Origin of the sequence: Vibrio splendidus (assembly GCF_001557875.1) — a bacterium.
Lineage (GTDB): Bacteria > Pseudomonadota > Gammaproteobacteria > Enterobacterales > Vibrionaceae > Vibrio > Vibrio splendidus_F.
In genome coordinates this window covers 1730143-1787813 of the sequence record NZ_LNRF01000001.1, presented here as the reverse complement: position 1 = coordinate 1787813, position 57671 = coordinate 1730143, and the positions used below count along the sequence as shown (strand labels likewise).

At 43.7% G+C, this 57671-nt stretch carries 54 protein-coding genes (1 of these 54 running past the window's edge); 23 read left to right on the top strand and 31 right to left on the bottom strand.

The genetic code is table 11. The features are described 5' to 3' along the window. The 3 genes in view from phnN to ATB74_RS07575 are tightly spaced (each overlapping or abutting the next) and all read left to right on the top strand, a layout consistent with a single transcriptional unit that may run on beyond the window. Positions 1–448, top strand: partial view of a ribose 1,5-bisphosphokinase gene (phnN, locus tag ATB74_RS07585; protein ID WP_081090080.1) — the 3' portion only. The gene continues 200 nt to the left of window position 1, outside the view; the window shows 448 of its 648 coding nt (coding positions 201–648); its start codon lies beyond the left edge, outside the window; its stop codon occupies positions 446–448. Next, positions 445–1212, top strand: coding sequence for a phosphonate metabolism protein PhnP (phnP, locus tag ATB74_RS07580; protein ID WP_061017657.1), 768 nt, complete (start codon positions 445–447; stop codon positions 1210–1212). The genes phnN and phnP overlap by 4 nt, the downstream gene beginning before the upstream one ends. After that, entirely contained in the window at positions 1209–1850 is a 642-nt protein-coding gene (locus tag ATB74_RS07575; RefSeq protein WP_061017656.1) for a DapH/DapD/GlmU-related protein, read from the top strand. Before phnP ends, ATB74_RS07575 begins: the two co-directional genes overlap by 4 nt. A gap of 101 nt (positions 1851–1951) precedes the next feature. Here the strand turns inward: ATB74_RS07575 and ATB74_RS07570 are convergent, their stop codons facing one another. After that, the gene (locus ATB74_RS07570) at positions 1952–3292 is read right to left on the bottom strand and encodes an MATE family efflux transporter (RefSeq protein ID WP_061017653.1); all 1341 of its coding nucleotides are present in this window, start codon (positions 3290–3292) and stop codon (positions 1952–1954) included. A gap of 322 nt (positions 3293–3614) precedes the next feature. Here ATB74_RS07570 and ATB74_RS07565 point away from each other — a divergent pair, with 322 nt between their 5' ends. After that, positions 3615–4730 (top strand): hypothetical protein, encoded by a 1116-nt coding sequence (locus tag ATB74_RS07565; protein ID WP_060981698.1) that lies wholly within the window; start codon positions 3615–3617, stop codon positions 4728–4730. Positions 4731–4787: 57 nt separating this feature from the next. Here the strand turns inward: ATB74_RS07565 and ppsA are convergent, their stop codons facing one another. After that, positions 4788–7160, bottom strand: coding sequence for a phosphoenolpyruvate synthase (gene ppsA, locus ATB74_RS07560; protein ID WP_061017651.1), 2373 nt, complete (start codon positions 7158–7160; stop codon positions 4788–4790). Positions 7161–7338: 178 nt separating this feature from the next. On the opposite strand from ppsA, the gene ppsR reads away from it, so the two are divergent. Together ppsR and ATB74_RS07550 are read left to right on the top strand one after the other, a co-directional pair. Further along, entirely contained in the window at positions 7339–8172 is an 834-nt protein-coding gene (gene ppsR / locus ATB74_RS07555) for a posphoenolpyruvate synthetase regulatory kinase/phosphorylase PpsR (protein WP_060981696.1), read from the top strand. A 266-nt stretch (positions 8173–8438) separates the two neighbouring features. Next, entirely contained in the window at positions 8439–10403 is a 1965-nt protein-coding gene (locus ATB74_RS07550) for a CHASE3 domain-containing protein (protein ID WP_061017649.1), read from the top strand. A gap of 301 nt (positions 10404–10704) precedes the next feature. On the opposite strand, the gene grxB is transcribed toward ATB74_RS07550, so the two are convergent. The 3 genes from grxB to ATB74_RS07540 all read right to left on the bottom strand — a co-directional run bounded on the left by grxB (position 10705) and on the right by ATB74_RS07540 (position 12974). Then, positions 10705–11337, bottom strand: a complete 633-nt coding sequence (gene grxB, locus ATB74_RS07545) for a glutaredoxin 2 (RefSeq protein ID WP_061017647.1) — start codon at positions 11335–11337, stop codon at positions 10705–10707. 331 nt (positions 11338–11668) lie between these two features. After that, entirely contained in the window at positions 11669–11830 is a 162-nt protein-coding gene (locus ATB74_RS24085; protein WP_009846296.1) for a hypothetical protein, read from the bottom strand. A gap of 163 nt (positions 11831–11993) precedes the next feature. Further along, positions 11994–12974: a Gfo/Idh/MocA family protein gene (locus tag ATB74_RS07540; protein WP_061017645.1), complete on the bottom strand. Its 981-nt coding sequence runs from the start codon at positions 12972–12974 to the stop codon at positions 11994–11996. Positions 12975–13183: 209 nt separating this feature from the next. Between ATB74_RS07540 and ATB74_RS07535 the strand changes: the two genes are divergently transcribed. Together ATB74_RS07535 and ATB74_RS07530 are read left to right on the top strand one after the other, a co-directional pair. After that, a complete protein-coding gene (locus tag ATB74_RS07535) occupies positions 13184–13666 on the top strand; it encodes a GNAT family N-acetyltransferase (RefSeq protein ID WP_061017643.1) in 483 nt (160 codons plus the stop codon). 2 nt (positions 13667–13668) lie between these two features. Beyond that, entirely contained in the window at positions 13669–14442 is a 774-nt protein-coding gene (locus ATB74_RS07530; protein WP_061017641.1) for a L,D-transpeptidase family protein, read from the top strand. A gap of 42 nt (positions 14443–14484) precedes the next feature. On the opposite strand, the gene ATB74_RS07525 is transcribed toward ATB74_RS07530, so the two are convergent. The 3 genes from ATB74_RS07525 to ATB74_RS07515 all read right to left on the bottom strand — a co-directional run bounded on the left by ATB74_RS07525 (position 14485) and on the right by ATB74_RS07515 (position 16897). After that, on the bottom strand, positions 14485–15222 hold the full coding sequence (locus ATB74_RS07525; protein ID WP_060981690.1) for a sulfite exporter TauE/SafE family protein: 738 nt from the start codon (positions 15220–15222) through the stop codon (positions 14485–14487). Between the two features lie 160 nt (positions 15223–15382). Next, entirely contained in the window at positions 15383–16102 is a 720-nt protein-coding gene (locus ATB74_RS07520; RefSeq protein ID WP_060981689.1) for a glycerophosphodiester phosphodiesterase family protein, read from the bottom strand. A gap of 192 nt (positions 16103–16294) precedes the next feature. Next, the gene (locus ATB74_RS07515) at positions 16295–16897 is read right to left on the bottom strand and encodes a 2OG-Fe(II) oxygenase (protein ID WP_060981688.1); all 603 of its coding nucleotides are present in this window, start codon (positions 16895–16897) and stop codon (positions 16295–16297) included. Between the two features lie 388 nt (positions 16898–17285). Between ATB74_RS07515 and ATB74_RS07510 the strand changes: the two genes are divergently transcribed. Further along, positions 17286–18074: an MBL fold metallo-hydrolase gene (locus tag ATB74_RS07510; RefSeq protein ID WP_061017639.1), complete on the top strand. Its 789-nt coding sequence runs from the start codon at positions 17286–17288 to the stop codon at positions 18072–18074. Positions 18075–18210: 136 nt separating this feature from the next. Here the strand turns inward: ATB74_RS07510 and ATB74_RS07505 are convergent, their stop codons facing one another. Both ATB74_RS07505 and rimK read right to left on the bottom strand, forming a co-directional pair. Continuing rightward, positions 18211–18639 (bottom strand): ATP-dependent zinc protease family protein, encoded by a 429-nt coding sequence (locus tag ATB74_RS07505; protein ID WP_019824668.1) that lies wholly within the window; start codon positions 18637–18639, stop codon positions 18211–18213. Positions 18640–18671: 32 nt separating this feature from the next. Further along, entirely contained in the window at positions 18672–19577 is a 906-nt protein-coding gene (gene rimK, locus ATB74_RS07500) for a 30S ribosomal protein S6--L-glutamate ligase (protein WP_019824669.1), read from the bottom strand. A gap of 602 nt (positions 19578–20179) precedes the next feature. Here rimK and ATB74_RS07495 point away from each other — a divergent pair. Then, positions 20180–21964 (top strand): SgrR family transcriptional regulator, encoded by a 1785-nt coding sequence (locus ATB74_RS07495; protein ID WP_061017637.1) that lies wholly within the window; start codon positions 20180–20182, stop codon positions 21962–21964. Positions 21965–22082: 118 nt separating this feature from the next. Here the strand turns inward: ATB74_RS07495 and ATB74_RS07490 are convergent, their stop codons facing one another. Then, on the bottom strand, positions 22083–22520 hold the full coding sequence (locus ATB74_RS07490) for a MarR family winged helix-turn-helix transcriptional regulator (protein WP_061017635.1): 438 nt from the start codon (positions 22518–22520) through the stop codon (positions 22083–22085). Between the two features lie 103 nt (positions 22521–22623). Here ATB74_RS07490 and ATB74_RS07485 point away from each other — a divergent pair, with 103 nt between their 5' ends. The 3 genes from ATB74_RS07485 to ATB74_RS07475 all read left to right on the top strand — a co-directional run bounded on the left by ATB74_RS07485 (position 22624) and on the right by ATB74_RS07475 (position 25511). Then, positions 22624–22929: a DUF3861 domain-containing protein gene (locus ATB74_RS07485; protein ID WP_060981742.1), complete on the top strand. Its 306-nt coding sequence runs from the start codon at positions 22624–22626 to the stop codon at positions 22927–22929. A 204-nt stretch (positions 22930–23133) separates the two neighbouring features. Then, a complete protein-coding gene (locus ATB74_RS07480) occupies positions 23134–23916 on the top strand; it encodes a hydratase (RefSeq protein WP_060981684.1) in 783 nt (260 codons plus the stop codon). A 236-nt stretch (positions 23917–24152) separates the two neighbouring features. Further along, positions 24153–25511, top strand: a complete 1359-nt coding sequence (locus tag ATB74_RS07475; protein WP_061017633.1) for a Na+/H+ antiporter NhaC family protein — start codon at positions 24153–24155, stop codon at positions 25509–25511. A gap of 122 nt (positions 25512–25633) precedes the next feature. Here ATB74_RS07475 and ATB74_RS07470 read toward each other — a convergent pair whose 3' ends face one another. After that, complete coding sequence (locus ATB74_RS07470) at positions 25634–26194, bottom strand: cysteine hydrolase family protein (protein WP_060981682.1); 561 nt, start codon at positions 26192–26194, stop codon at positions 25634–25636. Positions 26195–26283: 89 nt separating this feature from the next. Between ATB74_RS07470 and ATB74_RS07465 the strand changes: the two genes are divergently transcribed. Next, positions 26284–27240 (top strand): GlxA family transcriptional regulator, encoded by a 957-nt coding sequence (locus ATB74_RS07465; protein WP_060981681.1) that lies wholly within the window; start codon positions 26284–26286, stop codon positions 27238–27240. Between the two features lie 106 nt (positions 27241–27346). After that, complete coding sequence (locus ATB74_RS07460) at positions 27347–28417, top strand: helix-turn-helix domain-containing protein (RefSeq protein ID WP_081090079.1); 1071 nt, start codon at positions 27347–27349, stop codon at positions 28415–28417. Between the two features lie 17 nt (positions 28418–28434). Here the strand turns inward: ATB74_RS07460 and ATB74_RS07455 are convergent, their stop codons facing one another. From ATB74_RS07455 to ATB74_RS07445, 3 genes are all read right to left on the bottom strand, one after another. Continuing rightward, positions 28435–29451: an alpha/beta hydrolase family protein gene (locus ATB74_RS07455; RefSeq protein ID WP_061017629.1), complete on the bottom strand. Its 1017-nt coding sequence runs from the start codon at positions 29449–29451 to the stop codon at positions 28435–28437. 125 nt (positions 29452–29576) lie between these two features. Further along, a complete protein-coding gene (locus ATB74_RS07450) occupies positions 29577–29960 on the bottom strand; it encodes a hypothetical protein (RefSeq protein ID WP_061017626.1) in 384 nt (127 codons plus the stop codon). 156 nt (positions 29961–30116) lie between these two features. Beyond that, positions 30117–31829, bottom strand: coding sequence for an RluA family pseudouridine synthase (locus ATB74_RS07445; RefSeq protein ID WP_061017624.1), 1713 nt, complete (start codon positions 31827–31829; stop codon positions 30117–30119). 291 nt (positions 31830–32120) lie between these two features. On the opposite strand from ATB74_RS07445, the gene ATB74_RS07440 reads away from it, so the two are divergent. Then, entirely contained in the window at positions 32121–32573 is a 453-nt protein-coding gene (locus tag ATB74_RS07440) for an NUDIX hydrolase (protein ID WP_060981676.1), read from the top strand. Between the two features lie 17 nt (positions 32574–32590). On the opposite strand, the gene ATB74_RS07435 is transcribed toward ATB74_RS07440, so the two are convergent. The 6 genes from ATB74_RS07435 to ATB74_RS07410 form a co-directional block, all read right to left on the bottom strand. Next, entirely contained in the window at positions 32591–33028 is a 438-nt protein-coding gene (locus ATB74_RS07435) for a bifunctional diaminohydroxyphosphoribosylaminopyrimidine deaminase/5-amino-6-(5-phosphoribosylamino)uracil reductase RibD (protein WP_060981675.1), read from the bottom strand. Between the two features lie 169 nt (positions 33029–33197). Further along, positions 33198–33752: a nucleotidyltransferase family protein gene (locus tag ATB74_RS07430; RefSeq protein WP_060981674.1), complete on the bottom strand. Its 555-nt coding sequence runs from the start codon at positions 33750–33752 to the stop codon at positions 33198–33200. Then, positions 33749–34039, bottom strand: a complete 291-nt coding sequence (locus ATB74_RS07425; protein ID WP_060981673.1) for a putative quinol monooxygenase — start codon at positions 34037–34039, stop codon at positions 33749–33751. The genes ATB74_RS07430 and ATB74_RS07425 overlap by 4 nt, the downstream gene beginning before the upstream one ends. 952 nt (positions 34040–34991) lie before the next feature. Next, a complete protein-coding gene (locus tag ATB74_RS07420) occupies positions 34992–35849 on the bottom strand; it encodes a hypothetical protein (protein ID WP_061017620.1) in 858 nt (285 codons plus the stop codon). Then, on the bottom strand, positions 35849–36703 hold the full coding sequence (locus tag ATB74_RS07415) for an ABC transporter ATP-binding protein (protein ID WP_061017618.1): 855 nt from the start codon (positions 36701–36703) through the stop codon (positions 35849–35851). Before ATB74_RS07415 ends, ATB74_RS07420 begins: the two co-directional genes overlap by 1 nt. Beyond that, positions 36700–37071 carry a GntR family transcriptional regulator gene (locus ATB74_RS07410; RefSeq protein WP_017060587.1) on the bottom strand — a complete coding sequence of 124 codons (372 nt, stop codon included), beginning with the start codon at positions 37069–37071 and terminating at the stop codon, positions 36700–36702. Before ATB74_RS07410 ends, ATB74_RS07415 begins: the two co-directional genes overlap by 4 nt. Positions 37072–37235: 164 nt before the next feature. Between ATB74_RS07410 and ATB74_RS07405 the strand changes: the two genes are divergently transcribed. After that, complete coding sequence (locus ATB74_RS07405; RefSeq protein ID WP_061017616.1) at positions 37236–39821, top strand: bifunctional diguanylate cyclase/phosphodiesterase; 2586 nt, start codon at positions 37236–37238, stop codon at positions 39819–39821. 18 nt (positions 39822–39839) lie between these two features. On the opposite strand, the gene ATB74_RS07400 is transcribed toward ATB74_RS07405, so the two are convergent. From ATB74_RS07400 to ATB74_RS07385, 4 genes are all read right to left on the bottom strand, one after another. After that, entirely contained in the window at positions 39840–41585 is a 1746-nt protein-coding gene (locus ATB74_RS07400; protein WP_061017613.1) for an EAL domain-containing protein, read from the bottom strand. An 807-nt stretch (positions 41586–42392) separates the two neighbouring features. Then, positions 42393–42872 carry a type II secretion system protein gene (locus tag ATB74_RS07395; RefSeq protein ID WP_060981668.1) on the bottom strand — a complete coding sequence of 160 codons (480 nt, stop codon included), beginning with the start codon at positions 42870–42872 and terminating at the stop codon, positions 42393–42395. Between the two features lie 264 nt (positions 42873–43136). Next, a complete protein-coding gene (locus ATB74_RS07390; protein ID WP_060981667.1) occupies positions 43137–45128 on the bottom strand; it encodes a putative bifunctional diguanylate cyclase/phosphodiesterase in 1992 nt (663 codons plus the stop codon). A 98-nt stretch (positions 45129–45226) separates the two neighbouring features. Next, positions 45227–45784: a hypothetical protein gene (locus ATB74_RS07385; protein ID WP_061017611.1), complete on the bottom strand. Its 558-nt coding sequence runs from the start codon at positions 45782–45784 to the stop codon at positions 45227–45229. Between the two features lie 534 nt (positions 45785–46318). Here ATB74_RS07385 and ATB74_RS07380 point away from each other — a divergent pair. Together ATB74_RS07380 and ATB74_RS07375 are read left to right on the top strand one after the other, a co-directional pair. Further along, positions 46319–46999: a response regulator transcription factor gene (locus tag ATB74_RS07380; RefSeq protein WP_060981665.1), complete on the top strand. Its 681-nt coding sequence runs from the start codon at positions 46319–46321 to the stop codon at positions 46997–46999. Then, positions 46992–48341 carry a sensor histidine kinase gene (locus tag ATB74_RS07375; RefSeq protein WP_061017609.1) on the top strand — a complete coding sequence of 450 codons (1350 nt, stop codon included), beginning with the start codon at positions 46992–46994 and terminating at the stop codon, positions 48339–48341. Before ATB74_RS07380 ends, ATB74_RS07375 begins: the two co-directional genes overlap by 8 nt. A gap of 82 nt (positions 48342–48423) precedes the next feature. On the opposite strand, the gene ATB74_RS07370 is transcribed toward ATB74_RS07375, so the two are convergent. Beyond that, positions 48424–48960, bottom strand: coding sequence for a GNAT family N-acetyltransferase (locus tag ATB74_RS07370; protein ID WP_061017607.1), 537 nt, complete (start codon positions 48958–48960; stop codon positions 48424–48426). Between the two features lie 226 nt (positions 48961–49186). On the opposite strand from ATB74_RS07370, the gene ATB74_RS07365 reads away from it, so the two are divergent. Continuing rightward, positions 49187–50452, top strand: coding sequence for an HD-GYP domain-containing protein (locus tag ATB74_RS07365; RefSeq protein WP_061017606.1), 1266 nt, complete (start codon positions 49187–49189; stop codon positions 50450–50452). A 133-nt stretch (positions 50453–50585) separates the two neighbouring features. On the opposite strand, the gene ATB74_RS07360 is transcribed toward ATB74_RS07365, so the two are convergent. The 4 genes from ATB74_RS07360 to ATB74_RS07345 form a co-directional block, all read right to left on the bottom strand. Beyond that, positions 50586–51035 carry a PTS sugar transporter subunit IIA gene (locus tag ATB74_RS07360; RefSeq protein WP_061017604.1) on the bottom strand — a complete coding sequence of 150 codons (450 nt, stop codon included), beginning with the start codon at positions 51033–51035 and terminating at the stop codon, positions 50586–50588. After that, a complete protein-coding gene (locus tag ATB74_RS07355; protein ID WP_048663301.1) occupies positions 51032–52288 on the bottom strand; it encodes a PTS ascorbate transporter subunit IIC in 1257 nt (418 codons plus the stop codon). Before ATB74_RS07355 ends, ATB74_RS07360 begins: the two co-directional genes overlap by 4 nt. A 10-nt stretch (positions 52289–52298) precedes the next feature. Further along, positions 52299–52568: a PTS sugar transporter subunit IIB gene (locus tag ATB74_RS07350; RefSeq protein ID WP_061017601.1), complete on the bottom strand. Its 270-nt coding sequence runs from the start codon at positions 52566–52568 to the stop codon at positions 52299–52301. A gap of 284 nt (positions 52569–52852) precedes the next feature. Beyond that, positions 52853–53329 (bottom strand): hypothetical protein, encoded by a 477-nt coding sequence (locus tag ATB74_RS07345; protein ID WP_060981741.1) that lies wholly within the window; start codon positions 53327–53329, stop codon positions 52853–52855. A 612-nt stretch (positions 53330–53941) separates the two neighbouring features. On the opposite strand from ATB74_RS07345, the gene ATB74_RS07340 reads away from it, so the two are divergent. From ATB74_RS07340 to ATB74_RS07330, 3 genes are all read left to right on the top strand, one after another. Then, positions 53942–55150 (top strand): NupC/NupG family nucleoside CNT transporter, encoded by a 1209-nt coding sequence (locus tag ATB74_RS07340; RefSeq protein WP_061017599.1) that lies wholly within the window; start codon positions 53942–53944, stop codon positions 55148–55150. Positions 55151–55430: 280 nt separating this feature from the next. Then, a complete protein-coding gene (locus tag ATB74_RS07335; protein ID WP_060981660.1) occupies positions 55431–55700 on the top strand; it encodes a hypothetical protein in 270 nt (89 codons plus the stop codon). A gap of 31 nt (positions 55701–55731) precedes the next feature. Beyond that, positions 55732–56352: a class I SAM-dependent methyltransferase gene (locus tag ATB74_RS07330; protein ID WP_061017598.1), complete on the top strand. Its 621-nt coding sequence runs from the start codon at positions 55732–55734 to the stop codon at positions 56350–56352. 80 nt (positions 56353–56432) lie between these two features. Here ATB74_RS07330 and ATB74_RS07325 read toward each other — a convergent pair whose 3' ends face one another. Then, positions 56433–57599 (bottom strand): DUF3541 domain-containing protein, encoded by a 1167-nt coding sequence (locus ATB74_RS07325; protein ID WP_060981658.1) that lies wholly within the window; start codon positions 57597–57599, stop codon positions 56433–56435. Positions 57600–57671: the final 72 nt, after the last annotated feature.

Sequence of the window (57671 nt, the reverse complement as noted above, 5' to 3'; positions counted from 1 at the left end):
AAACCATGTCGAGCTTAGTGATGATGAGTTCTTTATTCGCTACTCGCGCAATATGTTTGCGATGAGTTGGCAGGCTCACGGTATGAGCTATGGAATAGGGCAGGAGGTTCATCAATGGATGAATGCGGGCTTGAGTGTCGTGGTTAATGGCTCGCGTGCGTATTTAAATGCTGCGAGAGATTTATTTGGTGAACAACTGGTGCCTGTCGTAGTAAGCGTTAAGCCAGAGGTATTAGAAGCGCGTTTGCAAGCTCGCGGTCGTGAAAGCGAAGCTGAGATTACCCTTCGACTGCAGCGTGCTTCGGACTATTGTTTAGACTCACTATCCACTCTAAATAACACACTGTGTATCGATAACAGTGGCACGCTTGAACAGAGCATTGCGCAGTTTGCACGATTAAAAGAGCAAGCTGAAAGGCTCGTAGAACCAGCAGGTGGTGTCGCATGAAGTTGACCATGTTAGGCACTGCCAACAGCGCGATGGTACCTGTTTACGGTTGTGACTGTTCGGTGTGCGTGTCTGCCCTTGAAGATCCGAGCTTAAGGCGCGAAAAGTCATCGGCTTTCCTTGAACATAATGGTAAGTATCTACTGTTGGATGCCAATGCTCCTGATCTTATGTGCCGATTCCCCGCAGGATCGATTGACCAGATCTTACTAACGCATTACCACATGGATCATGTTCATAGTTTGTTTGATCTTCGATGGGGCGCTGGCGATAAGATCTCAGTGATTTCTCCTGATGATCCACTTGGTTGTGATGATCTCTATAAACACCCAGGTATCTTGGATTTTTCATCGCGTGCTCAAGCGTTTAAGTCGTTTGATTGGCAGGGAATCACCGTCACACCTTTACCACTCAATCACTCTAAACTTTGCCTTGGTTATTGCTTTGAATTGGCTGGAAAGCGCTTGGCTTATCTAACCGACACTGTAGGGCTGCCAAAGCAAACCGAGCGTTGGTTAAAAGAGTTTCCCGTTGATTGGCTAATTACGGATTGTAATTCCCCACCGATTGAAAACCCTCAAGTTCGAGCGAGCTCCAATCACAATGACTTCCACCAAATACTTGGTATTGATGAGAACTGTCGTCCGAAAAAGCTTGGCCTGATTCATGTTAGCCACCACATGCTTGGATGGGCAGAACAAAACCCCCAAGCCTTTTCCCTGCGATTGCGTATTCTCAACGATGGCGAGGAGATAACCCTATGAGCCAACCTCTTTCCCCAACCTTAAGCAGCGAACCTAGCGTTGCTGAAAGCAGTAAGCTACATAACGTTGAGCTAGGGCGTTGGACTGAAATCGCCGACCGTTGCGTGTTAAACAACGTGCAAGTCGGAGACTACAGCTACATACAAAATGACTGTAATCTGATGTTTACCGAAATAGGTAAATTCACATCAATAGCCGCGTCGGTTCGCCTGAATCCGAGCAATCACCCGTGGTGGCGTCCAACGCTGCATCACTTTACTTATCGCCCGGGCAAGTATCGGCTAGGTGGTGATCCGTCATCACTGGATGATGAGGTGTTTTCGTGGCGCGAAGAAGACAAAGTGCATGTTGGACACGATGTGTGGATTGGTCATGGCGTGATTGTTCTGCCGGGTATTACGATTGGCAATGGCTCGATCGTTGGCGCGGGCAGCGTGGTGACGAAAGACGTGCCGCCATACTCAATTGTGGTTGGTAACCCTGCCAAGGTATTGCGTCCTCGCTTTGATGAACTTAGCTATGCTGAGCGACTAGAAAGCCTTCAATGGTGGCATTGGGATGATGAAAAGCTGGCAGAAGCATTGCCATTGTTTCAGAAAGATTGTGGCGAATTTCTGAGTCACTTTGAGCAATCTTGAATCGAGTCTCGCTAATCCACTAAACGAAAAAAGCAGCCTCAGCGGCTGCTTTTTAGTATGTATTTACTTGTTTGCTTCTGGTTTAAATCAACGCTTAAATATTAGGTCGCAATATTAAGCTTGGCTTCGACTTGCCCAAGTGCGCGTTGATACATAAACCATGCACATGTTCCGGCAAGCACATTACCTACCATAGCGCCCCAGAATAGGCCCTCAATACCAGCAAGTTGAGAGCCAACCCACAAGCAAGGCAGGAAGAAGGCGAACAGGCGCAGCGCTGAAATCGTCAAGGCAGTATAAGACTTACCAAGTGCATTAGAGATAGAAACCATCAGCATACAGATACCCAAAGGCCCTAAACTAATAGGAACGATAAGCAAGTGGTAGTTCAAAATGGTCGACACTTCGTCTTCGCTGGTCATGAGATTTGCCAGCCCGCCGGAGAACAGCCATGTCACCAGTGCAATCACCAATTGGAACCCTAATACGAACATCACGGCAATCTTGACGAGCTTGCGTATGTTCCCAAGGTTCTTCTCTCCCAACATTCGGCCAATCATTGGTGGCATCGACATCGTTAGTGCTAGCACGGAGACAATCGAAAAGAATTCAAAACGTGAACCTAGCGCCCAAGCTGCAACGGCTGCTGTACCGTAGCCTGCAAGCAGTTTGGTCGCGAGCATCGAAGAGACTGGTGGCAGCAGTTGGCTGATCATCGCAGGCCCCATGATGTTACCGATGGAGCGAACACTTTTTCTAATATCAAGGTCGTGCCAGTCGAATGTCATCCAATGCTTCTTAGTCACCTTAGGAGCAACGATAAAGATACCCGCACCGAACGCCAAGATGGTCGCAATCGCGGCACCATTGATGCCCATGTCGAGCGTAAAGATGAAGATCGGGTCTAATATCAAGTTGATGATGCTGGTGGCGATCATCATTGAACCGGGCAGCATAGTATTGCCATTAGCACGACACACACTGTAGAAAAAGTAGAGCAGAGCACCTGTCCAAGAGCTTACCAGCCAATAGATCCAGTAAGAGTCAATGATCGGTAGTACCGTCGGTGGTGCATCGAGGAGTTGTAAAATAGGATCGCGAAGCAGATAGATGATGACTGAGAACAACGCGACACTCACACTGCCCATCGCAACTACTAACCCACCGAGCTGTTTGGCGTAGCGTATCTCGTTGGCGCCAATCGCTCTCGCAATCACAGCCGTTGTCGCGATGCCTAGCCCGACCTGAATACCAATGATGATCATCTGAATTGGCAGCGTGAAACCTTGAACCGCCAGTGGTAGAACGCCTAGCTGGCCAATAAAAGCACTGTCTACTAGCTGGAAGCTCATCAGGGAAAGCACCCCAAACAGCATTGGCCATGTCATTGTATAGAGTTGTCGGCCAAGAGAAGGCGAGGGAGTTGCGGTCGTAGAATTCATAACGCTCATATTAGTCTTGAAGGTAGGTTTGTCGTGGTGACAATTTTCTCAATGAAGAATTGCGTAAAGCATAACGTAACGCCAGCTCGATACCAATAAATGTTACCCGATCTAAACATATTGCCTTTGCTTGTCTTCAGTAGGCTTGGTGCATTCTGCACTGTGACTTAATGGAAGCACCTCTCAAACCTTATTTATTTTATAGACTTATCGGAGTTGGCTAATGTAATTATCAAACCCTTAAACTAATATCGTTGGAGAGAAAAGGAATTGCGAGTCAGCAAGCCGGTTTTTAAATGCATATTGGAGAGGGAGCCAAAATATGCCAGGGACAGAAGAAATTCAGATCAGCCAAGAACAAGTTAGAAAGAATAAGGCTAAGGTTCTAGCGAAGATAAACCAGCAAGGGATTATGTCTCAGGGCTTTCGCTTGGTTAACGTCAAAGACTACCAACAGAAGTTACAAGCTCTGAAACAGAAGGTCGAAAACTTCGATTACCTGAATGCGGCTAATAAGCAGCAAGATCAGGTCATTCTCGACATCATGACGCAGAAAGAGAAGATCCATAATTACTTGGATGAATCATCGAGTCAGAAATTAGCAAACGGCAACCTAGACTTTGGTTCTCGAAATCAGGTCGCAAATGCTACGCTCAAAAAAAAGCAGCTTTTTATGATGTTCATGGAAACGGTCGAAGCGCAAGAAGCGCTCAGAGAGTTTGCCGTTAAAGTCGCTTCAGTATGTAACGGCACACTAAAACAGCCTCCCGGTGCTTATTTAGGCGTAAAAGATTTCCATGGGGCGCTAGATAAGATCACTAATCGAAAACGTCACTACGATATTGGCGATCTCAAAGATGCCGCGCGTATGACCATCGTGTTCGAGAATATGGACGACATGATTGTAGCTAAGGCGATGATCATCTTAACTAAAGAGTTTATTGAGCTAAAACACCATCAGTCTGCGATGAAAGATCGTTACGGTACCAGCCAAGGTGACAATGCTAAGTTCAACTGTGGTGCAACTGACGCTGGCTACAAAGACATTAAGTTCTTCTTAAAAATGGCTAATGGACACATTGGTGAATTGCAGCTCAATACCAAGAACATGATGGTGGCGAAGAAGAACGGTCACATCATCTATGACATCCTTCGCGACGGAGGTAATCTTGATAAAGCATTTACGATTACCAACAGCGAAGTCCTTGCCAAGATAAGCCGTAACATGAGTGAAAAGTGGTTCACCTTTATGAATACTCGTGTACCTAAAGCGAGAGATGATTTGCAGGCAGTTCAACAACTCGTTGACCGCTTAAGAGCGAATCTAGGAAGAGGGCAGAACTCACTTCAAGTGAGCATGGAAGAGATAACCATACTGTCTCGTGTTAGCTTGTATATCTACGAACAAGGTGACAATGCCAGAGCCTTACTAGAGTAGTAAAAAATAAAAGCCAGTCGTAATGACTGGCTTTGTTCGTTTCTCGATTAGAGAAGGTTACTTGCTAGCAACGTTGCCTAGTTTCAACCATGTATCGATGACCGTATCTGGGTTTAGGGATACAGAGCTGATGCCTTGTTCCATTAACCACTCCGCTAGGTCATCATGGTCAGATGGGCCTTGACCACAAATGCCCACGTATTTACCCGCTTTGGTTGCCGCATCGATCGCCATTTTCAGCATCGCTTTTACGGCTGGGTTACGCTCATCGAAGAGGTGTGCAACGTCACCTGAATCTCGGTCTAGACCAAGCGTCAGTTGCGTCATGTCGTTTGAACCGATAGAGAATCCGTCGAAGTACTTCAAGAACTCATCAGCCAAGATTGCATTCGATGGTAGCTCACACATCATGATGACTTTCAGGCCTTGGTCGCCACGGCGAAGGTCAAACTTAGCCAGAATGTCGATAACCGAAGCTGCTTCACTTGGCGTGCGAACGAATGGAATCATGATTTCAACGTTCTTAAGACCCATTTCGTTGCGAACACGTTTGATCGCTTGAGTTTCTAGCTCAAAGCAATCTTCGAATACTGGAGAAATGTAACGAGAAGCGCCACGGAAGCCCAGCATTGGGTTCTCTTCATGTGGTTCAAACGTTTTGCCGCCGACTAGGTTGCTGTACTCGTTCGACTTAAAGTCAGACATACGCACGATGACACGCTTAGGCCAGAATGCAGATGCGATAGTCGCGATGCCTTCTGTCAGTTTGCTTACGTAGAAGTCGATTGGATCTTTGTAGCCGCGAATACGTTCGCTGATTTCTGCTTTTAGCTCGTCAGACTGTGCGTCGAAGTTCAATAGGGCTTTAGGGTGAATACCGATCATCTTGTTGATGATGAACTCTAAACGAGCAAGGCCAACACCTTCGTTTGGAACCTGCGCGAAATCGAAGGCACGATCTGGGTTACCCACGTTCATCATTACTTTGGTTGGCAGCATTGGTAGCTCATCAACTTCAGAACGTTTGATCTCGAAGTCGAGTTCACCTTGGTAAACGTAGCCAGTTTCACCTTCAGAACATGACACTGTCACGGTGTCACCGTCGTTTAGGTTGCTTGTCGCTGTACCACAGCCAACGATTGCAGGAATACCGAGCTCACGAGCGATGATTGCTGCGTGACAAGTACGGCCGCCACGGTTAGTGACAATCGCAGAGGCTTTCTTCATTACAGGTTCCCAGTCTGGGTCTGTCATGTCTGTTACTAGAACATCGCCTTCTTGAACCAGTGACATTTGGTCCAGTGAGTCAACCAAACGAACAGGGCCAGAACCGATACGTTGACCGATAGCACGGCCTTCAACTAAGACATCAGCCTTGTTGTTTAGCTCGTAACGCTCGATAACGTTTTGGTCGCTTTGAGAACATACAGTCTCTGGGCGAGCTTGAACGATGTAAAGCTTGCCGTCGATGCCATCTTTCGCCCACTCAATGTCCATCGGACGTTGGTAGTGCTTCTCGATGATCATCGCTTGTTTTGCTAGCTCTTTGATCTCTTCATCGTTCAGTGAGAATTCATTACGTTCTTGCGTATCTGTGTCGATGATATCTACTTGCTTGCCGATCTCTTGGTTGGTTGAGTAGATCATCTTGATCAACTTAGAACCAAACGTCTTCTTAACGATTGGGTAGTGACCCGCTTCTAACATTGGCTTGTGAACGTAGAACTCGTCTGGGTTCACAGCGCCTTGTACAACCATTTCACCCAAGCCCCAAGAAGAAGTGATGAACACTACTTGGTCGAAGCCAGACTCAGTATCAAGCGTAAACATCACGCCTGAAGAGGCTTTGTCTGAACGAACCATGCGCTGGATACCTGCAGACAGTGAAATGCCACGGTGGTCAAAGCCTTGGTGTACACGGTAAGAGATAGCGCGGTCGTTAAACAGTGAAGCGTATACGTGCTTGGTTGCTTCGAGTACCGCATCGATACCTTTCACGTTAAGGAAGGTCTCTTGCTGGCCTGCGAAAGAAGCATCTGGAAGATCTTCTGCCGTTGCCGATGAACGAACCGCTACAGACAATTCTTCGTTGTCTTCAATTAGCTCACGGTAGTTATCACGGATGTCTTGCTCTAGTGATTCTGGGAATGGTGCATCTAGAACCCATTGTCGAATCGTTGCACCTGTCTTACGCAGTGCGTCAACATCTTCAACATCAAGTTCATCAAGTAGTTGGTGAATGCGCTCATCAAGACCTTTGTAATCAAGAAAGTCGTTAAACGCATAAGAGGTGGTAGCAAAACCATTAGGTACAGAAACACCAGCATTGGACAGGTTAGAAACCATCTCGCCCAGTGAGGCGTTCTTACCGCCGACTTTGTCGACATCTTCCATGGATAGGCCATTGAACCATAGGGTATTATTTTGCATTTATTTCTCCAGAAACATAGCAAGCATTGTAGGGATTTAAAGGCAAACGATTACGTATCAGTTTAAAAAAATGTAAATTATTTTTCAAAGCTGTGGGGGACGTAATAGTCAGCAGGGTTTCGTTATATATATTATGGTTCCCATCCTACTCAAAATAATTTTAAACATTAAATAAAAAATGCAAATTGATATCCAAAGTCGTGATGTATTCTATGTTTCTGATGGAACGGCCATAACATGTGAGACTTTAGGGCATGTTGTTCTAGGTCAATTCCCTTTTAAAGCCAATGAAAAAACCTTTCCGTTTGTGGAAAGTGAGGACAAACTTTCTGATTTATTAAAAGAGATTGAAATTTCGTATCGTGATAATGGATTAGAACCGCTCGTGTTCTTTTCGATCGTGATTCCTGATATCAAATCCAAATTGCTTGAAGCGCCTGCGCACTGTTATGACGTGCTGGAGAGTATCGTTCAGAAGGTCCAGGATGATATTCAAATGGCTCCGGTGCCTAAACTGCAACGTTCACGCAGTGTGAACAAAGATTCGGTTAAGTATTTCGACCGTATTGCGGCGATTGAGTACACGCTCGCGCACGATGATGGCATCACGCTAAAAGGGCTCGAAGAAGCCGACATCATCTTGTTGGGTGTATCTCGAAGCGGTAAGACACCAACAAGCTTGTATATGGCGATGCAGTTTGGCTTACGCGTAGCAAACTACCCATTTATCCACGATGACTTAGCGCGCTTAAAGTTGTTACCCGAATTTGAGATCTATCGACACAAGTTGTTTGGTTTAACCATTGATGCAGAAAGGCTCACTGAAATTCGTGAGAACCGCTTAGCAGGCAGCGAATACGCTAGTGACTCACAATGTTTGTATGAATTGCAAACGGTAGAGGCGATGTTCCGCAGAGAGGCTGTGCCGTACATTAATACCTCATCGTTATCGGTTGAAGAGATTTCGACACGTATCCTAGAGCGAACAGGCTTACGACGTCGTTTGCTTTAGTGTGTTATTGATGAAACCTAAATTGTGATTTCGTTGCGTCTGTCATAAAGAGCAACGAGGTCACTTTTTCTGTGAGCATATCCGCTACACCCTATCTTCCTCTCTCATTGTCAGATCTTTCTCCTACAACACTTATGAAAAAAGTGACTTAATTCTTTGCCTATTTGTTGGATGTATACCTATTGTTTAAGGAACGGTTAACTACATAACCCACAATTATTACAAATACATACGTCAGTTCATCAACAGGTTAGGGAAAACAGTTTATGAAGATATCAGAGCTTACCATCCGTAGTAGATTACTTTTCGGTAATGTCATCACGGTCAGCATTTTAGTTACGCTGTGCGTTGTCGTGTGGAACTCAATTAAAACTTTGAATAGTACCGATGCAATGGTTACGCATACCTACCAGGTGATTGATCAATCGAACCACCTAGTTAATTCGATGGTGGATCAAGAGACTGGCTTACGAGGTTATGCGATTGGAGGTCAGGAAGAATATCTAGAACCTTACCATGCAGGTAAGCAAGCCTTTGAGCAAAGCTTATCTACCGTAAAGAACCTAACCAGTGATAACCCAGCTCAACAGCAACGATTTGATGAAGTTAATCGAATGGCGGCGGAATGGCAGGCATATGCTCAAGAGGTCATTGTTTTACGTAAGAGCATTCATGACGGGGAAGCATACGTGAATGAACTCAAAACACTGATCGCGAGTGGTATTGGTAAAGAGAAGATGGATAACCTACGAGCTGAAATTGCTACAGGGCGCTACCTTAATGGCGAGGCTCTTATCAACAACATGGTGAATATGGAAACTGGTTTACGTGGTTTTATGCTAAATCGCGAAGAAGCTTTTTTAGAGCCTTATCACGAAGGGAAATCGAAGGTAGATAAGCAGTTAGCTTCGATGGGAGACAGTCAATTATCGCGCGATATTCAATCTTGGATTGATGATTACGCATCAACCGCGATTGCATTAGTACGTGAATCCAACCGCTTTAGCTCCATTGACGACCTTTACACAAAGCTTGCTCAAAAGCAGGGTAAACAATATATGGATGGCTTGCGTAATAAAGTTGCTGAAATTATTAACGTCGAGCAAGTGCTTATGGTCGAAAGAAAAGAGGCAGCAAATTCAGCCTCTGACTTGGCACTTATGGCACTCGCAGTTGGTGGAGCCTCTTCAATTGTTTTCTGTTTTGGCTTCGGTGCTTTCATTTCTCGAAGTATCACTTCACAGATCAACTACGTTATTAGTATCGCTAAACAATTAGCGAAAGGGGATTTGACGGTAAATATTGAAAAAGGTGCCAAAAATGAAATTGGAGAGCTAACCAATTCGTTGAAAGCAACCGCAGACAGTTTGAAAACCATCATTAGTAACATGATGGTAGCAAGTGAGCGGTTGAGCAGCTCATCGAGCCAGCTAACTAATATTACGGTTAGTACGAATAACGGTGCGAATGAGCAGATGTTGATGACAGATCAAGTCGCTGTTGCGATGAATCAGATGTCTATATCCGTTCAAGAAGTCGCGAGAAACGCCGTGGATACTGCTCAATCTGCAAATGAAGCGAGTGATGAAGCGATGCAAGGTTTGACCGTCGTACAAGAGACAACAACGAGCATTAACGCTCTAGAGTCTGAAATTGCAAGTACGATGGAGCGACTTGATGATCTTTCCCGAGAAGCGACTAATATTGGTGGCATTCTTGATGTGATATTAGATATTGCCGCTCAAACTAATTTACTTGCATTGAATGCGGCTATTGAGGCTGCACGAGCGGGTGAGCAAGGAAAAGGCTTTGCCGTTGTAGCCGATGAAGTTCGAAGCCTTGCTCAACGAACACAAGATTCGACTTCTGAAATTCAAGGTCTAATTGAGCGTTTACAGCTTGGTACTCAAGATGTAGTGAATAGCATGCAGAAAAGCAGTGATATTGCGAAGAAGAGTGTTGTGAATGCAGAGAAATCAGGACAAGCTTTTGATGTGATTACTCATTCAATTAACAATATCTCTGATATGAGTACGCAGAGCGCCAGTGCATCTGAAGAGCAAAGTGTCACGGTTGAGCAGATCAACCAGAATGTGGTGAACGTTAACCGGATTACCAAAGAGAGCGTTATCGGGGCTGAACAAACGGTTGAATCGAGTAAAGAGTTAGTGAGTTTGTCGGAGCAACTTCAGAAAATTGTTGGCCAATTTAAAGTACAGAATGTCAGCTGAGAAAATAGCGCGACGGGCTAAACGATAACTGTTGGTCAAGTATCGAACCTTCATTTACCGAGATAGAGAGACTCTATTTCGCTACTATTTGAACCCAAAGTAGCATTCCAAACTAGAAACAGCCTCGATACATGTTTGTATCGAGGCTGTTTCTAGTTTGAATATAGTACGTGTTTTTTTGTGCCTTAAATAGCCATAATCCAGTAAATAGCTATAGTCCAATAAGTAGTTATAGTTCAGTAAATAAACATAGTTCAGTAAGCAAACTTAGCTCGGTAAACGCTCTATGCAGTAAACAAGTCTAGCGCAGCAAACTGATATCAAGTTGTTTGCTTTTTGTTTCCATCCAGCGGTTCAAGTCACTTGGCCACTCAATCGATGCCTCTGCGTAGAAACCGCGAAGCATCGAGAAATAGAGGGCTTGATCAATCAAAGGCAACGATGACTCACCATTCTCTAGAGCAAGCAAAAGCTCGGCATCTTTCAGTAATGGATTAATCAGTTGAACGAACTGGGGGGTCTTTTCTAAGAGCTCTTCAAAGTTGAAACCTTCGGTCTCTTTACTGGCACGCCAAGCTTCTTTACTTCCTGCAGAGCGATATTCAGCCAAGTCGAGATTCCACCAACGTGGGCGTCCGATCTGTTGAGTAAGAGGGAAAGCACGGCTTTGGAAAAGCATAGCTTGTTCAGATGGCTCACGTCGCTCGTCACTTGATTTTAAATCCATGAAATAAGCAATGATGTCTAGGCTTTCTGCCATGATAGAACCGTCGCTTTTTTGTAAGACTGGCACCATCTTTTTACCGATTAAATCGATAAGGGTTTGGGCATCATCATAATTCACAGAAACAAGCTCGATGTTCAAGCGTAGTGATTGAGCAATGTAGGCTACTCTTGCACAGAAAGGGCAGTGGTCGTATATGTAAAGCTTCATAGCTTCCCTTAGTTCAGGTTATTATAAATATAAGATGATACTAATATACCAGAGAGTCTTACGAATACTAAGCGTCAATAAACACTAAGCATCTATAAACCGTAGGCTATCAACAGACAATAAGTACTTAGCGTAAATACTCTTTGATTCATTTTAGGGTCTGTAGGGTTCGGTTTTACTGTAACGAGTAAACTAATGGGAAGGCTGGTAAGGAATTGCAGGCATAAAAAAGGCCCTGGCTGTTCACTCTAATGCAGAAGAGTGAAATCAGCCAAGGCCTCAATTTTGTTACCTTTAGCAGAGTGACTACTAAAAGAGCGGAGCGGTTAAACTATGCTTTTTTAAGGTCTTTTGCAGGGTAAGTAAGCGTCATTATAGCGCCTTCTACTGTTGTAACGTGAACGTAGCCGCCACCAGCACTTAGGCCAATTACTACCATTTCACCTAGCTCAACACCTTTTGTTGCTACAACGCGATCATCAACTGAAAACACTTTACACACCTTCAATAAATTAAATTAATACGATAGATATCGAACGCGGATTTAAACAGATGGCCCCTCAATCGACTAATCCAGTTGTTTGTCGTAAAGATTAAATTTAGTTATGCATAAATCAGTCTTTGTTAAAAATCATATGGTTAACTTAACTGTGATGTTATTTATCGGCAGGATAAACGACACCAACTTGCTGACGCATCTCCGTAATTAACTTGGCAACGGTTAAAGCACGCAGTTGGGCTTGAGCTTGTGTGTTTTTGTCACCGGCAATACAGTTTGCAAAGGTTTGGGCCTCGTAACTCATAGAGTTCTCGCTCTGTGCTTGGGTGAGGCTCTCTACAGTACCATTGCGGTAGTAGATCTTAACATCGGTGCACTCAGCGATGTGATCGATGATGATCGCCCCTAGTTCACCTTGGATTTCACTTGGCGCATAAGAGTCGCTGACTTTGGAGTGAGCAAGGGTCACGTCAAACTCAGGGTATTGGAAGATCGCGCAGCCATGCGCATCCACACCTGATTCAAGCAGCTTTGCAGAAGCTTGTGCATGTTTAGGTTCACCAAACAGAGCGACAGTCGCAGCTACGCAGTAGAAGCCAATATCGACCAATGAGCCGTTAGAGAAAGAAGGGTTGAAAGTGTTTGGGTTCTCGCCGTTAAGATATTTCTGGTAACGCGACGAATATTGGCAGTAGTTGATGTGCGCTTTATGTACCTTGCCAATCTTTTCTAGGCCGAGTTGGACTTGCTTAAAGTTTGGCAGGAATTGAGATTTATACGCCTCGAACAACACCACACCGTTTTTCTCAGCGACTTCGAACATGCGTGTTGCTTCATCAATGTTTGATGCAACCGGCTTTTCACAGATAACGTGTTTGCCGTGTTCCATCATCAAGATAGATTGCTCACAATGCAGAGAATTTGGTGAGGCAATGTATACAGCTTCGACCGCGCTGTCATTGGCTAATGCATCGAGTGAGTCGTAAGTGGTTTCAACGCCAAATTCTTGCGCGAACTGTGCTGCGCTGTCTAGATTTCGAGAGTAAACCGCAGCAAGTTGCATCGATTGAGATCCGTGAGCAGCTTGAACAAACTTTTGTGTAATCCAATTGGTTCCAATTACAGCAAACTTAATCATAGAGGTATCCAGTCGTTAGTGTATTGATTCTGCAGCGATAGTAGCACTCAAAGGTTGGTAATGTGCCTGAGATTTGCGGAACAACTTCCCTAAACTTAGTGCCTAATATTAATAATCAGCCTTCATTGAGTGTCTGAGTTGACCAGTGTAACGGTGCACAACTAAGCCATTTTTGCTAAGGTGTTATGGAATTCAAATAAGGTAATACTATGCAAATCCGGACCGCTAAGGTAACTGATATTAGCTCGATCTTGGAGCTCTCTGAGCAGATAAACCGTCAACATCATCTAGGTGCGCCTATGGTGTTTGCACCAGTTTCACAGAGCCGGGCCGATAGTGAAGAGTATTGGTTAGGCTTAATGCTTGATCCGGTTGGTGCTTTCCTGGTTGCTGTTGATGATCGGCAGGTGATCGGCTTTTTAGCGGGGAAGGTAACGCAGAACAAAGGCGTCAGTTTCATTCAGTCTCACAAGGTGGCAAGAGTGAACACGATTGTGGTGAATGCTCAGACTCAGAGCCAAGGTGTCGGTAGAGCATTAATGAAGTCATTCAATCAATGGGCGCAAGCGAGTGGCGCGATCGAACTTCGATTGGAAGTGATGGAGTTTAATCAGCAAGCTCAGGGTTTTTATGAGTCGTTGGGGATGGAAACCCAGTCACGAACCATGTCTATGCGTTTTGAGGAGCTCTAACGGTGCATCTGTTTTGGTCTTTATCACTGTGTTTACTGTTTGTGACTTCGAGTGTATACGCTGAGAAGGTTGTCGTTGAAAAGATCGTATCTGACGCGACGGCTATCGAAACCATCGTATTCGAGTCGGCACCGGCTCATTCCCAACGAGTCTCAACGTCTTCTTCTAACTCAACCTCTTCAGTGAGCTCAAACTCCAAACATGTGATTGTTGTGGATGATGTTCTCAAAAGTGATTCTGGTGAACAAGTTGCTCAGCTATCTCAAGATTCATCTAAACGTTCGCCTCAAAGTTCCTCTCGACAGTTTTACAACGTACCGGATATCGATTCTGAGGTAGATTCGTTGTCGCAAGTGGTCACCTTGGTCAAAGTCGATAAATCGAAACGTAGGATGTATCTGCTTAAAGGCGAAAAGGTGATTCAGGAGTTTCGTATTGCGCTAGGCAAACAACCGAAAGGGCATAAACGCTTTGAAGGGGACAACCGAACGCCGGAAGGTACATACCAGCTCGATTATGTTATGGAAGAGTCGGACTTTTATCGCTCAGTACATATTAACTATCCGCAACCTTCAGATATGCAATGGGCAGAGCAAAATGATGTTGATCCTGGAGGGAACATTAAGATCCACGGTATCAAAAATGGTGAGCGTCGTTCGCCTAGTTTTATTCAAAGCTTTGATTGGACGGATGGCTGTATCGCATTAACCAATCAAGATATGGATGAATTTCTCCAACTTGTAAAAATGGGTACCCCTATCCATATCGAATGGTAGGTATCGGTACCCAATTTTCCTGAACAGCACCGCTAGAGCCAGTTACAGTAAGACTCGACCTGCACTGAATATCGCAATCACGATGAGCAGGGCAATGGTAACTGGTTTGAACTTCGCTCCGCCAAATCTCTCGAACAGTTTAGAACCGACATAGCCGCCAAACATGCTACTTGGTAGGAGTGCTAGAGTAAGCCAGACCACATCACGGTCGACTAACCCCGCGATAGATGCCGATACAAACGCACTGGAATCTGCCAACACAAAGAACGCAATCAGGCCTGCTCTGGCAATGTGGGGTGCGACTGGGCTTGCCAATGCATGCGTGCCAATCGGAGGCCCTGACATTGAAGCCGCGCCGTTCATTACTCCTGCAAGACTGCCCAGAATATAGGGAGCAAATCTAGGTTCACTTTTGTACTGGAACCCTTTGTAGATCATAAGTGCAGACGCAAAAATGAAGGCACTAATGATCAAAATTATTGTATCTTGGCTAACAGACTTGAGCAGAAGTAAGCCGACCGGAGTGAAGGCTAGACAAGGGATAAACACCTTTGAAACCCAGCGCCAATTGACGTGTTTTCGAACCTTCGGTAGCAATTGGATATTGCCCAATAGGTCGATAAGCATGAAAACAGGAACCAGTTCGATAACGGGCACGAATAACGCACTCAATGGCAATGCCACTAAAGTGAAACCGAAACCTGAGAAGCCACGAACAATAGCGGCGAAAATGAAGATTGCGCCCAAAATTGGGAAGATTGGACTAAAAATGAGATCCATAAATTAAGTAACCAATGAAGCTGTCTAAATAGAGCGAGCTAATGAAACCAAGTGAGTAGCGGAATGTACTCCTACTCACTTGTGTTTGCTACCTAATTTTAAGGTTTCCCGAGAGTTAATTTTAAAGTCTCTCGAGGCTGTTTTTGCAGTATTCGCGTGCTCAATTTATAGCGCTAAATTGATTCGGAAAATCAGTGAATACGGCATCGACTTCTGAGATGAGTTTGAAGTGAGATGGATCGTTGACGGTGTAGCACCATGTTTGAATGTTTGCTTCACTGAGCGTATCGAGATCGCTCTGATTTACATGCTCATAGTTCATGTGGCAACTGAATGCTTTAACCTCATTAATGAGCATAAGATCAGCTTGAGTCAGTTGCTCTGTGATCACACCGACGCGGTATCTCGGTAAGTGGCGAGCCATTTCAGCAACCACTTGATGGCTGAAGCTCGATAGTAAGACTTTATCGGTGTCCAAATTTGAGCGAATCAACTCTTCGTGCAGTAAATCAACGACATGAGGAGCTTGATGTCGGCTGTCGACTTTGATTTCGAGGTTGACGCTGAGATCATGTCGCTCAACAAGTGCAAGTAACTCTTCCAACGTTAGTATTTTTTCTCCCGCGAACTGTTCAGACTTCCAACTTCCAAAATCAAGCTGACGCAGCTCTGCAAGAGTATGCTCGTCGACACGACCCTTGCCATCGCTGCAGCGCTCAAGGGTGTGGTCGTGACAAACCACAAGTTGATCATCCTGAGTTGGCTGAATATCTACTTCGATCCATTTCAAGCCGAGTTTAGCGGCTTGTTCAATGCTTGCTTTGGTATTTTCTGGGTGAGTACCTGCTACACCTCGATGACCTACGATGATAGACGACATAATTAATCCTTCTTGAATGCGCATCGTAAATAGTTATTAAATATCACTTTTCTCTTTTACGCTAGATTAATCGTTATATTAGGTTACTCTGCAAATTGAAGGTGTGCTCTAGTGACACTGTTTTCGTTGTCCACATTAATGAAAAACCTCTCAATCGAGAGGTTTTAAAGTTCCAGTGTTAAAGACCAATATTTAGTGTGCGATATCGAGTTGGTTGTCTTTCACGCCGTTAATGCGGAACCAACCTGCAATACTGAATCGCTCTGTGTTTGTCGGCAGGACCTCGTGTGGAAACTGTTCAGATAAGAACACAAATAAGCGCCCTGACTTTGGTGGAATGGTCGCAATGTGGTTGTCTTTTAGATCGTAAACCACAAGCTCACCTGCGTCGTCTTCTGTCCACTCGTCGTTCATGTAGAACACGGTAGTCAGACGGCGGTTCTCATTGCCTTTGAAGCAGTCTAAGTGCTTCTGGTAGAAGTCGCCTTTTTCGTATTTAGCAAAGTGCGCTTCGTACTCGAACAGACCCAAAAAGAACGCTTGGTTTGCCGCTAAACGAATTTGTTCCATCTTGTCTAGGAACAGAGAAGCTGGCTCGCCCATGTCGCGGCGTACCCACTGAATTTTGTCACTACGAATGGTCGACTCTCGTGTTACTTCATCGTTACGGCCAATCCTAGCCTTTTTCCAGTTCTCTGGAATGCAATCCCTCAATGCCACCACTTCTTCATGCGTTAAGAAGTCATCCCAAACAAAGTAACCTTGGGTAGAAAGAGCATCGATTAATTGGTTCATGTATAGCACTCAGACAATAAATTAGAGGCGCATATATAGTCCTAATAACTCATGGCAACAAATCACATGTTTTGTCGTCACGATAAATGATGTTGGTAGCTTGAATCGTAAGGCTTATAGAGCAAGGTATACGGCAATGCGGGCATTCGATAATGCTGAAAACTATCGGATGAAATTGATGGCAATCTTTGGGATCTGTTCCCATTTACACTGAGTTGAATTGGATTTGAGTAACATCGGATTTGAGTAATTTAGTGAATACCAATAGAAACCTTGATTGGAGCTCTCTATCTTGTTTGAGATTGTTGATTTTAACAAAATGATCACAATTGAAGTTGGATTTGCTATTGTATAGGTCTGACCAGTTGTTTTATCACAAGGAGCAGTTTTGCAGCTGCATACCATTAAAGGCTATATCCAAGACATGTATCTCGTAGAGTATCCCGATAGGCTGCTGTTACTTGATGGTGCGTGCCGTGCGGATATTCCTCAACTTAGGGCTTTCATTGAAGATGATCTTGGCCGTGAATTTAGCGATCTACACACTGTGGTTGTGACACACATGCACCCAGATCATGCAGGCGCTGCGCATACGCTCAGAAAGCTCACTAATTGTCATTTGGTGTCAGCAAACAGAGACAAGGATTGGTATCACGGCATTGATGGAATTTTGATGCACCTGACCGACTTAGCGCTTGCTAGGTGGATGGCGAACCGCTTAGGAAAACCGAAAGCAAACCTATGGTATTCAAGAAAGTTGAAACCGGACTATAAGCTGTCGGATGGGGATAGTATTCCGGGGTTTGATGATTGGTTGGTTCTAGAAACGCCGGGCCATACCGACAGAGATCTCTCGGTCTATTGCCCATCACACAGCGTGGCTTATGTGGCTGATTTAATGGTCGAGGTTAAGAAGAAACTGATTCCGCCATTTCCTATCTTTCATCCTAATAAGTATCGAGCGTCTGTATCGCGTATTTATGACATGCAGCTTGATACCTTGCTGGTGGCGCATGGTGGGCGAGTCGATTTCAGTCAGAAAGCTTTTGAACATCTGTTGATGAGTGCCCCAAGAAGGCCTGTTACACATTGGCGAGTGACCAAAATCAAAACCAAGAAATTACTGTTATCGATATGGCGATTTGGTTTTCAATCTCATGGCAAATCGAAGAAATAGATCAGAAGCCTGAATTCAAAACCGTGTATTCAGAACTGAAGTAGAAAGTGGAAATAGAAAAATAGATAGCAATAAGGCCAGTCATGAGACTGGCCTTATTTAGTTATAACCTGTGGAGCGGTTACGATGACTCGGATTAGTGAGTCAGCAGGAATTCACCCGCTGGATCAACAATCACTTTGTCACTCATGCCTTGACGACCAAGCAGCATCATATAAGTCATATCTTGACGGTTGCTTAGCGTGATATCGATAGGCCATTCCTGACCGCCGATTTTTAGCATGGTTTCAATCACACAACGGTGTTCAACTTCGCCGTTCGATGATTTGATTCTTTTACTTGTTTTCAGCTTCGCTTTGCAGCGCACTGTCTCTTCTAGGTGGTAAACGTCTGGGTGAAGATCGAATTCAACGAAGTTCTCACCGTCTGTTTTTACACATAGTAGATTGTCTACGTGTAGAGAAGAGGTTTTAGCCCCTGTATCAACACGTGTATGTAGTCCAGTTATCCCTAACTCTGGTAAGCAAAGTGCTTCTGTATTCCCTATGATCATTTTATTGTTCATGTCATTTCCAATCATGAGTTAACGGCGTTAAATCAGCCTTTGCCACGAGTACGGTTAGCGTTTGGTTTTGCATTTTTTTCGATGAATTCGAAAATCATGTCTGCTACATCTTTACCTGTCGCTTTCTCAATACCTTCTAGGCCAGGAGAAGAGTTAACTTCCATTACAACAGGGCCATTCTTAGATTGTAGAATATCAACACCACATAGGTTTAAACCCATAATTTTCGCAGCATTGATTGCTGTAGCGCGCTCTTCTTTGGTTAGTTTAACCAGTTGAGCTGTACCGCCACGGTGCAGGTTAGAGCGGAATTCACCCTCACCAGCTTGACGCTTCATCGCTGCAATTACTTTGTTGCCAACAACAAAACAACGGATGTCTGCGCCATTTGCTTCTTCAATGAACTCTTGAACCAAGATGTTCGCTTTTAGGCCCATGAATGCTTCGATAACGCTTTCTGCTGCTTTGTTTGTTTCAGCTAGAACCACACCGATACCTTGAGTACCTTCAAGAAGCTTGATAACCAGTGGTGCGCCACCTACGTTTTTGATCAAGTCTTGAATCTTGTCTGGGCGGCTAGCGAAACCTGTTTTTGGTAAGCCAATACCTTTGCGAGACAACAGTTGTAGTGAGCGCAGTTTGTCGCGAGAACGACTGATTGCAACTGACTCATTGATACAAAAAGTGCCCATCATTTCGAATTGGCGAACAACCGCAGTTCCGTAAAAGGTAATGGAAGCGCCAATACGTGGAATAACAGCATCGTATTGAGGTAGCTCTTCACCCATGTAGCGAATCTTCGGATTGTTACTCGCGATATCTATATCACAGTGCAGCGTGTCGATAACATCGACCTGGTGACCACGTGCTTCTCCAGCCGCTTTTAAGCGAGAAGTAGAGTATAGATTTTCGTTGCGAGAAAGAATTGCGATACGCATGGCGTTTCCTTAGTTAATACCTGATTGGTAACTGCAAATAAATTAGTTGTTAGCTGAGCTTTCAGTTTTTCTGAGGCTCCTTGCTTGCTTCGGGGCGAACCTTAAGGCTTTTCGTTTAACTAAGAAAACGAATTAAATTTGTCGAGTCGACAATGGAAATTTATCGAATGCGTGAGCGATTGGTACAGCTGGGTTGAGAGGGGATTTAAAATGGAAAAGCGAGTTGAGACCTAACTCATATTGGGGGTAGGAGCATATTAGGATGTACTCAACTCGCGTTAACTCGGTGCTTAAAAGTGTACTAATAACGCCAGTTACATAGCTCTATAAGTGTTCGTAGTGCTTCTCTTTCGAGCTTGCTACAGGTGCTTTTTAGCTTATTAAGATAGTATTTTCTCATGATGACTACTTCTCTTGTATTAGGCTTTGGTGGGAACTCAAAGTTCCTTGTTGACCCATTAATTATGGTTATTTAATAGGAACTAATAAACAGATGGATTTTTGTTGAGTTGTTCCTGTTTTTGTCTTTTATCAGCACTTAAACACAAATGTGTTTTATAATCGGCTTTATGAGGAAGGGTTGTTTCTAAAAGGTTCATTATTTGTCTGATCTAAACATGATGCGTTACTACACTCGGCTGGATTCGTTCGAGCCTAACATCTCACATTCGGTCACTTTGACTGAGGTGGCAGACAAGCTGTTTACCAGTTTGCGCCATGCACGAACCTTACTCGGCAAGATGCATCAAGCTGAATGGGTGGTGTGGGAGCCAAAAGTCGGTAGGAATCAACGTTCTAACCTGACATTGCGCTTTAGCAATCAACAACTGACTCAACATGTTGCCAGCAAGCTGATAGAGCAGGGCAAGTACGAAAAAGCGCTCTCTATTTTGGATAATGACCGTGCAGTGTTTGGCTCTCTTCTCCAAGAAACATCCGGTGCGACGATGCGCGAAGGGTTACTGCACGTCCAATTAACCTACAAACGTAAGTTCGAAGACCTGTTCCCGCATCATATTCACCGTAGTAGTGAACGATTTTTGATCAGGCAAGTGTTCAGTTGTTTAGTGACATGTAATGGCAAAGGGGAGTTGAAGCCTGAGTTGGCGCATCACTGGCAATATGATTCTGAAAAGCTCGTTTGGACTTTCTATCTGCGCCCGGGACTTACTTTCCATGACGGACAGCCTGTGGATGCTAAGCAATTAGTTTCGATGTTTTCTGCATTGCAAACCTTACCTTTCTATCAGACAGAGCTTGCCCATGTCGCTTCGGTTTACAGTGAGCAGTCATTGAGGATCAGCTTTCAACTCACCAAAGCAGATACGGGCTTTGCTGGTTTACTTGCTGGCGTTAAATACTCGATTCAACCCGCAGCGCAAGTCACCCGTGAACCGTCTCCATTAAGTTCTGTGTCCCATGCTGTTATTGGTACCGGTCCATTTAAAGTGGTTGAGACCAACAATGAACGAATCAAACTCGCCGCATTTGAACACTATTATGGTTGCCGCTCGTTAACCGATGAGGTGACCATCTGGCAGTTTGAGGAATCAATGACGGGCACTGCTCGCTTCGATGACAGCCAAATGCAGGTATCGCCTTATGAAGATTCTTCATGCTTCCATCAATTAGGGAAAAGCGGTGCGGAGCTTGTTTCAGCAGACACAGACGGTCTTCGTAGCCGAGTCGAGGATGGGTGTCTGTTTATCCTGTTCAATCAGAACTCAGCGGCAACTCCGCTTAATAATGAGCAGCGAAAATACCTTTCACAACTGACCAACCCACAAGCGATTTTGTCTCAATTGGAAACGAACAAGGGTTTGTTCAGTGTCTCTTTAGCTCAAAACATACTGCCAAGCTGGCAGAAGTTGTATCGAACGCCGTCGAAAGAAGCACAACTGCCGGAAAAGATGAGTATTGCGGTTTACGACTATTATGCGTTGTACCGATGTGCGATTTGCGTATCCGACATACTCAAACGATATGGCGTGGAAGTTGAGGTGAACACTTACAGTTTTCGAGAATTGGCGCAGCTCTCTCAAAGTGGCAAATTAAAAGAAGACTTGGTGTTGTGTAACCTGAATCTCGATGACAATGCCCCGTCTTCGCTGTTCTCTTGGATGATGAACGATCCTGTTTTGCACTCTGCTTTAGGAGAGATGAACAGTGATTGGCTCAAACAGCGTTTGGATAGTCATAAAGCATCCGTTGAACTGCCTAATTACTTGGCAGAGCTAGAACCTATCGCGTCTACTCTGATCTCAGATTATTGGTTAGTGCCTATGTTCCATCACTTGCAGACCGTTCGTTTCCAAGGGATTCTGAAAAACGTGGCCATCACCAACTGGGGATGGCCAGATTTCAAGAATGTATGGTCTGCTGATTAATTTCTTACCGAGTAGGATAAAGCGTTTTCAAAGTCGATTTTGGCATGCTTATATGTAGGTAAAACCAAATTCTACAAAAAACACCACCGATGATTCGATTCGGTGGCGTTCTTTCGTTTTATTTTGAAGAGCTGCTCTCTAAATTCTGCGCCATTTTCTTTGCAATTTTTCTGAATTGCTCTAACTCATCTTCGGCCATGCCTTTGGTCATTCTCTTCAACATGTCTCGGTCTATATCCGAAACCTTACTCATGACCTCTTGCCCCTTATCGGTCAGAATCAATAACTGGCTGCGCTTGTCTTCTGGATTTGGAGACTTCTTCACAAGCTCTTGATTGATCAATGCATTAACTAATCTCGTGACCTGCGCTTTATCGCGGTTTAAGTAGTGCGCGATATCGATAGCCGTACATGGAGATTTCTTAGTAATGATCTTCATGACACGAATGTTCATGGGTGCGATCTCAGAACCCAAGCTCTCAATCTGTTCACTCATTTGACGTTTCACAGAGTGTACTAAACGAAAGATAGACTCTAACGATGTGTTATCAGACATAAACGATCCTTAGAAATATAGTTGACACTATCAACTATTGTGTTTATGGTTGACATTATCAACTTAATTGTTCGTAAATTCAAGTTAGGAGACAGTAATGACGATGCAAACAATCACAGGCAAACACAATCACTACCGTATCACTATCGAAGAAGTGAACATCAAGGAAGATCGTGAACTGCAAACCATGCAGTTTGAAATTGAAGACAGAGAAAACATGTTCGCGATTGTAGAGAAGATCAAGCAGGACAGTGGCCTAGACGAGCAATCCGCAACGAGACTAGGTGTAAGTATTCGCTTACTGGGACCGTTGATGATGCAAGATAGAAAACACCCTCTGTTTGTTGATTTCATGCCTCACTTCAGAAATTTCATGCAAAATCTTAAGAAGACGCTGAAAGGTGCGTAGCGCTTGTCCGGCAATGACATATTCAAAAAGCCAGCAAACTGATCATCAGGTGCTGGCTTTTCTTTTAATATATTGACTTAGCAGTATGTGTTCACTTACGGGACATGTGACAATAGACCTTTGAACACTTTACGGTGCAACCATCGCATGAGTGATGCCATTGCCCAAGCCTATTTCTAATCGTTCTAAATTAAACGGTATATTATGACAAGTGTATTTGAGCAGGCGGCTAAAGAGTTATTAAGCCGTCGCACCGCGGGAACTAAAGCGCCAAGATTAATCGAACAATATCGCCCAACCAGTTTAGATGATGCGTTAGCCATTCAAGAATCCATGATTGAAATTAGTGCAGATAGGGTGGGGGGCTGGAAGTGTCTATTACCTCTTGCAGAAAACAAATTTATCGTAGCGCCTATTTTCGCTGACAACGTACAGCAAGGTGAAGTTTGTGAACTGTTCGCAGATACAGGCTCAGTGCCAGGTAAAGAGGTAGCCCGAGTAGAACCAGAAATCGCTTTTGTACTGACTAAGTCTTTGCCTGCGAACTCAAATGGTTACAGCGAAGCACAAATCAATGATGCAATTGGCTCTTGCCATATGGCACTTGAGTTAATTCAATCTCGCTTTGCTGATGACAGTGGCGCGGAGTTTTATGAAGTGTTGGCTGACTGCCTAGCCAACCAAGGTCTGCTTCTAGGGCCTGAGGTCGACAGAAAAAAAGCATTTGCAGCTGCGAACGTTGAGGTAAGTTTTACTCAAGGTGAAAAAGTGCAAGCGTTCTCTGGAAAGCATCCTAACTCTTTAGCACAAACCCCTATCTATTGGCTGATCAATACGATGACCAAACGTGGAGTGAGTTTTGAAGCGGGCGAGGCGATCATTACAGGGTCTTACTGTGGTGTGGTTGAGCTTGACTTCAACGAGCTGACATCCATTGCTTATGATGATATTGGAGAGTATCAAGTGACTTTCACACAAAAGCGCTAAGTTATTTACAAGCTCTATTTATTAAGAAAGCAGCTCTCTAAAACTCTGTTTCGTGTATGAGCAATTTGTTCTTGAAAGGCTATTTACTGGTGAGTAAATAGCCTTTTCTATTATGTGATGTTCAATGGTGTGCTTATTACTTTGCATTAAATTGGGCGTTTAGACGTCTAGACGTTGACAAGTCCTAAGTGTGACATTAGTCTGCTCTCCTTCCTGTTCTATAGTGTTGTCGTTCCATGTCCAATTCAAAAAATTCTAATGCGGTAATTGCCCCTTCGGCAGTGGCACTTATCCCTCTGATTGTGTTCCTTGCGCTGTTTATTGGCGTAGGTACCTACCTGTCGTTGCAAGGCGTCGATTTTGCTTTCTATCAGCTTCCAGCTCCGATTGCGGCTCTACCTGCTGTGATGTTGGCGCTGCTGTTGAGCAAAGATAAATTGAACCGTGCTATCGAACAGTTCTTAAGTGGAGTAGGTCACAAAGACATTATCGCAATGTGTATGATCTACCTATTGGCAGGTGCTTTTGCAGCCGTTGCTAAAGCTTCCGGTGGTGTTGATGCGACGGTAAATCTTGGCTTGTCAGCAATCCCTACGAGCATGATTCTTCCGGGTATCTTCCTAATTTCCGCATTCATCGCGACAGCAATGGGCACCTCAATGGGTACTATTGCGGCGGTAGCGCCTGTTGCATTGGGCATTGCAGACTCAGCAGGCATGAGCATTCCACTAACTGCAGGCGTTGTTTTAAGTGGCGCGATGTTTGGTGACAACCTGTCTATCATCTCTGATACCACAATTGCTGCGACGCGCTCGCAAGGCTGTGAGATGAGAGACAAGTTTAAAGAGAACATCCGTATAGCACTTCCTGCTGCACTTATCGCGATTGTTATCTTTGCTTTTAACAGCACGGCAACTCAAGTGCCTGAAACGGGTCCTATCGAGTGGCTGAAAGTACTGCCTTACATTACTATCTTGATTCTTGCAGTATCAGGTATGAATGTGTTCGTTGTGCTAACCATCGGTATCTTACTGGCGGGTGGCGTTAGCTTAAGTTCTGTGGAGAACTACGGCTTAACGGATTACGCTCAAGATATCTATGCTGGCTTTGGCAACATGCAGGAAATTTTCTTACTGTCGATGCTGATCGGTGGTTTGAGTGAGCTGATGCGTCGCCAAGGTGGCCTAGCTTTCTTAACTAACCTAGTCAGTAGCATGATTCGTGCATTCGGCTCTTCACACTCTAAGCAAGCGAACGGCCGCGCAAGTGAGTTGGGTATTGCTGGTTTAGTGTCTATGGTGAACATGTGCACGGCAAACAATACAGTAGCGATCATTGTCTCTGGTAGTGTTGCTCGTCAATTAGCAGAAGAGAGCGATGTATCTCCACGTCGCTCAGCAAGTTTATTGGATATCTTCTCTTGTGTGATTCAAGGTGTGTTGCCATACGGTGCTCAGGTATTGTTATTAGGTTCGGTATTTAACCTATCTCCGCTAGAGATTGTTTCTAACTCGTACTACTGTTTCGCATTGGCTATTGTTGCTATCGTTGCTGTGTTTATTAAGCATCCTGCGCGTCAAACTGCCGCAGCTTAATCAGAAATTGTTTCTAGTCAGAAGGCGCCTTAATCGGCGCCTTTTTTGTGCTTTTAATATGTAGACCGTCAGTTTAGGTGGCAATCACGAATCTGAGAGCTTGCCACTTAGGCGGATCTTGATTAAAGCAGCTTCTCTAGCTCGTTTGCTGTGGCAACGTTGCTATAACCAAAGCTAAGTGCTGCCATGAATGCCGCGTGAACATGTTCTGCCGGTACTTTAACGCCATTGAACTCCATATCCAGTGTGGTGCAAGCATCATGGGCGACGTGACATTCATAACCCAAGTCAGTTGCTGCGCGAGTCACTGCGTCAATACACATGTGGCTCATCGCGCCGACAATGATTAGCCTTTCAACGCCTTGTTCCTTCAATACTTTGTCCAGTTCTGTATCTCTAAAGCTATTGATCTGCTGTTTCACAATCACTCGCTCACCTTTCAGAGGTGCTACGCTGCTATGGATTTGAGCACCATCGGAATGTGGCAAGAAGAACGGTGCTTCATTGGTTGGAAATTCATGGCGTACATGAACAATTGGTAGTTTCTTATTGCGGAATGTATCGAGTAATTGCGCGCCTTTTCCTGCCGCTTTTTCTGTTTCAGAGAGTGCCCATTTCGCGCCTTCGTATGAAGGAAAGTAGTCGTTTTGGAAATCAATAAGTAGTAGTGCAGTATTGCTCATAATCCATACCTTTGTTGTTAATGTCTTGTGGTGTAGGGCTATTATGACTACTCTCTGTTTTTTAACGCACGTCAAAAATGACAGACTCTATGGCAATAGTGACAAAATCAGTAAAGGTCGAAATCATCGATTACCCAGGCTCTCTGCAGAGCGCTGTGTTTGGAGTAAAAGAGTTTCTTCAGATGGCGAATAGCCTTGATTCTGAAAGTGAAACGGTTCAGTTCCAAGTTGAGATTAAGCCTTATGGCGACTTATCGGTTTCATTGGCTAACTCAAATGAAGAGTCTAAAGCCGATATCATTTTATTGCCGCCCAACCTAGATGGCAGCTACTACCTAGAGCGTGATGATAGGCTAACGGATTACCTGATTGACTCTCATCAAAAGGGTTCAATATTGTGTTCAGCGTGCGCTGGCGTGTTCATTCTTGCTCAAACCGGATTGCTAGAAGGGCGAACCGTCACCACGCACTGGCAAGCTCAACAACTGTTTTCGGAGCTCCATACTGGAATCGAAGTGGATATCGATAAAATTCTGATCGATGACGATGACATCATTACTGCTGGTGGTTTGATGTCGTGGATGGATTTGGCTCTATTTATCCTGACTAAATACACGACGCCGACTAATACACGTAATTTGGGGAAGTATCTGGTGTTGGATACGGGGCTGAGAGAGCAGCGCTACTATCAAAGCTTTGTGCCTAACTATGCTCATGGCAATGACAAGATTGTGTCCGTGCAGCGCTTTATTCAAAAGAATCACCACCTCCCTTTGGCACTTGATCAATTGGCGGAGGAAGCCTTCATGACACGAAGAACCTTTATTCGACAATTTACTAAAGCGACAACCTTGACTCCAATTAACTATATTCAACACGTGCGTGTTCAAAGCGCGTGTGAGCTACTGGAAAGCTCACACAAACCAGTAGAACAAATTAGCTACTTAGTTGGATATGAAGATGTAAACAGCTTCCGAAAAGTCTTTATGAAAATCATTGGCTTAACGCCATCAAGGTTTCGCTCTAGATTTTTGTCAGAGGAATGATTTACCATAGATTGATATTCAATATGTATTACTGATTTGCTCAGTTGCTTCGCTAATGAAGTGCTGAAGGTGAAGTAATCTTTTCTCTAACTTAAACGGACTTTTGATGCTTGCCATTCCTTTACCATTTGTCGCTGCGCTGTTGTTATTGATGACAGGCGTCCTGCTTCGATGCCGTTACCCACAAACCAGTCAAAAGCCATTTTGGTTTATCATTCTCTGCGCATTAATGATTACGGTGGTGGGCCTGCGATGGACGGTAGACATTGCGCTGTTTCGCTTCTTACAACCCATTCTCGGAGCCAGTGTTCCTGCGGCGGCTTGGCTGTGCTTTGCGGGAGCTCATCGAAGTCAATCCAGCACACATTTGCATTGGTTAGGCCCGATTGCTGTCTTAGTTGGCTCACTTTTCTACACGCACCTCTGGGCGGGAACCCTTGATGTATTGCTGATATTGCTCTATCTCGGCTATGGTGGTTTGCTGTTGAAGTCGTCGAGCACCTTGCCGGAACAAGTGCGGCTAACCGATATCTCGAAAGTGTTGGTTGCTGAACGGGTTGCAGGTGTAATGCTGCTATTCTCGGCTTTGGTTGATAGTGCGCTTTCTTTCGACATCTTGCTGTTGGATGCGCAGCACACCAATCTGATCTTATCGATTAGCTACCTTGTCCTTATTCCAGCCATTGTGTCCGCTGTGATGGTAGTCAGTATGAGCACGCCTGCCGAAGAAAAAACCATGCAAGTGCAGGCTTTACCTACCATGTCACAAGGTTTTCCAGAAGAGGTCGACATATCGACTACACTAGTGCGCAGCTTAGATGAAGACCAAGCAGAAGAAACCGCACAGATCATGGCTAAGTTCGATGCATTAATGAGTGAGCATCAATTATTTAAGGATCCTGACCTGTCTCTCAATCGCTTGGCACGAAAGCTAGGCATTCCTGCTCGCAAGATATCGTCTGCAGTTAATCAAACTCACCAACAGAACATTTCGAAGGTGATTAACGCCTATCGAGTTGAGTACGCTAAGGCGCTCCTGAAGCAAACGGATGAAGCGATAACTGACATCTTCCTTAGTTCAGGCTTTCAGACTAAGTCTAACTTCAATAGGGAGTTTTCAAGGATTACTGGGCAAACTCCAAGTGAGTTTCGAAGTTCACCACAAGTGTTAGATTGAGTGTGTTTGCTTTTCGTTTATCGATTCAGAAAGCGAACGATGTCATTGAAGAAGAGTTTATGTAGCTGGTTGCGTGATGTGCCAATGCCATCTTTACAAATAATGCCATCCCCAGGCACCTCTTCATTCAGCATGGCTATAGCTCCGGGTTTACAGCCTTGAATGAAGCTGAAATGGGTGGCGTTTTCATAGACCTTGTAGCGTCTTGAGTTCAGTGGCATGTGCTCGGCAATATAGCCAGACTCCAACGTCTGAGGAAGATCTCCTATATCGATCCCAGCAGCCAGTATTAAAGTTGGTACTGTGATGCGATTTAAGCTGCCGACTGAAAAGCTACGAGCAAGCCCTAAATCAAGGCTGACTACACGTTGAATTCTTGGATCTGAAAGATCTTTATTGTTTGATTCTTTAGCTTGGACTTTGGATAGCCCTAACTCTTCGGCAAGCCCACAAGTTCTCGGATTGTTATATTGCTTACATTCCGATTCAAACGTTGCTCTATCTATTTTTGCTCCCGCCAATTGCATCACAGTCCAACCACCCAATGAATGCCCGATCGCGGTAACATTATCGGCGATAGCAGACTGCTTCCAAGGTGCTTCGGATAACAAGTAGTCCAGAATACGTGATACATCTCGTGGCCTTTCCCACCATTTTGCTGCTTGCTTTGGGGATTGGTCAAAAGAGGTGGTACCCGGATGATCTGCGGCTGCTACGATGTAGCCACGACTCGCAAGTTTGGTCGCCAACCAGTTTTGGTTTCGCCAATTTCCTCGATAGCCATGCGATAAAAGCACCACAGGAAAGGTACCTGATTGAACCTCCCCATCCCTGATGACTTGCGTACCGATGAAGGCGGGGTTATCGCCAATCAAGGTTGTGTCTGATTTATCTGATGTGGGATACCAAATGGCAGTATTTAGCGGGCGATTAGGGTCGTCAGTTAAGGTGACTTGAGTGAATCCGACATCGAACGCGACGGCAGAATTGCAAAGAAGAAGTAGGGGTATGAACAGTAAATGTGTCCAATTCATGGTGTTAACTCCAATTGAGGTGATTGGAGTTAATATGCGCTAAGGCTAGGTATCACGAGACCTCAAACACGATCGAGGACGCCCTAAATCGTGTTTCATTACCGAATTTTCGGCTTAGTTTTGGGTTATCTACGTCTTGGGCGTTTTTCTACCAAACCGTTACGCTCTAAGCCGCGTCTTACGCTGCTGCACAGTTTGCCAAAGCGACGTAATTCTTCGAAATTTGGCCCTTGGCCTATTGAAATATTATGTTCCCAATACATCAATTCACTGTCGACCATCTCTAGCAGTTTCTTCGAGCAACCCGAGCAGTTTCCTTTCGGCCCGCAGATAAACGTCTCTGACTCATAAAGAGGAAGTTCGTTTTTTACTTCTTCGATGAGATTCAGCATTGCCGAATTCAGGTCCGGCTTTTTTGTTGTTATTGGGTTCAAACTGGTTGGTGCTTGCGCAGCAAGTAAAGAAGACGTTTGTGTGTTGGATTGTAAATTCAAAGCAGCTGATGACATATCAAAGGCCTCAAGGAATGAAGAAGGTTGGCATGCTACTCTTCGCAACAAAGTGAATCTTGATGTAGTGCAATAAGCGTGGAGATATACCCAAAAGAGGTAGGAGCCACAAGCGTTGTGACTCCTTTCAATAAGACTCGTTATTAATGAGAGATCTTAGAATTCCGCGTCAAACTGGAATTCCATCCACTCTTTGGTGATTGGGTGGTGCAGCGCAAGTCTTTCCGCGTGTAGGTGCAGTCGGTTGGCTTTATTGCCATATAGGCCATCACCGACGATAGGCTTGTTAAGGCCTTCTTCATGTGAACAGTGAACACGCAACTGGTGTGTACGCCCTGTTTTAGGGTGCAGGTAAACCTTAGTGGTTTGCTCGTTTCGCTCAATCACTTCCCATTTAGTTTCTGCAGGTTTGCCGTGCTCGTAGCAGACAATTTGACGAGGACGATCGTACAGGTCACCACGCAGCGGTAATCGAACATAACCCTCATCTTCGGTCAGAACGCCTTCAATCATCGCGACGTATCGCTTCTCGACTTCACGAGTAATGAACTGCTTCTGCAGGCTTTTATTTGCTCGTCGAGTCAGGGCGAATATTAGAATGCCAGAGGTCGCCATGTCTAAGCGGTGTATCACGAACGGCCCTTCCACATCAGGATGCATTTCCTGAACGCGAGTGTAGGCAGAATCTTTGATGGTCTTGCCCGGTACTGAAAGGAACCCTGCTGGCTTATGTACCACAACGATGTGCTCATCTTGGAACAGAATATCCAGTTCTTTGCCTTCAGCAGGGTTCTCTAGTAATGGGTTTGGATCGACTTCAAGGCCTTTCATCATGTGACCTAAAATCGGCACACATTTACTCTGACAAGAAGCGTAATATTTCTTGTGCTTGCGGATTTCCGATTTTGGAGAGCGACCCCACCAAAACTCAGCCAATGCCAACGGAGTGTAGCCATTTAAATACGCATATTGCAGTAATTTGGGCGCAGCGCATTCGCCAGAGCCAGCTGGTGGTATCTTGTTTGGCGTGTTTTCAAAGATCTGGTTAAGGTCTTCAACGTTTCCTTCCGCATTTTGGAAAGCGTATTGTGAAAACAACTTGTGTTGAAGCTGATGAGAAAGGTGTGCCCTTTGCTCTTTGAGTTCAGCCAATTGAGCTGTAAATACGTCAACTTTGCCTTGAAGCTCTTTTAGGGTCTGCTCCCAATTGAGTTTTAGGTATTTTTGTTGGTTTTTATCAGCAACACTGGCCTTGTTTAGCTCGTTATTTAGCTGCTCGAAGGCTTGTTCATCAAGATTCTCTTTACCTTGTTCACGTTGTTCTTTACGTGTTTTTCGGCCTTCAATAATCAATAGGCGTTGAGCTTCAATCTCTTGTTCAGCTTGCGCTTTTTGCTGTGCCAGTTGCTCGCACAATTCAAGGTATTCAGTATTTGCTTGCAGCGCTTTAAACTCAGCGTTTACAGCCATCATATCGGCTGTGTCTTGATGGAAAAAGCTGTCACTACTCAGCATGTCGAATACGGGTGGTACAAAGTGAGGCAATAGGTTTTGGTCGGCGATTTTGCCTGAAAAAGCAGAGAAGTAACCCAATTCACCTTCTGGGCTTTTCACCAGTAACACACCAAACATTTTGCCGCGACCAGCGTCAGAATCTAGCCCGAAGTCATGCTGCCAGTCGGTTTGAGTTTCTAAATATTGTTGAAGCTGATGAGAGGCGATTTCACACAGTGGGTGCGGTTCGTAGTAGAACGGAAAGGTGAAACGCTCAGGCAACGAATATGACTCGATCGGCTGTTGAAAACGAGTGAAGCAATGCTCAGGTGTGTGGCTGTTTTCTGAGTCGTGCGTTGGTTTTGATGAGTGCATAGTCGTATTAATACTTATATCGTGGTGATAAATGGTTGTGAGTCTACTGTGTATGTTTAGAGACGTTAAACACAGTACAAGGCGGCGATTCTACTCTTTATCGAAAAGCGCCTCAAATAAGAAATGCTTCTATTACTGGATAGTTAAATGAGACGGTTAACACTGAGCCCATGAGTTATAGCTTGAACTCCATTAATTGATGAGTAACTTCTCGTTTTTAATCATAGAAGACAATTTAACAAACCAAGGGTGGTAGCCTTGTCGCCCTCTTATGAAAACTAAGGTAACGTTATGATTCCACTCAATACTTCGATTGTATCTGGTGTCGCTATTTCAGAGATCGACGGACAAATGAAAATGCTACTAATGAAGCGTGTGAAAGGTGAGTTTTGGTGTCATGTTGCAGGCTCGATTGAAGCGGGAGAAACAGGCTGGCAGGCTATCGTGCGCGAGTTTGAAGAAGAGACCCAAATTAAAGTGGAAGCTCTGTATAACGCGCAGTTTCTGGAGCAGTTTTATGAGGCTCACGTTAATGTGATTCAGCTAATCCCTCTATTTGCGGTGCTATGCCCGCCCAACCAAGCGATTGAACTGAATGACGAGCACACGGAGTATTGTTGGTGCAGTTTAGAAGAGGCGAAAGCGTTAGCGCCATTCCCTAACCAACATGCTGTCTATGACCATATTTGGTCGTATTTTGTCGACAGGCCAGCGAACCCGCTTTATCGAGTGAAATTGAACTAATACTGGCTGTTTAAGATCTAGGACTTACCAAGGTAAGGAGTTAAAAAGGCGCTTACTTGCGCTTGGCATAATCCCACATCAACCTTCACGCCGTGCGATTCAAGGATCGCGACACCACGACCATTATTGCGAGGGTCTGGGTCTAGCATCGCCACCACTACGTGTTTTACACCGGCTTTAACCAATGTATTGGCGCAAGCGGGTGTTCTACCAACAAATGAACATGGCTCTAAAGTTACGTAGGCGGTAACCCCTTCCATTTCTCCGTCCAATCCGTCGTTATAGCTATTGAGTGCTTCAACCTCGGCGTGGTTTCCGCCAACTTTTTGCGTGTACCCAACAGACACCACCTTATTGTTCTTCACCAAAACGCAGCCTACTGGCGGGTTTGGTTGGCAATCAGGTAAGGCTTGGCGCGAAGCCTCGAGTGCTTGCAGCATGTATTGTTGGTTCATGGTCGTTACTCTGTATGACGAGAGAGCGTAGCAGCTAGTCACCACGCGCGGTTGATGAGTTGGTTAGTGCTAACTTAATAAGCTACTAAGTTAGTTAGCTAACAAGTGGGCATGTTCGATCTGATTGGGATTTTAGTCAATGGTTTTAGCGTTTGAATTCGACTGCTAGTTAACGGTGACTAATCGTTAACTTGGGCCACTGGATCAGCCAGTCCTTGGATTGTACTCTTTGATCAAAGATCTCTCGGCTACGCTTTGGGTTGGGTGTGATTTGCAAATCAAACAAACTTTCTAAGCCAAAAGCAGAAATACACTCAATTTCTCCGGTTAGCTTTTGTTTGATACCAACTGCAGTCTCTTTCTCTGGCCAAAAACTCATTGCTTCTAATGAGCTTTGGTAAGGCTCATCCCGATTTCTGATGTGCATGCAGGCTTGATTACGAACTTGCCAATTCAGTTCGGGTAAGCGTTGTTTAAGCAGAGCCTCGTATCGAAGAGCCGATTCGTAAGAGGTATCAATGGGATCAAAGTAGATCACATCAATATCATTGAGTGGAGTCGGGGAGGCATAATCATGTAGGTGATCCCAAGCGAGGTTTCTCACAAAGCCTGCAGCAACGTAGCACTGCGGTAAATCCAGCTGAGCGACACAGTCTAAAACCTGCATTCGTAAGGGATCTTGTTTGATTAATGTGATGATGCGGTTGGCTAAGGGCTCTGTCATTGTGGTGTGGTCACGTCGGTGACTTGGTAATGACGTGTCACGTTCTTGGATATATCACCCCATTCAGACGTTTTTACTCGCTGTTGGTGGGATTCAAATGCTTCTCGGCTAGTGAATTCTTCATACACTTCAAAGCGATTAGGTTGAAGCGTGCTTTGACTGACTCGAAACACGATACAACCAGGTTCTTCCAGTGTCAGTTCTTTGTGCACAACCAAGGCTTGTGTCACTGCTTCTAGATCGTTGTCTGGAACTAGAATATGCCCTTGCAGAATTACTTTACTCATTATTACATCCATTTAATTACGTCTATTTAATTTTGTCCATTACGGCTTTTTTCTATCAAAAGCTCTATCCGTTACAAACATAATCCCATTTTGATGTTGTGACGTATAGGCTAATGTGGTGATTATTTGTTCACATTGAATTTGGTTTTAGTTACGCGGTAACTTTTAGGATGGTGTTAGCAATAAAAGATAAGACGTTGGAACTAAATCCGCGTTGGTCCGGTCTATTAAGTAGTATCATTGAACTGTATTGATACTGAAATGAATTTGTCATCTGAGAGAACTAACCTTAATTTTGAACAGTGGCTCATAGGATTGAATTGAGCCATAGTTGATATCTAGGTCATACTTTGATGTAAATGGTACTCAAAACTCTATATATTTTGTGATTTGTATCATTGATCTGGGCATCAAACACCGTTAGATTCGAATGGTTGGCAATAAAAATAGCTCATGAAGAGCAGTTAAAGAAAAGGAAATATCCCTTATGAAAAAAATGAGAAGAGCACAGCTTCATCGCGTTCGTATCCAATACTGGAAAGACACGTCAAAAGAAGCATCAAAGAAATAAGCTTTAAATCGTAAAGCTTTAAAAGCTGAAAAGCTTAATCAAATGTAAAACGCAACAAATCGATTTCATTAGCACTCTCAAGGACCTTCATCTGGTCGGCGACTAACGAAGTCATCCTCCAAAGAGCTGGCAGGCATTAACAACAATGCAATTCAATGTCAGCTCATTAATACCTCTCCTGTTAGTTTATCTTCGTTCGTTAAATCTATTCCCCTAAACTAAAACTGTTTGTTCCTTGTTCCTTGTTCCTTGTTCCTTGGTTCCGCACCCTGTATTCGTTAGGGCCCTGATAATAAAAAAGCTCCCGATTTCTCAGAAGCTTTGATTTAGATTTTTGTACCTGATGTGACGCCCGATAAAGGCTCGTGCTTAGGGTAGACTCTAGCGTTGGAACAGCGTCTTTAAACTCACATCGTCTGTTCTATTTAGCTTTAGGCTTAGCAGATAACCGCCAACGCCAATCAGTACGTAAATACTTAACGATAAAATCGGCGCTTCAGCAATCGCGCTGAATGGGTTGCTTGCTGTCAGTACCTTCAGTGGCAGTGATGCGATGAGAGATAGGAAATCGTTGATGCCATAGAACCCAAATACAGCGACAGAGAGGAACTTAATCGCATAGCTTGAGATAAAAATGACAAGCAATGGAGAGTTCACCAACTGAGAAATCGCTAGGGTAACCGTTGCTAGTGGTAGTAAAACCAGTGCAACTAACATCATTCGTCCGAAGAACACGAGCCAGTTGCTTAGCACATAAAACAGGGACTGCTGCTCAACCAGTAACGCCAGTTGTTGCTCGCTAGACACGTTCAATATCCAGAATAGTAAATCGGCGAAAAGCACTAGCAATGCACAGATAGCCGGAATTACCACTAAACCGAAGCCTAGCTTCACGCCGTGAGTCATTGCGTTAGACACTGGCATACTTCTCCAAAACATTGAACTGCCTTCTTGGCGCTCTTTACGCAGCGTTTTAGGGATGTAAAGCGTCGATAGGACCAGTGAAATAAGGCCCGCGCCAAAGTAGATCACTGAGTTGAGGTCTTGTGCGAACTCTCTGTGGATGTCGCTCACGTCACCGTTCACTTGCATTTCGAAGAAAAACTCATGCTGCGCTGCGCCATTGAAAAATAGACTAACGAACAGCAAGAAACCACATAACGCGACAAACAGAGGTAATCGAGTGTTAATTTTGTGCTCGATGAGTTCTTTTTCTAGCATGTAAAAACTTGGATGCATTATGCCTTCTCCGTCTGTGTTGCAAGGAATAGATCTGCGAGACTAACGTTATAGATGTTACCCAGTGATTCAACCTGCGCTTTGTATTGGCCTTCCAATAACCACTTAGTGGTGCCCAGGCCTGATTGTGAGGTCAGTGGTTTGAGCTTTTGTATCTCGCTCGAATGGTTATTTGCGACTTCGATAATGAAATAGTCGTTTTCGATGTCTTCCATGCTCTTTTGCAGCACACAATGGCCTTGTTTTAAAATCAACACATCCGTTAATAAGTGTTCAATCTCTGAAACCTCATGGCTTGCAATGATCATGGCGCGTTCGCCGTCGTGGAACCACTCGAGTAGGTGGCGATAAAAAGTATCGCGGTACAGCAAATCTAGGCCAAGTGTCGGCTCATCTAAGATCAACACTTGAGTATCAGTCGCGATGATGATCGCAAGGTGAAGTTGTACCTTCATTCCCTTAGAAAGTTGCTTGATAGTGGAAGACAGTTTGATGTTGGTGCTGCTTAATGTCTGCTCTGCTTTTTGCTTGTTGAAGCTTTGGTGCACACCTTGGGTGTATCGAAGCAGTTGTTTAACGGTCATCCATTCGGGTAACACGTTAACGTCTGAAATGTACGATAAGTGCAGCATGAGTTCCGCATGCTGGTGGATAGGGTGGTAGCCGTTGACTTCGATTTCACCCTGATAGTTATGCCCACCAAGCAGTGATTTGATGAGAGTCGATTTACCCGCGCCATTGTGGCCCAGCAGGCCAAGCACTTGCCCCGGTTTTAACTCAAAGCTGATGTTCTCGACACCCACTTGATTTGAATAGGTTTTGGTTACGTTTTTCACGGAAAGTAAAGTACTCATGACTTGTCCTTTATATGTTGTGCTAGCTGTTTCACGAGTTCTTCGACACTCATATCAATGATGCTTAGCGTCTCAGCGATGGCTGGGATCTGTGTGTTGATGAATGATTGGTGTGCAGATTCTTTCAATTTTTGCAGTGCCCCTTCGGCCACATACATGCCTTGGCCGCGTTTTTTCTCTACCAAGCCTTCATCCACCAGTAACTGGTAGCTTTTCATGACGGTAAGGTGGTTGATCTTGAGATCGGCGGCAACCGCACGCACAGAGGGCAGTGCTTGTAGCTCTAGCCAAACACCTTGAAGAATTTGGTCACTGATCTTGGCGGCAAGCTGCCTAAAGATCGGCTGGTCGTCTTTCCATTCGGTCATAATTAAAACTGCATGGTGATATATATGTGTATAACACTAACCTTTTTTCCGAGATAGACAAGCTTTTTCTATAAATTAGCTGAATGTTAACTTTTATGGTTGGCTGTTCAGTAAAATGATGACATTATATGGAATCCTGTTCTGTTCTGTTGTGTTGGGTTTATATGTTGCATATTAATGACAAAAAGTTGGTCTGGTTTACCAAATATTTGCCGATTACCATCATCATCTTTTCTGCAATCGTCTTGAATGTAGCGATGTTTACCAGCGTAGATCAGAAGGTCAAGGCATTGGTAGACCTCATCAGAACAGACTACATCTCTGCTCAAAAGGACTCTATTGAGGCGCAAGTACTGCAAGTATCGCAACAGATAAAGCACACTCAGCGTCTTGTTGAAATCGAGGTAAAAAAGCGCATCACACGTCGACTGGATAGAGCCTATACCGCTGCACAGAATATCTACTCCTCGAATCAACACCTGCCGGAAGAAGAGCTTAAATTACTCATTCTTAACGAAATCAGAAAGCTGAGCTACGCGGACAAAAAAGACTACATTTACGCCTACGATATGCAGGGCACAGTGCTGGTTCACCCTCGCGCTCCAGAGTTAGAAAATACCAATCAACTTGAAACGACTGATAGCCGTGGTGTGGCGGTCATCAAACAACAAATAGCGCTTCTTAAGCAGAATAATGGTGCTTATTCCCGCTATTTTGTGCCTCGTCCCGGCTTTGATGGGCAAGACTTTGAAAAGCCACACATCGGCAATACGCACTTCGAAAAACTCAGTTACATTCGTCGTTTCGAACCATTTGATTGGTATTTGGGCACTGGTATTTCTCTCGATGATGTTAAACGAGTCAGCTACCAAAGAATTCTCGATATATTGTCGAAGATAACGGTCGGTGATAATGGATACTTGTTCGTTTTTGAACAGAATGGTGACAGCTTACTTCACGCACACCAAATCCATATTGGGCAAGATCTTAATGTTTACGATGACCTTGGAAACAACTTCAAGCAAGACGTTTTAGCGCAAGCTGAGTCTGGCGGGTTTGTTAACTACATCACCGTTGATAAACAGGGTTTTATCGGCCCCAAAAGTAGCTATGTCAAAAAGGTAGGTGATTGGGGATGGATAGTGGGTACTGGCGTGTACTTGAATAATGTAAATGCTTCCATTGAACACAGAAAAGACCAACTACTCTCGGAATCTCGTAATGAATTTGGGCTCATTCTTATCTTGAGTGTGCTGGCTACCTTGGTCTGTATTTTTATCAGCGTTCTAGTGAGTCGACGAATATCGCTGCGCTTTGATCAAATGGAGCAGAGAATTTCCGACGACTTCAATCGAATCCAAAATAGCCGCCGTCGTCTGCAACATATGGCAAGACACGACTCTTTGACCGCTCTCCCTAATCGCTCTGAACTTGAAGTGCAAGTGAACCGAGCCATCGCTCACTCTAAACTTGAAGGCAAGCTGGTGGCGTTGGTCTTTGTTGACTTAGATAACTTTAAACGCATCAATGACCAATATGGCCACGCAAGCGGAGATGAGCTGCTGAAACAGATAGGTTCGCGATTTGAACGAATCTTAGGGACTAACGATATCGTTTCACGCTTTGGGGGGGATGAGTTTGTCTTCTGTCTGCCGGGAATTCACGATCTTGTGGAAGCGGAACAGAAAGTCCAACAAATCCAAGATGTATTCAAATCGCTATTTAATATTCAGGGTACTTCAGTCTCTACCCAGTGTTCGGCTGGCGTGTCGATGTATCCTTATGACGGGACTGAAGTAGAGGAACTGCTAACCAAAGCCGACATTGTGTTGTACAAGGCTAAAGAATTGAATAAAGGCGAAGCAATTTTCTATGACGATGTGATCAATCGAAAAGTGAAGTACGACTTTTCGGTGGAAGAGCAGCTTAGAACTGCGTTAGAGAGGGGCGAATTTAATGTACTGTATCAACCTCAAGTGGATTCTCATTCTGAGCAGCTAAAAGGCGTTGAGGCATTGTGTCGTTGGAACAACGGCTTACTTGGTTTTGTGTCTCCGTTGGATTTCATTCCTGCGGCAGAGCGGGTTGGGAAGATTCATGAAATAGGGGAATTTGTACTAAGGAAAGCATGTGAAGACACCTTAAACTTGATGCCAAATGGACCTGAGGCGGTAGGAGTTTCTGTAAACGTGTCACCTAAGCAAGTTTTCGAACTTGGTTTCGATGATAAGGTCATTCGCCTCGTCGAAGAGGTGGGCATAGCTCCTTGCCGAGTGACGCTAGAGCTGACCGAAAACATTCTCATCAAAGATCTGCACATTGTCGAGCCGGTACTGAGAAGGCTTAGAGAATATGGATTTGGCATTTCGCTCGATGACTTTGGTACCGGATTTTCATCACTGAACTACCTGAATACCCTGCCGATCACAGAGATAAAGATAGACCGCTCTTTTATTGGAAAATTGAATTCCAGTCAGCACAGTGAAACCTTGGTTAAAGCTATCATCGATATTGGTGCATCGTGCCAGATGAAAGTGGTCGCAGAAGGGGTTGAAACCCCAGAACAGATGGCGAAGTTACAGCAATACCACTGTGATTTACTACAAGGTTATTACTTTGATAAGCCGCTCTCTGCCCAAGGGTTAGTTGACGCGTACTTTCCTGCGAAGCTTGAAGACTGCGTTAGATCTAAAATTAGAGCTACGCCATATCCATTCGACGCAGCAGGGCCAACAGGTGCTGAGCTATAGACGTTTGATATTATAAAGTTACCCGTCGGTTGTGCTTTGAGGTCTGCTATACAGATAACCTTGATGTAAGTTGTAGCCCAACTGACACAAAATATATTGTTGCCTACGCGTCTCGACACCTTCATAAATCATCGTGATGTTTGATAAGCGTCCAATTTCCGAGATATTAAGCAATACACCCTGATGGTGCTCTCCTGACTCGATATCCTTAACAAAACAGCGATCCAGTTTTAAATAGGTGGGAGATATGACATTGATGATTTCGATGTTGTTATTGCCCGTACCAAAGTCATCCAGTGCGATGGTGATACCAAGCTTTTTGACATCCTTAATGTTATCGATAACCTCACATCCATAGCCAATGTTCGAATACTCGGTAATCTCGACGACAAATTCATTCGCTTCCATCATGACTAAATGCTCTTTTAATTTGGCAAAGTTAGAGCCGACCAAGGCACTCGGGCATACATTGACACCATAGATTTCATGGTTGTTGTTTAATTTAGCTCTTCTTACCGTTTCGATGATCAAAATAGTATGCAAGGTAAGTAAATTGGAGCGTCTCATCGTGTTGATGAAGCTCAAAACGCCAACGTTACGAACTCTCGATAGCAACTCGTAATACAGAACGCTGTTATCTTCGGTGTTGATGATGGGTTCTTCTTCGAAGGAAATGTGCTTCCAACGAAACATGTATATGACGAAGCCAAGAATGTAGGAGCGATAAAGTAGAGTGGCGAGAATCAAAGAAAGTGCAGCCCACAGGGCAACAATATCGTCACTGTAGAAGGCGATGGTTGCGCCGGTTGGCAGTGATGCTTGATAGATAGCTTTGCTTTCTTCACCTAGATTCAGAATGTAATAACCATTCTTCTGGATAGAGACTGAATCGACTAACAGAGGCAATAATGAGTTCTTGTATCTAGCTTCAATAGAGCGCTTAGAAATTCGCACAGTAAGGTCAATGTCGCGCTTGGTATCTGCAAAACGTGAATAAGCAAAATCGGCACTATCGTAAAAGTCATCAACTTGATCAAGCTCTACTATTTTCGAGCGCGTTTTGGATATATAACATGAACCGCGAGACGTCGTCATAATGACAGAATCAAGGTTGAGTGAGTGCCTTAGCGAGTGTACGGCCCCTTCGTTATTGCAACCGTAGTCCATGATCTCTTGCGCAATATGTTTGGTGTTTTCGCTGTATTCATCTGCAATCTTCGTCGTATAAAGGATTTGGAAAAAGTAGACAACGAAGAGGAAAAATGAAGAGATGGTGAGCACGGCTATCAGAGCCTTAATCAGTTCTCGATGATAAGTCTTGAACATCAGTTTTAACATCTCTATCTGACTGGGCTTGAATCGGTTGATGTCGTATTTCGGTGCGATACAGTTTGTAGAGCTTTTGTCGAGATCGATGAAGTAACCCACCTTATAAAGGTTAGAGATAAGTTCGCTGTTATTATCGATCTTCGCTTTTTTACATAAATTCCGATACTTTTTTCTTATTGAAGCGATAATGTTCTTTAATGCGTATAAGCTGAACTCTTCATCAAAATGTAATTTAAAAGATTCTTCAACGTCTCTCGCAGATTGAGGGTTAGATATTGATGAATGTTCAATAAGATATTTGAAAACAAAACTCTCTTTACTATTAAGACTTTCCTCTGATATCTTATTACTGTTGTTTTTTATATATATTTTTTCTTCATTGTAGATCAGTTGCAAGCTCTCATTATTGTTATTTATATTGAAAGAACAGTGCATGGCTCAACTCCTAAGCGATAGTTATTATATTGGCGTGATGGCTGGGATTTTCATTCAACACAAGAGTTCGATCTAAATAATATAACCAAAATGTCACCATTTTCTCTCAAGATGTTGATATTAATCGCAGAATTTGGGCTTGAATGAAAGGTTATGGAGATGTTCACCCAAAAGTTGAATTTATAAATGAAAGCCAATTATTTACAAGGGCTAGGGGGGATTTATCCATTTGTTTTGGTATTTATCCATTCCACAGCTCCTATGTGGTAGGTTTAGTTACAAGATTTAGAGGTTTCTAATGTAGCTTTTGATGGTATTCATTCAGTTTATCGATATGTAAGATTTATCAGAAATTTTCAGGATAAAATTAAAATATGTCAACTTATGTGATTGTTAATATGATTTAATTTATATGTAAGTTTGGTTGTGTAAATAATGTGACAAGATGATATAGTCGATGATTTTATTTTTTGTTGTGTGTTTTATTCTTATTTTTATATATTAACTTATAATGAAGAGTTAAGGGGGGAGGGGTTAGATAGCGTGAGGGATTTATTTATACCTATCTATTTATGAAAGGTGTTTAATGAAAACACTGTTAACATTTATATCAAACATGCACCCATGTAGAAATTTACAGACTAATTATAAAGAGTTAAGTTTGTATTATACCTTGGGCAGTGCTTAAAGACGTAAATAGTAACAAAGTAGTGTTATTTTTGAGCAAATATTATCGTACCCTCATGATATTCAAAGAGCTGCCTTGATGGCTTAGCGCTGATTCTTGAATGAGTACATCGTGAGTATTTAACATGCGCCATCAAGTACGACGATCTGAGGTTCTTTTTCTGGTTGATAAAGTACCTGACAAAAATTTCCTTCAGGTGAATAGGTGTAGTTATCTGCGTCAAAAGAGATAGCGGCCACTCTCTCAGCATTGCTGTCAGGAACCACTTCTTTATTGATTACATGGAGCTCTGTTCTGTCGATATTGAGCAGTCTTCTTAGTGAATCAACATAGGCTATCGGATAGCCATGGCAGACGTAGTAGGTTTCAATTTCCGTCTTCTCAACATAGTTGCACTCACCCTCGACACCTGCAATCGCAGACTTAGCGTAAATCATATCGATACCAGTACGTAAGTTACCTGCCACATCGTGTATTTTACTCGCACGGGCGCTCCCCTGAACGTCTAAGAACTTGAGCATAGCCGTAGAAGACAAGATCGCTAGAATCGATACTGCGATGATAAGTTCTAAGAGAGTGAAGCCGTTTTGTCTGCTCATATTTACCGGTGATGTGATTTGATAAAGGGATCGCTTGAGGGTAATCGAAATACCAAAGTCATTACAGAAGGTAGGTATATCTGCTATATGGTGTATGGGTTGTCTTACTAATTAATTATTAGAAAAAACAACAGCTTGGTGTTGTTTTTCCATTATTATGTGTTGTGTAAGCATACGTAAGCGTTCATATTGCGCCACTCTGCTGATTACGGAGTGTTCTAAAACTTGAACTTATTGATAAGTAATATTTTAAATATCGATGAATCAACCCGTTAAAAATTGGCTTTCTACTTCATTTGATGGGATGGGCTTGCTAAATAGGAACCCCTGCAAATACTGGTATCCGCAATCGATTAAGAATTCTTTTTGCACTTCTGTTTCGACACCCTCAGCTACCACTTTAAGCCCCAATTTGTCGCAGATAGCATGGGTAGCTTGAACAATTGCTTTGCTCCCTTTATGCGAACCATGGACAAAGCTTTTATCGAGTTTGACTGTGCTAATTGGCAGATCATGCAACATCGAGAGCGACGAGTAGCCTGTACCAAAGTCATCAAGGTGAAGCTCTACCCCCAACTTGGAGATATCGTTTAACGCTTGTCTGACTTCACCGTGCTTGAAGATCATTGAGGACTCGGTAATTTCAAGGGCAACACTTTGAGGCTGGATATTGTAGAAGTTAAGCATTGCCGATAATTGCTCGGCAAAGGTAGCGTGCATCTGAATGCTCGAGATATTGATGCTCATCATTAATTCGCTATCAAACTCTCGTTGCCAAATCGATAACTGTTTAAGTGCTGAGTTAAGAACCCATTTCCCGAGCGGTACAATCTGACCTGTTTCTTCCGCTAAGGTTATAAACTCATCAGGCCCGATGTTACCCAGCTCTTTGTCCGACCATCGAAGTAGCGCTTCGAAGCCTTTCACCTTATCACTGTTGGTGTTCATGATCGGTTGGTAATGAAGATTGAGATCATCGTTTTCTAGGGCGCGTGTGAGTCGATGGCGGATTTCTACCTTACGGTGAAGAGTTTGTGCCAAGCAAGGAGTAAAAGTTTGGAAACGATTTCGACCATTGGCTTTAGCAATATGCATCGCCATACCTGCTTGCTTAAGCAGTGATTCTTGATCGACGGCATTATCAGGGAAATGTGCGGTACCGATGCTACAACCAACAGACAAGGTACCAATGCCTTTGATATGGAAACTCCGGTTCAAGGCATCAATAATACGAGTGCAAAGCAGCGGGATGTTTTTATTTCGACAGGTATGAGCAATAACAATGAATTCGTCGCCACCAAATCGACCGATCATGCATGTTTCATCAACCAACTGTTTAAGACGCTCGCCAACTTGTTTGAGTAGTTGATCACCGACACTGTGTCCATAAGTGTCATTGACCAATTTGAAGCCGTCAAGATCAACAAACATCAACTCAAAGGGCGAGCGATAGGCAATACTGGTTTCTAGAAGATTAGTTATTCCACGACGATTATAAAGCTCAGTTAAACAGTCGTGCTCTGCGTTGTATCTGGCTTTGAGTAGTTTCTCTTTCTGTTTGGTTGTACAGGTGAGGTTTAACAGCAGCTCACTTTTATCAAATAGCCACTTTCCTTGAACGTCAAAGTGATGGGTTTTGTTATCTATTTGACAGCTGACTTCTTCTAGAATTTCACGACCTTTACGTGCGGCAAACAACCACTGTGCAGCGGTCTCTTCGCTTGAAACAAAGTCGGATAGCGTGCCAAACGGTGAACCATAGTTTTGATAAAATGCGGAGTTAGCACTCACTACGTTTCCAGTCCTATCAAACAAAAGGGAAAGGTTTACGCCATCTGAGCAAGTTAGGTCGTGTTTTAAGCTGCCTTCTTCAGCAATGACTTGCACCAACATTCCTGTTCGACCATCGGGCAATGGGATTCCAGAAAATAGACACAATGCACGCTTAGAGATGTAGTTTGGGGTGAAGTTCCACCAAATCTTGATGCTTTCGTTACGTAGAAATTGCCTTTGGTATTCTTCCAAGGTCGCTTCTATTGCCTTTGACATCTCTATACTAAAGTCGCGCGACGTCAGCTCAAACATAGATTCCGACTCCCAAAGAGGGAGGGCGCTGCTATTTGCCCAAGTTATTCTCTTATTATCAATGTCATATATCCAAATAGGACACTTGAGATGCTCGAAGGGTTGATAACTGGTCATCATATTGAACTCGGTGAACTGATGTTTTGGTCGAACCGCGCCCAGCGAACTTATATGTTCAGCCGGTCGCTGATCAAATTGAATTCTGGCCTTGAACAGCCTTTAAGAAGCTGTTTTAAACAAGAACAAAATGGTATAGAAGAAACAGCGTGTTAAAGATTAAGTGAGCGGATGATTTTGGTCACTTTGCCTTCAGCGTTGCTTTCAATGACATAGCCTTTTTTATCATCAAAAATCTCACCGTCGATGAAGTGCCAACCATTTGGCTTATTGATGATCTCTTTAGGAAAGTTCTCATCGAACATGGAATGATTTGGGTAGACCGTTTCAATAGCTTCAAATAATAACTGAGCTTCATCTTGGTTGGTGACTACGAAGTCTTCTTTAAGGCACATCGTCAATTCCGGAAGGGGTTGGGTGGTGAAGGGTTCTGTCATCGAGCCTAAAACACCGTTGTGCGAGTAAAAACGGTATGAACCAGAACTGCTCTCGCTCCCGTCGGGCGACTTGATATAAGGGGTTGCACTGTAGAACTCACAGTTGAAGACCATCTTTTGAATGATGCTAGTTTGTGGCGTGACCTGAATATCTATCCAAGAGTTAACTTGTGCTTGAATCTGTTTCACCATTTGTTGTTTATTGGTGTCAGCCAAGAGCGGTGTTGAAAATAAAACTGTGGTGGTGAGTAACAGTGAAAGCGGTTTATTCATCTTAAAGTGAACCCTGTGAGAAAGTGATAATGACCAAATACTGAAGCGATGCATCAATTGGCTGAATGTTACTTTAAGAAGATATTGCTTAATAGGACATGCCTCACACTGAGAAATGGAAAGCACTGGTGCTAAGTTGAAGTAATCGATTTCTTTCGATTGTAAGTCTCTATTATTAGTTTTTTAACCTGCTAAATTATTGTTTTATAGTGTTATTGACTATCATGTCGTTAGTGTATGGATGGTTGATTTGATAGGATTTTGTAAATGCCTCAAATGTAAGTGCAAGTAAGAAAATAAAGCGAATGTAAGTGGTGGATAGGCGATTAATACAGCCCTAGCAGATCGTTCTGAATGGTGAAATCTTCATAAATTGAGGCGTATTGGTTGTTGACCCCTGTGTTTGTAAACGTGTATGTACAAAAGTGATTACTATGTTTTGCGTACGGTAAAGTTGGGGCTCTAACCACAATGTTGATGATATATGAACAGTATATATACTGCCCTCGCTTTTAATAAATACTGGTGATAGGAATGTCAAAAACCAAAGTGCTCATTGTTGAAGATGACCAAGAGATAGCTCGTTTAACTACGCTTTACCTCGAAGCTGAAGGCTACAATGTTAGCGTTGTTCATGAAGGGAATTTGGCACTTGAAGCGATCCGAAGTATTGAACCTGATTTAGTTCTGCTGGACTTGATGCTTCCAGGTATGAGCGGCGCGCAAATTTGTCGTCAAGCTCGTGAGTTTTACAATGGAATGATCTTAGTGTTGACCGCCTCTGCCGATGAAATGAGCGAGGTTAGCTTGTTCAAGTTTGGAGCGGATGATTACGTTGCAAAACCAATTCGTGGTCACGCCTTGTTGGCACGAATTGAAGCGTTATTACGTCGAGCTGTTCCTGCTCCGGAAGTAACAGCTGAAAAACAGTGCGATATCGTGATCAATAATGCAGCCCAAAGTGCCACTCTGTATGGACAAAACCTCAAGCTCACCTCGGCCGAATTTGAAATCTTAAATCTTCTTGTTAATAACATTTCTCAGGTTGTCACTCGAGACCAGTGCTGTCAGTTATTTAGAGGCATTGATTATGCCTTTAACGACCGCTCGATTGATATGCGAGTATCTGGTTTGCGCCGAAAGCTACGTATTCACGCCAAAGACAAACAGTTGATCCGCACGGTTCGCAACAAGGGGTACATGCTGGTTGCGTAAGTTCATTACTGCGAAACTTCGCTCGGTTTCGATGTTTGCTCGTTTATACCTTGGGATTGTGACTGGGATGTCGGCAACGATATTTTTATTTGTGAACCTTGGTGAAGGGTACATGCGAAGGACCGAGATCGAAACCTTCCTTAATGATGGAATCTACTTTGCTGAACAGTATGTTCGCCAACACAACCAAGAAGACTCGCTATATAAAACACTCGATAGAACAGGCTACCAACAATTTTATATCTTCGATTTACGCCTGTTGAAAGATTGGTCGGGAGAGACTCCCTGCCAGCGATGTGAGTTATATACGACCTTAAACGGTGTGCCAATATATTTAAGTGAAGATAACCTCTATTCGGCAGTATTTCAGTTGCCAAACTCTGAATTTAGTTTTGGATTCAGTGAGGTTGGGGATTTTTTCTCTCCTGATATTGAATGGTATGAAGATTCAGAACGGCACTTTTTGCTAGGGCTGTTATTAGCTGTGATTGTGGCGATTGGAGCAAGTGTTTACTTACCTGTGAGGCGTTTTCAAGAAAGAATAGAGCTGCTCGTCGAAAAGCAGAAGCAGTTTGGTAAGGGGAAGCTTAGTACGCGCTCTGATTTGGATGACATCCATCCTGTTTCAGATTTAGCTAGCAGCTTTAACTTCATGGCTGAAGAGATCGAGAGCAAGGTGAAACAGAGTCATATCTTTGCCCAAGCTATCCCACATGAAGTACGAACCCCGTTAAGTCGTATTCAATTGGCGACCGATATTTTAAGAAGGGGAGCGCCAAATAATCATCAAGTTCTATTCGATGATATTGATAACTACATTGAGGATATCAACGAACTAACGTCAGAAATTATCATGCTGTCGAAGTTGAATGTAATGGACAACTCGTTCTTTGAGTTAGTGAAAGTCAGAGCGAGTTTACTTGAGTATTGTTTAGATCGGATCCGTTATTCTGAGTTGGACAATGTCAGCTTCGAATCAAAGGTACAACAAGACAGTACGATAAAATGTGATTGTTCAATGGCGCGTTTAGTGTTCGACAATCTTCTTAAGAATGCTGGCAACTACACTCAAGACCAAGTGTGGGTGACGTTAGATGAGAACTCAGAAAGTTGGTTAGTGGTTGTTGAGGATAATGGGCCTGGTATTCCTTATGAGCGCCGGGATGAAGTGTTTCTTCCGTTTTCTCGACTAGATTCAAGCAGAACGTCGACAACGGGGGGGCTAGGCTTAGGCCTGGCGATTGCTCTATCGGCGGCTAAAAAACTTTCTTGGGATATCAAAATTGACGACAGTAACCACGGTGGTGCCAAGTTCAGTATCGTGATTCCAAAGGTTGCATAAGCTGTAGCTTTAAGAGCTCTTCAGGCTCGTCAAGTAACAAAGCCACGGACTTGTGCTGTGGCTTTTTCAAGCTAGTTACTTCTTAGAGCTTAGAGCGATGAAGGCCATAAATAGCGTGGTCAACGATGCGACCATTCAAGTTCTCGTTACGTGTAATGATACCTTCTAACGTGAAATGTAAGCGCTCACAAACCTTACGGCTGCTTTGGTTACCAGTTGCGGCTGATATCTCTACCTTTTCCATATTTAACTCATTGAAAGCAATATCAATTAGCTTCTCGACAACGCGCGTCACAATCCCTTTTCCTTGGTATGTCTCAGATAACCAGTAACCTATCGTCACCTTTTGCTTATCATGATCAATGGTATTGAAACTACAGTTACCGACGACCTTGTCTTTATAGATAATCGAACAAGTCATGCTTTTCCCTTCCGCATAATCGTGCAGTGAGCGTTGGATGAAGATCCTAAAGTCTTGCTCGGTTTTACAATGTGGCGGCCACACGAGCCATTGGCTTAGGTACTCATTCTGGCTTTGTGAGATTTCCGCGTAGTGAGAAGCGAAGCTCTCTTCAACCAATGCGATGGAGAGTTCGTTGTCGATAACCGTTTTAAACATGTCTATCCTTTTCTTATGGCTGCTTATTTAAGCGAATCTTAGTCGGCAGGCTATAATGTCGCATGATTTTTAATATGCAACCACTTGTAACACGAATTTTTCGTGATACGTTAGATCTATCACGAAACTCATTAAACCTTACAATAGTTGTGTATATAATCATTAGCTATGCATTAGTATTAGCGACCTAAATATATAAAAACTATAAAAATGCTAGGCTTAAATAATGAATCAACATTGCCAGGACGTGACCGTGGACCTAAGAAAGGCTCTATTCGGTATTGCTAAGGCGCTTGATAACGTCGGTTTCGAAAGTAAAAATCATGGCCAAAGAGTGGGCTATATCGCGTATCGATGTGCTTTGAGTGTGGGGTGGGAAGAAGAGCAAGCGCAGCTCGCATTTTCGCTAGGTTTGATTCACGACTGTGGTGTCTCGCAAATTGATGAACAGCTCAGCTTAACGTCTGGATTTGTACCTGACTCAAGCTATCACCATTGTCAAAAGGGCTACCAAATCTTAAAAGAGTGCCCGGTTCTTTCTATATTTTCTAAACCAGTTCTTTACCATCATACTCCGTGGTCTGAGCTAAAGGTTATTCATATCAGCGAGTTAGAAAAAGAGCTAGCTGCTATCGTGATGCTTGCCGATAGAGTCGATTATCTATACGGTATCACTTCATCTGATCGTTATGGAAACCTAACACCAGATGGAAAAGCGAGCATTATTGAACGTTTAACTGAACAAGCTGATGAAATGTTCGAAACCAACCTTGTGCAACACATGTGTGAATTGGTTGACTTGGATGATTTTTGGTTTTCGATGGAAATCCCTTACATCGAGAACATGAGGGATAATTTTGAGCCTGTCCCATTTTTCTCTCAGCAAATGTCGTTAGATGAGACGGTGGCTTTTGCCGAATTTATTGCCAACGTTGTTGATACCAAAAGTTCGTTTACCTTTAAGCATTCGTTGAAGGTTGGGCAGCTGTCAGAATATTTAGCTAAACAACTTGGTTATTCGTACACAACGCAGCGAAAGCTTTATTTAGCAGGGTTGGTTCATGATATCGGTAAACTGCAAACCCCAAGCGACATTCTGCATAAGCCGGATTTACTTACTGAAGAAGAGTATTGCTGTATTAAACGCCATGCAACGGACACTCGATTCGCACTGCAGGAGTTGTTCAGTTCACCTCAGGTTTGTCAGTGGGCATCTAATCATCATGAAAGGTTGGATGGTTCAGGTTACCCGATGGGTAAAACGGCGGAAGAGTTGGATCAACCGAGTAGAATTGTTGCTGTGGTGGATGTGTTTCAAGCGCTAACTCAGTCTCGCCCTTATCGTGCAGGTATGACATTAGAAGAAACACTCGCTATTTTGACGGACTACGTTGATAACTTTAAGTTGGATCGAGAAGTGTTTGAGTGTCTTAATAAACATGCGCAATATTGTTTTGAATTATCAACAGACAAACGAATGTACGCGTTTTAACGCCATTGAATGCTTTCGAGGTGTGATGCCTTCACTCATATTCGATGAGAAATGACCAAGCACCAGAAACAGAAAAGCGATAGCCGAGGCTATCGCTTGTTTAATGGGGCTTATCAGGATCTTTAGAGCGAGGTTAGTATCGTTTTAAGATCTCGATGATCGCTTGCTCAGTTTCCGCTGCGATGATGGCATCAATGTCATCATCATTTTGGAACAACTCTGATAGCGCCATAATCGTATGGATGTGGCTATCTGAATCCATCGCCGCCAGAGTAACAGAAAGATAAACATCACCGTTGTCTTCCGATTCTAAATCAACACCCTTTTTGAATACTGTCACCTGCAGTGATGCTTCGTTTACACCATCTTCAGGACGAGCATGAGGCATCGCAATCTTTGGTGCTAGAACATAGTACGCGCCAATGTCCTTGTGCTTTTGTTTGATGGCTTCAACGTAGCTTGCTTCAATCTTGTTGCTCGCTAGTAGTGTTGAACAGGTCACATCAATTGCAGCATCAACTGTCAGGTTTTCTTCAGAGTTGATGATAACGCCTTGGTTACCAATTAAATCGAATAAGCTCATGAAACAATCCACCCTAGGATAAGACCAACAACGCCGAAGTCGAAGTCAGCAAACGTTGTCGCTTCAAGACCAAGGCCACCCAGTACTGGAAGTAGCAGCATTGGTAGGAAAGAGATACACAGACCTTGCGTGAATGAACCTAGAATTGCACCGCGTAGACCGCCTGTCGCGTTACCGTAAACGCCTGCTGCACCACCTACGAAGAAGTGTGGAACGACGCCAGCTACAATGATTGTCCAGCCAAGCGCACCTTGAACGGCCATTGCTAGTAGGCCAGCAGCGAAAGAACAAAGGAAACCGATCAGTACCGCGTTTGGTGCTACAGGGAATACCATAGGGCAGTCTAGAGCAGGTTTTGCGCCCGGTACGAGTTTGTCAGAGATCCCTTTGAATGCAGGAACGATTTCAGCAATCAGCATCTTTACACCTTGCAGTACGATGTAAACACCACCGGCAAACACAAGAGACTGCATGAATGTGAATACTACCCAGTTCTGACCGCCAGATACTGTTTCAACAAAGTCACCGCCAGCAACAATTGAAGCAAACATAAAGAAGATGGCCATTGTTGTTGCCACAGCAACTGGCGTATCACGCAGGAACATTAGGCTCTTAGGTACGTTGATGTCTTCTGTTGATTTTGAAGTGTCACCAAACTTGCTACCAATATAACCCGATACTAAGTATGAGAACGTTGAGAAGTGACCCATCGCCAACTGATCAGTACCCATCACTTTCTCTGTGTATTTTTGAGCAAGTGCAGGCATGATAACCATCAGTGAACCCACAATGATCGAGCCGATAGCAACTAAAGCAGTGCCTTCGATGTTAGCTGTAGACAGAATTACCGCTACCAGCATAGACATGAACATTGTGTGGTGACCCGTTAAGAAAATATATTTTAGAGGAGTAATACGAGCCAATAAAATATTCACAACGAATGCGAAGAACATAATTAGAGCCATTTCATAACCGAATGCTTCTTGTGCTAAAGCAACAATTGCTTCGTTATTTGGAATAACACCACTTACGCCGAATGCTTCAGTAAATACAACTGAGAAGTTATTTAGTGCGCCAACAAGAGCGCCAGCACCAAAACCTAAAATTAGGAAACCCATTACGGTTTTAATTGTGCCTTTCAGAATGGTGGAAATATCAGCTTTCTGTGCAACAAGGCCAATAAAAGCAATTAAACCCACCATGATTGCTGGCTCTTTTAATAAGCCGAGCATGAACTCGAAAAAGTTTTGCATAATTTTGACCCTACATGAAAGTTTTTAGTTGTTCTTCGATTGATGCTTTGTCAAAAATATTTTTAAGGCTGATGATGTTCTCTTTACCAGCTTCTTTTAGTTGGTTAGCAACGTCTGTTGCTGCGACCCAAATATCCGCATTACTTGATGCTGCAGAAGATAGATCTTCGTGATCAACCTCAGCTTCGAAACCGATTTTTTTAGCCACCTCTTTCACTGCCATTTCCATCATTAATGAAGTTCCAAGACCGTTACCGCAAACTACAAGAATCTTTTTCATAATATTTGTCTCAATTGGATTTTAGGGGTTGAGAAACTGCGTTCTCTTATTGTGTGAGAGCATAGTAAAGGAAATAGTTAGGATTCCATAAGATCCCCATCACAAAGTTAAAATGAGATTGTGATGGAGATCTCGTTAATTTATGGCGAAGATCCAGAGTGAGACTTTGATCAAATTTAACTTTTCACTCGAATATGCAACGTATTTTATTGAAAAAGGCAGGCTTAATTAATTTTTATATCAGAATGTAAATTTTTAGAGGCGTTATTGTAGAAAATAGAGAATTAATCATATCGACCGTAGTCAGTAAGCATTTTCTTAAGCATGCTATTAACGTCTTTGGTCTTTTTATTTCTTTTGGTCAACTGGCTAAGGGAGGTCGGTTTTGGCGAAGCAACATTTTCACTATCGACTTCTTCAGTTTTATCTTTCATTTTCTGTACTGCAGGCAATAACATTCTAATTTCTTCATTATTGGCATTAGTCAGTACCACAATATTTTCAGATTCAACTTGGGTAATGGTTAATATTCCATGTTTAACGGACTCAACCTTTTCACCAATCATAATTGATTCAGGCGCGACAGAACGATCGGTCAACTGACCTGTACGTAATTTCGCCGCACTGATAGCGCGGATATTTCCGGTATTTTCAAATGCGACAATGACAGTATAGGTATTATAATATTCAACTACTGTCACATAGCCGTGCCTATTTGTTTTGAATCTAGCTCCATTGCTCATGTCGTGCGGAGCTTCCATTTTCTTCACGTGTTTCCTCTCTTAGTCTCGATGGCTGTTATATCTAATCAGCTCTATTAGTATTTTATAGATAATTATTGGTGAGATCATGCAAAGTATATACGTATCCAAACTTAAGATGAATCTTGAAGTATCGGGAAATGAGGTAGAACACAGAAAAGTGGTAAGAATTACACAGAATTAACCGAGTGATTACGCTCTTATGTTTAAAGGCTTAACATTAAAAATTCAACTTAATACAGATAGTTTACAGTTTTGAAGCTCGAAAATGATGACAAACAACACACTTTGTCTATTCCTTGACCGCGCGATCGTTTGCGTCAAAAAATGTGATGAAAGTCTCACTCAACTGTTTATACTTCTCTTCCGGTTTTAAGCCGGTGCTTAGCCAATACAAGCCGTCACATGGATATGTGAATGACCCCACGGACCGGACCAGCTACGTTCCACTGCTTGTATAAGGTGATTTTTTACATGAACAACTCGTTGTTACATTCGCTAACCCTGTTAGCTCCTTCATCGCGTAGCGTTTTGCTTGCGGTTCTTTGTCCTGTTCCTTTGATGTCATTTGCTTGGCTCATGTTCACTCTTTAAGGATTACTAGGACACATTATGAATATTCTATTTGGTTTTGTCGGTGTTCTTGCACTGATTGCTTGCGCGTACCTGCTATCTGAAAGTCGTTCTTCGATTAACTGGAAAACGGTCTCTCGTGCTCTATTACTTCAAATCGGCTTTGCGGCCTTGGTTTTGTATTTCCCATGGGGACAATTGGCGCTAACAAGCCTAAGTAATGGTGTTTCTAGCCTGCTTGGTTTCGCAGACGCTGGTATTGCCTTCCTTTTCGGTGACCTTGCTACTGAAGGCTTCATTTTCGCGGTTCGCGTACTTCCAATCATTATCTTCTTCAGTGCTTTGATTTCTGCGCTTTATTACTTAGGCGTCATGCAAAAAGTGATTCAAATCTTGGGCGGAGCGGTGCAAAAACTGCTGGGTACAAGTAAAGCTGAATCTCTAGTTGCTACAGGTAATATCTTCCTTTCTCAGGGTGAGTCTCCTCTTCTTATTCGTCCCTTTTTAAAGTCTATGACTCGTTCGGAACTGTTTGCTGTAATGGCAGGTGGTATGGCGTCGGTAGCGGGTAGTGTACTTGGTGGTTATGCTGGCCTTGGTGTTGAGCTTAAATACCTTATCGCTGCAAGCTTTATGGCGGCTCCGGGTAGCCTGTTAATGGCGAAGATCATCGTTCCTGAGCGCAGCACACCAAGTGACTACGACCACATCGAACTAGATAAAGCTGACCAAAGCAACGTGATTGATGCATTGGCAAGCGGCGCGATGAACGGTATGAAGGTTGCGGTAGCGGTTGGTACTATGTTGGTTGCCTTCGTGAGTGTGATTGCGATGGTCAACACTGGCCTAGAAAGCCTAGGTGAAACGTTCGGTTTTGCGGGTATTACACTGCAAGCTATCTTCGGTTACCTGTTCTCGCCTCTTGCATGGCTAATCGGTATCCCAAGTGATGAAGTATTGATGGCGGGTTCTTACATTGGTCAGAAGATCGTAATGAATGAGTTTGTTGCTTTCATCGACTTCGTTGAGAACAAAGCTCTACTATCTGAACACAGCCAAGTTATCGTGACTTTTGCTCTATGTGGCTTTGCTAACATTGGTTCTATCGCGATTCAGTTAGGTTCAATCGGTGTTATGGCACCAGAGCGCCGTGCTGAAGTGGCAAACTTAGGTTTGAAAGCGGTAGCCGCTGGTACGCTAGCAAACCTAATGAGTGCATGTTTAGCGGGTATTTTCATCCTGCTTTAAGCTAGATTCAGTTAAAGCGGACACCTTGCTTACGGAGTTAACGTAAGGAGGGTGTCCGCTTTTTTGTGCCTGTTAATCAGGCTAAATCTGGTTTTGGTTGTCGACTGTGATTTGTCTATAGTGAGTAAAAGCTCACTCGGAAGAGTAATAGAGACAGTTCCTTTTATCCGATATACTTTAATATCATCAGGTTGCGTTTAATAGCATTCGGCTTCGATTAGAAGATCCGGTTGCGATTAAGAACAAGGGCAACCAAGCTAAATTAATCAAGGGTCTCTCCATGAACATGCGCGTTCTCATCGGTCTTATTGTTACCTTCATTGGCTTGTTTGCGATGGTTTACCTAATTGCTGGCGGCGCTCAGTTTCCTATCTACCAGTGGCCAAAAGAGGCTTATCTCGGTTTGGTGTTCAGCGTCGTGTGGGGTACTGGCGTAGCAGCATCGGTCGCGTACTTCTTCTCGGCACTGGTGTTTGTGACTGCCGCTGTGGTGTGTTATGCGATTGGATACAAGATCGGTGGTCTGTTTTCGAACGGCTCTAAAGCCTAGCTGATTTGATCATATGATTGAGTAGTATGTAATGCATTGGCGTGATCGTTTTAAGGTGTATTGGTATCACCGAAAGCAGACTAGCCGCTCGAATGGTGATAAAGCGAAGTCTTTAGGCTGGACTAGCGAAGAGAGCCAATTATGTCGCTTTGAAGTTATTGCTCGCTCAGCCGATTTTGAGAAAAAAAGTGTTTTGGATTTAGGCTGTGGCTACGGAGAGTTGTTTGAACTGCTCGACAGTATCTATCGCATTCAATCTTACACCGGTGTTGACCAACACGTAGACTTCCTCAAAAAGGCTAAGCAAAACTACACCGAGGCTCGTTGTCAGTTTTTATCGGGTGATATGAGTAAGATGAATCTCCGAGCACACGATGTGGTTATAGCAAGTGGCTCACTGAATTATATCTCTCGTGATTCTGACTACCTGACCAACATGATCACTCGTATGTTTGAATTGGCGAATCAAACGGTGATTTTTAATCTTCTCAATTCAAGCCAATATCCTTCGCGTAACACCTTAATGAGTTATCACCCTCAGGGCGTGTATCGCTTCTGTAAAACGTTGTGTGACGATGTCTCTCTGATAGAAGGCTACGCTGAAGGGGATTTCACGATAGTGATGAACAAAGTCTCCCCAGAACCTGTGTGATGGTGTGGTAAGAATTTAAAAAGCCGCAGGCCTCGGAAGGCATGCGGCTTTTGGGGTTCTAAACAACCTAGATATTGCTGCTAGTTCTTCAGCGGTTGGTTTTTTATGAGCCCGTAAGGGATATTAGTAAATACCTTAGGGTTGCCTTCATAAGTCGGCGCCTCGTTCACTTGCTGCCAATCGAGTAGCATGATGGCTAACACATTGCGGTGTTCACCGTACTCAAGATCAAAATCACCGGTGATAGAAGGTATCATGCCGTATTTCTTATCGATTGAGGCTTGAATCGCGAGTCGAGTTTTTTCTACGACGGGATCATCTTCTAAACCTGCCAATAAGAAGGTTAACCCAACTTCAGCAATGACATCTTCTTTTGCGCGAAGCAATATTGTATCGATGTTTTCTCTGAAGTAATCGTAGATCCATTGATGATCTTGTTCGCTTACTTGGTGTTGGTAATATTCCGAATCACCAAAGATCACGTGTGTCATACCATAGATCTTATTGCCGTATTGTTGGCTAGAGAGCTTCTTGTCTTTATCGTCTGGGTACGCTTTTTTGAAGGTGTCGACGAACTCATCAACCACATCTTGTTCACCTAGCTGGCGCAGCCAGTAGACTTGATTGGCTAATTGAGCTGCCCACGCTTTCACCATGTCTTCATTGGTAACGTATCGTGAGAAGTCATAGCGACGAATGATTTCACGCAGTTTGGCATCGTTCTTGTGTTCTAAACCGTATTCATTGGCGCGAGCCATAGAACCAAGAAGGTCAACGCCAAGGTAAAGGTATTCTGGCATGTGCTTGGTGATGTTGTAGCGTCGAACACTGCGTTCATCATCATCGCCAACATAAGAAGCAACGCGCTTCTCTGAGTACAGTACGATTTGTTCCATGGTAGTAACGTCATTCGACAGGTAGCTGAGCTTGCTTGCGACTCGAGCCATGTCACTCCATACCGCAGCGGAATACTTATCGTCTAGTGTCTGGCGATACATGCGCAGTCCATAATGACCCTCTTTAAATGCAGGCAGAGTGTAAAGCTGGCTTTCGTAGGTGGTGCGAATGAGGTCAGCAGATTGCTTGAAAGACTGTTCATGATAGTTGAGTGAATCAGCTTGGGATTGAATACTCGGGGCGCTTGATACTTGCTTATTCTCTTGTATCTTGAGAGTGTCTTGCGCGTGAACAGCCGCCGCAATTGAGGCTGATAGCAATGTACACAGTGTGATAGATTTTAGCTTCATGTTGTGTGATACCAAGCTGATTAATAGTCTATGTAAAATAACATTGATGAATCCTTCAATGTGAGCTTTGAG

What these genes read in the sequence shown, in the direction of transcription:
- phnP (WP_061017657.1), top strand. Translation starts at nt 445, where the DNA reads ATGAAGTTGACCATGTTAGGCACTGCCAACAGCGCGATGGTACCTGTT.
- ATB74_RS07575 (WP_061017656.1), top strand. Translation starts at nt 1,209, where the DNA reads ATGAGCCAACCTCTTTCCCCAACCTTAAGCAGCGAACCTAGCGTTGCT.
- ATB74_RS07570 (WP_061017653.1), bottom strand. Translation starts at nt 3,292, where the DNA reads ATGAATTCTACGACCGCAACTCCCTCGCCTTCTCTTGGCCGACAACTC.
- ATB74_RS07565 (WP_060981698.1), top strand. Translation starts at nt 3,615, where the DNA reads ATGCCAGGGACAGAAGAAATTCAGATCAGCCAAGAACAAGTTAGAAAG.
- ppsA (WP_061017651.1), bottom strand. Translation starts at nt 7,160, where the DNA reads ATGCAAAATAATACCCTATGGTTCAATGGCCTATCCATGGAAGATGTC.
- ppsR (WP_060981696.1), top strand. Translation starts at nt 7,339, where the DNA reads ATGCAAATTGATATCCAAAGTCGTGATGTATTCTATGTTTCTGATGGA.
- ATB74_RS07550 (WP_061017649.1), top strand. Translation starts at nt 8,439, where the DNA reads ATGAAGATATCAGAGCTTACCATCCGTAGTAGATTACTTTTCGGTAAT.
- grxB (WP_061017647.1), bottom strand. Translation starts at nt 11,337, where the DNA reads ATGAAGCTTTACATATACGACCACTGCCCTTTCTGTGCAAGAGTAGCC.
- ATB74_RS07540 (WP_061017645.1), bottom strand. Translation starts at nt 12,974, where the DNA reads ATGATTAAGTTTGCTGTAATTGGAACCAATTGGATTACACAAAAGTTT.
- ATB74_RS07535 (WP_061017643.1), top strand. Translation starts at nt 13,184, where the DNA reads ATGCAAATCCGGACCGCTAAGGTAACTGATATTAGCTCGATCTTGGAG.
- ATB74_RS07525 (WP_060981690.1), bottom strand. Translation starts at nt 15,222, where the DNA reads ATGGATCTCATTTTTAGTCCAATCTTCCCAATTTTGGGCGCAATCTTC.
- ATB74_RS07520 (WP_060981689.1), bottom strand. Translation starts at nt 16,102, where the DNA reads ATGTCGTCTATCATCGTAGGTCATCGAGGTGTAGCAGGTACTCACCCA.
- ATB74_RS07515 (WP_060981688.1), bottom strand. Translation starts at nt 16,897, where the DNA reads ATGAACCAATTAATCGATGCTCTTTCTACCCAAGGTTACTTTGTTTGG.
- ATB74_RS07505 (WP_019824668.1), bottom strand. Translation starts at nt 18,639, where the DNA reads ATGAACAATAAAATGATCATAGGGAATACAGAAGCACTTTGCTTACCA.
- rimK (WP_019824669.1), bottom strand. Translation starts at nt 19,577, where the DNA reads ATGCGTATCGCAATTCTTTCTCGCAACGAAAATCTATACTCTACTTCT.
- ATB74_RS07490 (WP_061017635.1), bottom strand. Translation starts at nt 22,520, where the DNA reads ATGTCTGATAACACATCGTTAGAGTCTATCTTTCGTTTAGTACACTCT.
- ATB74_RS07485 (WP_060981742.1), top strand. Translation starts at nt 22,624, where the DNA reads ATGCAAACAATCACAGGCAAACACAATCACTACCGTATCACTATCGAA.
- ATB74_RS07480 (WP_060981684.1), top strand. Translation starts at nt 23,134, where the DNA reads ATGACAAGTGTATTTGAGCAGGCGGCTAAAGAGTTATTAAGCCGTCGC.
- ATB74_RS07475 (WP_061017633.1), top strand. Translation starts at nt 24,153, where the DNA reads ATGTCCAATTCAAAAAATTCTAATGCGGTAATTGCCCCTTCGGCAGTG.
- ATB74_RS07470 (WP_060981682.1), bottom strand. Translation starts at nt 26,194, where the DNA reads ATGAGCAATACTGCACTACTACTTATTGATTTCCAAAACGACTACTTT.
- ATB74_RS07465 (WP_060981681.1), top strand. Translation starts at nt 26,284, where the DNA reads ATGGCAATAGTGACAAAATCAGTAAAGGTCGAAATCATCGATTACCCA.
- ATB74_RS07460 (WP_081090079.1), top strand. Translation starts at nt 27,347, where the DNA reads ATGCTTGCCATTCCTTTACCATTTGTCGCTGCGCTGTTGTTATTGATG.
- ATB74_RS07455 (WP_061017629.1), bottom strand. Translation starts at nt 29,451, where the DNA reads ATGAATTGGACACATTTACTGTTCATACCCCTACTTCTTCTTTGCAAT.
- ATB74_RS07450 (WP_061017626.1), bottom strand. Translation starts at nt 29,960, where the DNA reads ATGTCATCAGCTGCTTTGAATTTACAATCCAACACACAAACGTCTTCT.
- ATB74_RS07445 (WP_061017624.1), bottom strand. Translation starts at nt 31,829, where the DNA reads ATGCACTCATCAAAACCAACGCACGACTCAGAAAACAGCCACACACCT.
- ATB74_RS07440 (WP_060981676.1), top strand. Translation starts at nt 32,121, where the DNA reads ATGATTCCACTCAATACTTCGATTGTATCTGGTGTCGCTATTTCAGAG.
- ATB74_RS07435 (WP_060981675.1), bottom strand. Translation starts at nt 33,028, where the DNA reads ATGAACCAACAATACATGCTGCAAGCACTCGAGGCTTCGCGCCAAGCC.
- ATB74_RS07430 (WP_060981674.1), bottom strand. Translation starts at nt 33,752, where the DNA reads ATGACAGAGCCCTTAGCCAACCGCATCATCACATTAATCAAACAAGAT.
- ATB74_RS07425 (WP_060981673.1), bottom strand. Translation starts at nt 34,039, where the DNA reads ATGAGTAAAGTAATTCTGCAAGGGCATATTCTAGTTCCAGACAACGAT.
- ATB74_RS07420 (WP_061017620.1), bottom strand. Translation starts at nt 35,849, where the DNA reads ATGCATCCAAGTTTTTACATGCTAGAAAAAGAACTCATCGAGCACAAA.
- ATB74_RS07415 (WP_061017618.1), bottom strand. Translation starts at nt 36,703, where the DNA reads ATGAGTACTTTACTTTCCGTGAAAAACGTAACCAAAACCTATTCAAAT.
- ATB74_RS07410 (WP_017060587.1), bottom strand. Translation starts at nt 37,071, where the DNA reads ATGACCGAATGGAAAGACGACCAGCCGATCTTTAGGCAGCTTGCCGCC.
- ATB74_RS07405 (WP_061017616.1), top strand. Translation starts at nt 37,236, where the DNA reads ATGTTGCATATTAATGACAAAAAGTTGGTCTGGTTTACCAAATATTTG.
- ATB74_RS07400 (WP_061017613.1), bottom strand. Translation starts at nt 41,585, where the DNA reads ATGCACTGTTCTTTCAATATAAATAACAATAATGAGAGCTTGCAACTG.
- ATB74_RS07395 (WP_060981668.1), bottom strand. Translation starts at nt 42,872, where the DNA reads ATGAGCAGACAAAACGGCTTCACTCTCTTAGAACTTATCATCGCAGTA.
- ATB74_RS07385 (WP_061017611.1), bottom strand. Translation starts at nt 45,784, where the DNA reads ATGAATAAACCGCTTTCACTGTTACTCACCACCACAGTTTTATTTTCA.
- ATB74_RS07380 (WP_060981665.1), top strand. Translation starts at nt 46,319, where the DNA reads ATGTCAAAAACCAAAGTGCTCATTGTTGAAGATGACCAAGAGATAGCT.
- ATB74_RS07370 (WP_061017607.1), bottom strand. Translation starts at nt 48,960, where the DNA reads ATGTTTAAAACGGTTATCGACAACGAACTCTCCATCGCATTGGTTGAA.
- ATB74_RS07365 (WP_061017606.1), top strand. Translation starts at nt 49,187, where the DNA reads ATGAATCAACATTGCCAGGACGTGACCGTGGACCTAAGAAAGGCTCTA.
- ATB74_RS07360 (WP_061017604.1), bottom strand. Translation starts at nt 51,035, where the DNA reads ATGAGCTTATTCGATTTAATTGGTAACCAAGGCGTTATCATCAACTCT.
- ATB74_RS07355 (WP_048663301.1), bottom strand. Translation starts at nt 52,288, where the DNA reads ATGCAAAACTTTTTCGAGTTCATGCTCGGCTTATTAAAAGAGCCAGCA.
- ATB74_RS07350 (WP_061017601.1), bottom strand. Translation starts at nt 52,568, where the DNA reads ATGAAAAAGATTCTTGTAGTTTGCGGTAACGGTCTTGGAACTTCATTA.
- ATB74_RS07345 (WP_060981741.1), bottom strand. Translation starts at nt 53,329, where the DNA reads ATGGAAGCTCCGCACGACATGAGCAATGGAGCTAGATTCAAAACAAAT.
- ATB74_RS07340 (WP_061017599.1), top strand. Translation starts at nt 53,942, where the DNA reads ATGAATATTCTATTTGGTTTTGTCGGTGTTCTTGCACTGATTGCTTGC.
- ATB74_RS07335 (WP_060981660.1), top strand. Translation starts at nt 55,431, where the DNA reads ATGAACATGCGCGTTCTCATCGGTCTTATTGTTACCTTCATTGGCTTG.
- ATB74_RS07330 (WP_061017598.1), top strand. Translation starts at nt 55,732, where the DNA reads ATGCATTGGCGTGATCGTTTTAAGGTGTATTGGTATCACCGAAAGCAG.
- ATB74_RS07325 (WP_060981658.1), bottom strand. Translation starts at nt 57,599, where the DNA reads ATGAAGCTAAAATCTATCACACTGTGTACATTGCTATCAGCCTCAATT.